The following is a 55,500-nucleotide window of genomic DNA, read 5'->3' on the forward strand; positions in this document are numbered from 1 at the left end:
GCACCACCGTCACGATCGACGGCGGGATCTCGCAGGGCAGCGTCGGACTCTGAACGTCACCCGCTGACGGACGGGAGGCGCGGTGCCAGCTGGCACCGCGCCTCCCGTCCGACCTGTGGTCGCGTCTACCGGACGGCCACCACCTGCACGTCCCAGGCCCCGAGCGACAGCTCGGTCCCCGCCGCGAGCGCCGCGCCGTCGAGGACGTCCTCCGCGTCGACCGGCACGGTGAAGGTGCTCGGCGTCCAGGACCAGTTGTGCACGACGTGCACGGTCTCGCCGCGGGCGTTCGTGGCGGTCTGCACCGACTGGGTCTCCGACTGCGGCCGCCAAGCAGTCGCTCCGTTGCCCCGCTCGACCGCCCAGGCGGCGATCGCCGCGGCCAGCGCCGGGTCCGGCACCGTCCCGACGTACGTCACCCGTCCCGCACCGTGGGCTCGGGTGGTCACCGCGGCGAACCGGCCGTGGTGCGGGTGGTCGTAGTCGACGAGCACGTCGGCGTCGTCGACGAGCAGCCCGTCCGCCCAGCGGGTCGCCGTCGCGCCGGTCGGCACCGTGAAGCCGTGGTCCGCGGCAGCAGCGCCCGCGGACACCGGTACGCGTCGGCCGAGGTTGCTGAACTCGTCGTAGTGCACGCCGGCCGCGGTGTCGAGGAAGGCCGGCTTGCGCTCGAGTCGGGCGCGGGCCTCCTGGTCCTCGTACCCGGTGCGGATGCCGACGACCAGGTGTCCGCCGGCTTCGGCGTAGTCCGCGAGCCACCGCAGCTGGTCGTCCGTCGCGATGGTGAACGCCGCTGCGACGAGGACCGGGCGCTCCCGGGCGACCACGGCTGGATCGCGGTCGAACACCTGCGAGGAGTGCACCGTGTTCGCCTGCAGGCCGGCCTCGAACACCCCGCGGGCGAACGCGTCGTACACGGTCTGCCACGAGCGGCGGTCGGGCTCAGCGCCGTCACCGAGCGCCGGGTGCTCGTTCAGCGCCCACTTCGACTCGTTCGAGAACAGCAGGGCGACGTCGGCGTGCGGCCGGAGCCCGGCGACCCGGTCACCCGCGTGCCGGAACTCGGCGCCGATGCGGGCGATCTCCTCGTAGGTGCGCCCCGGCTGCTGCGAGTGCGGCAGCACACCGCCCCAGTAGGTCTCGACACCGAAGTGCAGCGTGTGCCAGTGCCAGTACTCGATCATCGACGCCCCGCGGGAGACCAGCGCCCACGCCGCCTGCCGCCACTGGCCCTCGTAGGCGGGTTCGTTCATCCACGAGAAGCCGATCGCCTGCGCGTTCGTCTCGGTCACCAGGAACGGGGCCTGCTTCGACCCGTACATCCGGTCGCCGGTCGCGACGACGGACCACGCGCCGGAGGACGTCCAGTACTGCGGGGCCTCGTCCGTGTTGGGCAGTTCGAGGGCGTCCTGCATCCGGTAGTACGGGTTGCCCGCGGTGACGTCGAGGGCCCGGGTGAGAGCGTCGTCCTCCACCGTCGGTCGCTCGTAGGAGATGCAGGTGGTGACGAACTGGTCCTCGCGGGCGTACTCGCGCACGATCTCGGCCTGCCACGCGATGAAGTCCGTCGTGAGGGACGCCTGGAACCGGCGCCAGGCGAGGTCGTACTGCGGCTGCACGTTGCCGTCCGGTGTCCACAGGTCCGCCCAGGTCGAAAGGCGGTGGGACCAGTAGGTCAGGCCCCACTCCTCGTTGATCCGCTCGACGCTGCCGTAGGTGTGGCGGAGGTGGTCGACGAAGCGCTGGAAGACCTCGGGGTTGGCGATGAGCTCGTTCCCGGGCTCGTTGTCGACCTGGTAACCGATGACGGCCGGGTGCTCGGCGTACCGGGCGACGATCTTCCGGATGACCCGCTCGGCGTGGAACAGGAAGGCCGGGTGGGCGTGGTCGATCTCTTGGCGGGCGCCCCAGCCCATCGGCTCCCCGGCCGTCCGGCGTCGCACGTTCACCTCGGGCACGATGCGGGCGAGCCACATCGGCAGCGCGTAGGTCGGCGTGCCGAGGATCACGCTGATGCCGTGCTCGTGCGCCGCGTCGAGCACGGGCGCGAGCCACTCGAGCTCGAACCGGCCGTTCTCCGGCTCCCAGGTGCTCCAGACGGACTCACCGACCCGGATCACCGTGAAGCCGGCCTCCTGCATGAGGCGCATGTCCTCGTCGAGCCGTGGGGTGGGCTGGTACTCGTGGTAGTACGCGGCGCCGAAGAGGACGCGGTCGTGCTGCATGGTGCGGGGTGCTCCGTTCGTGGTGCGGTGGTCCGTGGTGCGGTGGCCCGTGGCGCGGTGGCCCGTAGCGCGGTGGCTCGTGGTGCGGTCCGAGGTGTCGGTCATCCCTTGACCGCCCCCGCGGTCAGGCCGTCGAGCAGCTGCTTCCGGAGGAGCAGGAACACGAGGATCGTCGGCACGCTCGCCAGCACGGCGCCGGCGAGGACGAGGTCGTACGACCGGTTCTCCGATGCGAAGATCGCGTTCAGCCCGAGCGGCAGCGTGTACTGGTCGGAGTTCGACACCAGCACGAGCGGCCAGAGGAACGAGTTGTAGCTCTGCAGGAAGCTCCACACGGCGAGCGCCCCGAGGGACGGCCGGAGCAGCGGGAGCACCACGCGCCGGAAGGTCCCGAACTCCGAGTTGCCGTCGATGCGAGCGGCCTCGATGATCTCGTCCGGGATCGACTGGGTGATGAACTGCTGCATCATGAAGATCCCGAACGCCGGCGCCACCCAGGGCACGATGAGCGAGAACCAGGGGTTCGCGAGCCCCGACTTCACCACGAGGATGAAGAGCGGCACGAGGATCACCGCGAACGGGACCGACAGCGACGAGAACATCACCGCGAACAGGACCCGCTTGCCCCGGAACCGGAACTTCGCGAACCCGTACCCGGCCATCGCGCACACGAACACCGACACGACGGTGGCGATCACGGCGGTGCCGACGCTGATGCCGAACCACGCCCAGAACGGCTGCGTGGTGAGCAGGTTCACGTAGTTCTCGCCGGTGGCCGGGCTCGGGATGAGCGTGGGCGGCGTGGAGAAGATGTCGCCGCGGCGCTTGAACGAGCCGGACAGCGCCCACAGCAGCGGGAACACGAACACGAGCAGCAGCACCACGAGCGTGGCGTAGAGCAGCCCTCGGCGGGCGATCCACCCGGGGGTGCGCGGCGGGCCGGACCGTGGGCGGCGTGCGCTGCCCCTGGTGGTCACGGCCTCGGTGACGGTGGCGGTCATGCGTCCCTCCCGATGGCGAGTGCGCGGTTGAGGATCTGGCTGACGCCGAAGACGACGGCGAAGAGCACGACCCCGGCGGCGGCGGCGTAGCCGAACTGCTGCCGCTCGAACGCGGCGCGGTAGATGAACATGGCGACGGAGAGCGTCGCTTCGCCCGGGCCGCCCTTCGTGAGCAGGTAGGGCTCGTCGAACAGCTGGGCGGCGCTGATGAAGCTCGTCACCACGACGAAGGCGGTCACCGGACGGATCGCCGGCAGGGTGACGTTCGTGAACTTCCGGAAGGTGCCGGCCCCGTCGAGCGAGGCGGCCTCGTACTGCTCCGGGGAGACGTTCTGCAGCGCAGCGAGGAAGAAGATCGTCAGGTACCCGACCGTGCGCCAGAGGAGCACGAAGCCGATCGCGACCTTCGCGAGCGTGGGGTCGCCGAGCCAGTCGGTGTCCGGCAGCCCGAACAGTGCCCCGAGCGTGGCGTTGAGCAACCCGTAGTTGGTGTCGAAGACCAGGCTGTAGATGAGCGCGATGACGATCGGCGACAGCACCATCGGGATGAAGAACGTGACGCGGAACAGGTCACGCGCTCGGAGTCCCTTGGCGTTCAGCGCCTGCGCGACGAGGAGCGAGACAGGCACGATGACGAACACGGCGATGAGCGTGTAGATCAGCGAGTTCACCAGGGCCGTGCCGAAGCTCGTGTCCCGGAACAGGTTTGCGTAGTTCCTCAGACCGATCCAGTTCGGCGTCCCGAGGCCGACCCACTCGGTGAGCGACAGGTACAGGGCGGCGAGCACCGGCACGATCATGAACAGGCCGTAGAGCACGTAGAACGGCGCGATGAACAGGTACGGGGCACTGCCGCCGTTCGTGTTGAGGCGGCGCCGCCTGCCCGGTGGATCGGCTGCAGCGGGCGGAGCGGACACCGGGATGCCGGTGGCGGTGGATGTGGACAACGTCGTCCTCCTCAGGCGCGGGTCTGGCCGCGGAAGTCGGCCGCAGCGGCGTCGAGCGCCTGCTTCGGGGAGATCTGGCCCTTGTAGGCCTTGATGAGGTAGCCGCTCAGGACGGTCTGCAGGATGGCTGCGTTCGCGCTCTGGTGCTGCGAGGGCACCTCGTCGATGACCGACTCGTAGACGCCGAACAGCTGCTGCCCGCCGAAGTACGGGTCGCTCAGCGCTGCGAGCCGCGGGTCGTCGTACACCGAGCGGAGCGTCGGCAGGTACCCGAGGTCCTCGTACCGCTTCACCTGCTGGTCGGGGTCGAGGTACGCGGCGAGCACGAGGTCGATGCCGGCCTGCGTCAGGGGCTTGTCGCGGAGCACCGCGAAGCCCGTCCCGCCGCCGACGCTCGTCGTGCTCCCGCCGCCGGCGAACCGCGGCAGGTTGCGGACCCGCCACTTGCCCTCCTGCTCGGGCACGTTCGGCTTGATGCCGTAGCTCGCGTACCAGGAGGGCATGTCGACCGCCAGGATCGTGCCGCCCTTGAGCCCGGACTGCAGGCTCGGGCCGTACATGTCGGCGACCGTGGCGATCGCGCCGGACTGCACGCCGTCGACCAGGAACTGCAGGGTGCGCTCGGCCTCGGGCGTCTGGATCGCGATGTCGCCGGACTCGTCGTACAGGTCGCCGCCGCGCTGCAGCAGCAGGATCTGGTAGCTCTGCAGCGTGCCGCCGGGGTCGGTGACCGCGACCGCGTGGAGCGCGACACCCTTGCTCTTGTTGAGCTTCGCGCCGACCGCCATCGTCTCCTCCCACGTGGCCAGGTCGTCGGGGATCCCGAGCGCCCGGAACTGGTCGGCACGGTGGTAGTAGACGCAGAGCGGGGTGTCCGAGTCGAGCGCGTACAGGCGCCCGTCCTTCGAGAACGGCGTCAACCGGGCGCTGATCAGGTCGTCCCGCTTCGACGCGACGGACGACGACAGGTCGCTCAGCAACTCCTTCGCGATGTCGCCGCGGAGCATCCGGCAGAACGCGCCGATCTCGAGACCGGCGACGTCCGGCGTCCCCGTCCCCGCGACCGCCTGCGCGATGAGCTTCGTCGGGATGTCCGCCGCCGCGATGGTGGTGATGTCGAGGGCGTAGTCGAACCGCGACTTCCGGTCAGCGACCGGGAGCGCCTCGGTGAAGAACTTCTCGTAGCCGGGGTCGTGCGTCCAGAAGGACAGGTCGGCCCTGCCCGAGCGGACCGCCGCGGTCGACTGCGGCGAGCAGGCGGCGAGCAGCCCGCTCAGTGCGAACGCACCGCCGGCGGCGGCGCCCCAGCGGAGCAGGTCGCGCCGACTGGGCGCTCGGTGACCGTCACGGACGGGAGGCACGGCTCCCGTCGTTCCGGGAGGTCGCGTTGGTACTCGGGTCACGTGCTGACTCCTGACGTCGTCGTCGGGGTGATCGATGGGTGTCGGCGAGCGCTCGTGAGCGCTCACCCGCGGGACCGACGCGAGTTGCGCCTCCCGGCCGGGTTCAGTCGATGGGGCGGAGGTGGTGGCGCTCGGCGGAGGGCGGCGCGCTGGTGGCGCGCGTGATCAGCTGCCCCGGGAGCATCCGGTGCCGCTCGGCGGGCGGGTGGCCGTCGAGGGTGCGGAAGAGGCGGTGCATCGCGAGACGGGTCGACTCGTCGAAGTCCTGGCGGATCGTGGTCAGGGGTGTCGGCAGGAAGGCGGCGATCGGCATGTCGTCGAACCCGACGATGCTGACGTCCTGCGGCACGGACAGCCCGGCCTGCTGGATGGCGGACATGGCGCCGATCGCCATCTGGTCGTTCGCGACGAAGACCGCGGTGACGTGGGGACGGGCGAGCAGCGACCGCATCGCGTCGTGGCCGCTCTGCGGCGACCAGTCCCCCTCGACTGGTGCGTGCTCGGCGACACCCGCGTCCTGCAGGGCGGCGCGCCAGCCCTGCTCGCGGCGGACGCTCGACGTCCAGTTCGCCGGACCGGCGATGTGCCACACGGTCTCGTGACCGAGGGCGAGCAGGTGGTCGGTCGCGGCGAAGGCGGCACCGCTCTCGTCGAGACCGACGGCCAGCGTGTTCTCGCGGTCGGCGACGTCGGGCGGACCGAGCGTCAGGACCGTGACGCCGGCCGGCATGCGCAGTTGGTCCATCTGGTTCTCGACCGGCTCGGACAGGACGATCGCCTCGACGCCCTGCTCGACGAGGGAGTCGACCGCTGGCTGGAGCTCCTCGGCCGAGGCCGTCACCGTGCGGACGATCGACAGGGCGTAGCCGTTGGAGCGGCAGGCCTGCTCGACGCCGGTGAGCATCGCGGTCGGGCCGTACAGGTCCGTGCCGATCGTGATGATGCCGACGCGGCGGGAGCGCTGGGACTTGAGGGTTCGTGCGGCGGCGTTCGGGCGGAAGCCGAGCTCGGCGATGGCGGACTCGACCTTGGTGCGGACGGCCTCGGTGACGTGGGGTTCGCCGTTGACCACGCGCGAGACGGTCTTCTGCGACACACCGGCGAGGGCGGCGACGTCGGTCATCGACGCTGGGCGGAGGCGGCGCACGGGGGCGGTGTCGCTCATGGGCCAGCTCCTTCGCTGCGTCGGGTGGTCACCCGCTGAGCGGGTGTGGAGCAAGACAACCACGCGGCTGACTACGTAGTCAAGAGGGTTTCGACGGTGCGGTCGCGAGGCCCCGCTGCCGCGGTACGCTCAGCCGAGGAACGACGAGCGACGAGCGACGACCCGAGGACAGGGAGACGAGATGACCGCGGACCACCGAAGGGTCGGACCACGCTCGAGGTCGGCCTCGGCATCGTCGCCGGAGCGGATCCCTGACCGATGCGGACGGTGAGGGAACACGTCCGTTCGGTGACCGCGGTCGTCACTGCAGCGACAGCGGTCGTCATCATGACCGGTTGCAGTGGAGGAAGCCGCGTGGACTCGGAGAGCAACGGGGCCGTGAGCACTGCCGAGGCCCGGCAGTCCGTGCAGGACATCGTCGACCGGACTGCCTCCTCACTCGAGGGCGACTGGGAGGTCTACAGCGGGCCCTCGGTCGAACAGTGCAGCAAGAGCGACGGCAGCGACGGCGCTGCCTACAGGTACATCACGGCTCTCGCGAAGCCGACCGGTGAACCCGAAGCGGACATCGCCGTCGTCGAGAAGCTGTGGGAGGAAACCGGGATCACCACGCAGCCGTACGAGAGCGGGGGCGACGACCCGATCCTCGGTCTCCGCGGCGCAGGTGGCCCGACCACGTCCATCAGCTTCCTGGCGGACACCCGTCGGTACACGGTCTCAGCAACGTCCGAGTGTGCTGACGGGGACGCCGTCGAGATGCAGGGCAACGGGGAGTGACGAGCGGCGGAGATCCTCGACGGATCAGTGCGGCCCGAGCAGCTCGACCCCGTAGCTGACGACGACCGCCCGCAACTCCTCCAGGTACGTCTGCGCCTGCTCCGTCAGGGGCACCGAGGAGTGCGCGATGCACCCGATCTCGATGCGCTCGTCGACGTCGAGCGGGATGGCGACGATCTCCGGGTCGAGGTCGTCACTGATGAGCCCGGTCGAGATCGTGTACCCGCCGAGCCCGATCATGAGGTTGAAGATCGTCGCCCGGTCCGACACCCGGATCTCCCGCTTGCTCGACATCGTCGACAGGATCTCCTCGGCCAGGTAGAAGGAGTTGTTCGCGCCCTGGTCGAACGTCAGGCGCGGCAGTTCGGCCAGGTCGTCGAGCGTCGCCCGCTCCTGCGACGCCAACGGGTTCCGCCGGGCGACGAAGACGTGCGGCTGCGCGACGAAGAGCGGTGTGAACACGACCCCGGCGTCCCGCATCAGCTTGCCGAGGACCTGCCGGTTGAAGTCGTTGCGGTAGAGGATGCCGAGCTCGCTCCGCAGCGTCCGGACGTCCTCGATGATGTCCCACGTGCGGGTCTCGCGCAGCGAGAACTCGTACTGGTCGGCGTCGGCGCCCTCGACCATCCGCACGAAGGCCTCGACCGCGAACGAGTAGTGCTGGGCCGACACCCCGAGCAGCCGGCGCGAGGCCTGGCGCCCGACGTACCGCTGCTCGAGCAACGACACCTGCTCGACGACCTGGCGGGCGTACCCGAGGAACTCGACGCCGTCGACGGTGAGCACGACCCCACGTGCGGACCGGGTGAAGAGCGGCCGGCCGATGCGAGCCTCCAGGTCCTTCATCGCAGCCGACATGGTCGGCTGCGAGACGTAGAGCAGGTCTGCGGCCGCGCTGATCGATCCTTCGGAGGCAACCTCGATGAAGTACCGCAGCTGCTGCAGGGTGATGTCGTTCGCAACGCGAGCCATAGGAACAGGCTATGCGACCGCATAGCGTCTCGGTATTACCTGATGACCCGCGCCTCCCGTCATGATCGGAGGACCCTTCCCACAGTGCCCGCGGGCGCTCGACGACCGGACTCCGGACCATGGCGAACGACATCACCTTCAGCATCAGCAGGACACGCTTCGACGAGGACTACTCCCCCGCCGAGAGCTCCCGCCTGACGACGAACTTCGCGAACCTGGCCCGCGGGGAGCACCGCCAGCAGAACCTCCGCGACGCGCTCGCGCTGATCAACGGGCGCTGCAACGACCTGGCCGGTCACCCGGACGCGGATCGCTACCGCGTCGAGCTCGACATCGTGTCGGTGACGATGCAGTTCGAGGACGGCGGTCTGGTCGAGCGCTTCCCCTTGATCGAGGTGCTCGACGTCACGATCGTCGACCAGCACTCCGGCGATCGCCACCAGGGCATCGTCGGCAACAACTTCTCGTCGTACCTCCGCGACCACGACTTCGCCGTCCGCCTGCCGTCGGCTCCCTCGCTCCCCGCGGACTTCGGGCTGCTGCACGGACAGCTCTTCCAGCACTTCCTGCGGTCGGACGCGTTCCGGTCGGAGTTCGACGCGGAGCCCGTCGTCTGCATCAGCGTCTCGACGAGCCAGACCTACCGGCAGACCGGGTTCGTCCACCCGGTCCTCGGCGCGGAGTACGCGCACGAGCACTCGTCGCTCACCGACGACTACTTCGGTCGCATGGGCATGCAGGTCCGGTACTGCATGCCGCCGGGGTCCAAGGCGCCGCTCGCCTTCTACTCGCGCGGCGACGTCCGCACCGACTACTCGAACCTCCAGTTGATCGGCACCATCGCCACCATGGAGACGTTCCAGAAGATCTACCGGCCGGAGATCTACAACGCGAACGAGGTCGCGCCGAGCACCTTCCGCCCGACACTCGAGCACGACGACTGGACGTCGACCGGCATCGCCTACGACCGCGAGGAACGCAGCCGCCTCGGCGTCACGCAGGGCCGGTGGACCGAGGAGCACCTCGTCACACCGCACCGCGACTTCCTCGACCGCTGGCTCGCTGAGCAGACCGCACACGCCGACCAGGCTCTTCCCGCCGCCCCCGCTGCCCTCACCCACTGACCGACTGGACCCCCACGCGCATGAGCACGCTCCTCCCCACCGCGATCGTCGGCAGCCTGCCGAAGCCCTCCTGGCTCGCCGAGCCCGAGCGACTCTGGTCCCCCTGGCTGCTCGAGGGTGACGCCCTCGTCGAGGGCAAGCAGGACGCGCTCCGCTCCGCCGTCCACGAGCAGGAGCGCAACGGCATCGACATCGTCAGCGACGGCGAGCAGACCCGGCAGCACTTCGTCACCACCTTCATCGAGCACCTCGACGGCATCGACCAGGAGCGCAAGGAGACCGTGCGCATCCGCGACCGCTACGACGCCGCCGTGCCCACGGTCGTCGGCGCGGTGAGCCGCCCGGAGCCGGTGTTCGTCGAGGACGCGAGGTTCCTCCGGGCCCAGACCGACCGCCCGATCAAGTGGGCGCTCCCCGGCCCGATGACCATGATCGACACGCTCTCCGACCAGCACTACAAGAGCCGCGAGAAGTTGGCGTGGGAGTTCGCGACGATCCTCAACCAGGAGGCACTCGAGCTCCAGGAGGCCGGCGTCGACGTCATCCAGTTCGACGAGCCCGCGTTCACCGTCTTCCACGACGAGGTGCAGGACTGGGGCGTGGCCGCACTCGAGCGCGCCGCCGAGGGCCTGCGCGCCGAGACCGCCGTGCACATCTGCTACGGCTACGGCATCGAGGCGAACAACCGGTGGAAGGAGACCCTCGGCGCCGAGTGGCGGCAGTACGAGCAGTCCTTCCCGCTCCTGCAGCAGTCCTCGATCGACATCGTCTCCCTCGAGTGCATCCACTCACACGTCCCGCTCGAACTCGTCGAGCTCATCCGCGGCAAGAAGGTCATGCTCGGCGCGATCGACGTCGCCACCGAGCAGGTCGAGACGCCCGAGGAGGTCGCCGCAGTCCTCCGCCGCGCCCTCGACCACGTCGACGCCGACAAGCTCATCCCGAGCACGAACTGCGGCATGGCACCGCTGGCGCGTGGGGCGGCCCTGCAGAAGCTCGGTGCGCTGTCCGCGGGTGCGGACATCGTGCGAGCCGAGCTCGCGAGCGTCGCGGTGCCGGCAGCGCGGTAGTCCCCTGCTCCGCAGGACGGCTCGCCCCAACAACGGGGCGAGCCGACCGCCGTGTCCCCGCCTGCGCTGGTCCCGATCCGGCCTGGAGGCAGGGGTCGCTCCTGGCGGGTCGGTCACATGTGTGGGCACCTGCGCGTCGGCGCGGGGCTGGCCGCCAGCCAGCTCGAGTTGGTCACCTCCTGACCGCCGCGGCTCATCTCATCGACGTCGCTCGCCACGCCCTGCGAGCTCCCGTTCGATGACGGCTGAGGCGATGCGGTCCGGAGTGAAGAGCCGCTGCGCCAAGGCATGTACGACCGCCGTCACGCCACCCGCAGACACGATGGCAGCACCTGCAGCACGTACCTGTCCGTTGATCCAGATCGTCGCATCCCGTCGTTGCCAAGCAACCGTCCGCGCCGGGTCGTCCAGGTCTCCCAGAGCCCAATCCGCATATCGGCACAGGTCCTCGAACGTCGACCAGACGCCCCCTGCAGCTGCATAGGGCGACCCGGTCATCGTCCACGGCTTGACGGGCCGACCAAGCCTCCGCGGCACGACTCTGGCTGTCTCCAGTGGAGCTGTCGTGGCCGTGGTGATGCCCGCTGGCTCGAGGACCTGCTTCCGTACCGTTCGGAACCAGTTGCCGTCGACGTCGTCGAGTAACTCACCGAGCAGGGCGTAGCCGAGGTTCGAGTACGCAAACTGTCCGCGGTCTCCGCTGCGAACGATGCTGTCCGGATCCAGAGGGGCTCCGATCGTCGGAAGGTACGGATCGCGGAACGGCACCAGTCCCATACCGACGTGCAGGCGAGGGAGTCCCGAGGTGTGCTCAATCAGGTCTTGGACGGTGAAGTCAGCCCCCGGGAACCGGGGCGCGAACTGACGGACCTCGCGGTCAAGCGGAAGCACCATCGTCGCAGCGGTCCCCACGAGTCCCTTGGTGATACTTCCCCACTCGACCAGAGCAGCCCTTGCGTACGGCCCGCTGGCGGGACGCACAGAACGCCAGCTCCACTCGTCGCCGATGCTCGCCCGCCAGTGTCGCCGTACTCTCAACAGGTCTCTCATCAACTGTTTCCTCTCGACAGCCGGCCAATGCGCGGCGTAGCAGGGCCGCCCGGCGGTGCAAGCGCACCACGTGATGGTTCACGAAGAGAAGGTCGTACGCCGCCATGACGAGCGCGAATGATGTGAGCCCCATCAGCACTGCAATCGCCAGATGGAACGTCAGCATCACCGCAACAGCCAACGGTCTTCCTTGGCGGAAGAGCACGAGCACTGGGAAGAACACCGATGCGAGCACGGTCGCGTACGCGCCGATGACGAGAACCCAATCCGATTGCAGGACGAACGGCGTCACGCCGGGCAGGAAGAACTCCGGAACGCTCAGGATGTAGTACAGCGCGATTCCGTCCTGCCACAGCTGACCCTGGACCTTGTACAGGCCCGCCATGAGGTACACGACCACGACCTGCGTCACGAGCAGGAGGAGTCCGGTGTTGTTGCACACGCTCGCGATCACCCCGACGGGCTCGGAACGGATTCGACGAACGGTGAAGGCGGAGTAGCACCGCGTGAGGAGGAGGAAGCAAGTCGCCGTTGAGGCGAGCGCGTCGCCGCCGTCCATGAGCCCCGGATTCGCCATGTACAGCGACCAGATCAGGACCCAGTGCACCGCAAGGAGCGCGCGACCTCCGACGCCGAGCATGACGAGCACCGCGATGACAAGACCCGCATGAAAGAGAAGCTCGAAGACCCACGGATCCTCGGACAAGCCGTACAGGCTCCACGTTCCGATGCTTGCGGCGGAATCTCGGATGCCCGCAGTGCCGTACACACCGTCAGGACCGAAGAGCAGAAGACGGTCGCTGTACTGCCCGACGTAGATCGACACGGATACCAGTCCGAGCACAGCACGGAGGAGACTCAGGGCCTCGAGCGCTCGAGGCGCGTCCGTCATCCACTCGATGACGCTGACCAGTCGACGCCACAAGAGATGCGTCACAGTCGGATCCACGCCGAGTCGATGGTGCTCGGCTGAGCGTCGCGAGGTGCTGACCCTCGCTGCGACCACGGAGGCAACGCCTTGGTCACGTAACGGAGCTGCACCGCGGTCGGCCGCTGATCGTCGCGTCCACAACCGACAGTCAAAGCCGCGTAACGAGCGAGCACTTCCTCCGCCTGACGCCGAACGCGTTCATCCGGCGGCGCCAGGTCCGCCTTGTGCTTCTTCAACAATCGCTCGGTCAGGTCGTCTTCTGCGAACCGCTGCAGCACCGCACTGCTCACGATTCGACTCTCGCGCGGTGGGAAGAAGCGGCTCGCTTGAGTACGAACGATTGCCTGCGAGGTGATGTCCCTCCAGTCCGTCGCATTGCCGTTGCATTCGAACCGCGCAATGACCCCCCGTTCATCACTGACCGGATCAGGAGCGAACAACTGCCAGTTCTGGGAGAAGTACGGGTTCAACATCGAAGCGGCACCACCGACGTCGAACTTGATCGGTGTCAACGGCCCCGCCAGAACCATCGCCATGGCTCCGAAGGTGGCGACCAGAGTGAGGCCGAGCGCAGCAAGCACCGTCCGTCTCATTGCTGTCCCTCCGACGGAGACGGGTCCAGCGCTGATGCCGGACCCGCCTCACCTGGTCACCGGTCGAAGTACGCTTTCTCTGCCTCCCACGACCCCTCTGGGGTGCCTGCGGCGTACCCGAGCACGCTCGCCATGCGCGCGACGTTGCCCGCAGCTCGCGGCGCATGAGCGGCCTTGAACCCCGCCCACAGCGCCTTGGCGACACCCCCCACCCCTCGCGGACTCGCTTCGGCCGCTGCAGTCTCCGAAGAGCCAGCCTTCACTGCCTCCGTCATGGCGCTCGTCTTGCTGTACGAATCAGCCTCTGCGGGTGCCGCGAGGGCGACGACCGCCCCCAGGGCGACGAAACCACTTGCGAGCGCCACAGTCGTCTTCCGGTTCATGGTGCAACCCCTTCTTGTCGATTGATACATCAATACCGGAGCTGCCGGTGTGCTGTATAGCTTGCAACTGCGATGGTCAACCCCTCGAGGCGTGCCGCTCGAACCCGTCGAGCTCATCCGCGGCAAGAAGGTCATGCTCGGCGCGATCGACGTCGCCACCGAGCAGGTCGAGACGCCGGAAGAGGTCGCCGCAGTCCTCCGCCGCGCCCTCGACCACGTCGACGCCGACAAGCTCATCCCGAGCACGAACTGCGGCATGGCACCGCTGGCGCGTGGGGCGGCCCTGCAGAAGCTCGGTGCGCTGTCCGCGGGTGCGGACATCGTGCGAGCCGAGCTCGCGAGCGTCACCGTGCCGGCAGTGCGGTAGCGGCGCGGCTCCAGACCGGTCTGGAGGCACGGCTCCGTCCCTCGACGAACGTGACGATCGACTGCTTCACCTGCTCCGGGCTCCTCCCGCAGCGCTCGGCCCGCCGCGCGACCACTGACACAAGCAGGTCAGGCTGGGAGCGTTGACTACGCCCATGATCACCAAGAGCACGATCCACGAGATCGAGAACGCGCCCGTCAAGGACCGCGACGGCGCATCCGTCGGCAAGGTCGCGCAGGTGTTCCCCTCCACCGAGGACGGCAGCGCCGCGTTCGTCAGCGTCGCGACCGGACTCCTCGGGGGTCACACCGTGCTCGTCCCGGTCGAGGACGCCACGTTCGACGGCACCGACCTGCACGTCGGCTACTCGAAGAGCGCGATCAAGGACGCACCCTCCCCGGGAGCCGGGAACACCGTGACCGACACCCAGGCGAATGCCGTCCGCAAGCACTTCGGGCTGTCCCCCGCGGGCAAGGCGACCGGCGACATGGGCGACCCGCACGAGAACCTCGACCAGGCCGGTACCGGTCCGGCGGGCGCTGACGACACCGAGGGCGCGGGAGCGACGCCGCCGGCATGAGCGGCACCAGGACGAGCGACGACCGCGACGTCTTCGCATCGGAGGTGCGTGGCACCTTCTTCCGCGCGGTGGATCCACGCTTCCGCGCATCCGTCATCGCAGGGTCACGGTCCGCAGGTCGGTACTCACGACCTGACGAGCCCACGCTGTACCTCAGCTCGTCCGTCGCGGGCGTGGAGGCAGCGCTCGTGGCGCATCCGGACACGCGCGCCACGGAGCCGGTGATCGTCGAGGTGGACGTGGTGGCGCCCCGGATCGTCGACCTTCGCGACGCGACCGCTCGTGGTGCGGCCGGGGTCGACCTCGAGGACGCGACCGCGCCGTGGCAGCAGGTCGTGGCCGACGGAGGCGTCCCGGCCTCGTGGCAGGTCCGAGACCGCCTGGTGGCACTCGGCGCCGACGGCCTCATCGACCCGTCGCGGAAGCGCCCGGGCCTCTGGCACCTCGTGTTGTTCCGCTGGAACACCGATGGTGCGCCGCAGGTCCACGTCCGGACAGGGACCGGCTGAGATCGTTGCCGGGTTCGACGACACGCAGGTGACACTGATACTTCGCCGTTCTCCGCCGGGGGCGCTAGCGTCGTCGGCATGGACAGTGCGGTGGTGTTCCCGATGGCCCTCGAGATCGGGGCGGCTGCGCTGGTCACGTGGCTGACGTGGCGGGCCGCCATCGGCTCCCTGCCACGGAACAGCCTCGCCGGTGTCCGGACATCAGTCACGATGTCGAGCGAGGCGGCCTGGCGGATCGGCCATCGTGCAGCGCTGCGCCCGACGATCATCTCCGGCCTCCTCGTGACGGCGTGGTGCGCCATCAGCATCGGAGTTCCGGCACTCCGCACGCCTGCCGCCGTCCTCGTCGCCGCTGGCCTCCTCGTCGGTGGAGCACTCCTGTCCGTCCCGGCTGCCCACCGCGCCGTGCGCCGAGCATTGCCCGAGGCCGGAGGCGACGGCTCTCACACCTATGGCTCCCCCGCGACCCCGCCGCCCGTCTCGAACAGGAGGGACCCTGACGACGCCGGTACGGTCGAATGATTCTGTGCACGTGGGTGTCTCATCCCGAGGTGACCGTCGATCCGACCGTCCGGATCCCGGACTGGGGTCTGTCGCCGGTCGGACGGGCCCGCGCCGCACGCATCGCGACGCTGTTCCCCCAGCCTCTCCGCATCGTCAGCAGCAGCGAACGGAAGGCCCTGGACACCGCCGAGATCATCGCCGGACAGTCGGACTCAGAGTTCGAGATCGACGAGGACCTCGGCGAGATGGACCGCAGCGCGACCGGCTACCTTGACCCCAGCGAGTTCGAACCGACCGTCGACGCGTTCTTCGCCGAACCGCAGCGGTCCGTCCGTGGTTGGGAACGCGCGATCGACGCCCAGAGCCGTGTCGAGCGCGCGGTCCGACGCATCGCGGCACAGACGCCTGAGCGGGGCATCGCGTTCATCGCTCACGGCGGGGTCGGCGCACTCCTGCTGGCGAGCCTCCGACGCGAGCCCATCAGCCGCGCCCTCGACCAGCCCGCGATGGGCAGCTCCTTCGCCTTCGACCCGCAGGACTGGACGGCGCTGTCGTCGTGGGAGCACGTCCGCTGAAGCGGTGCGTGGTCCCGTCAGCCCGGGCCGGCGTCCGTCACTGCGGGACCGCAGAGCCGCAGCAATCCGCCCGGTCCAGAGCTGCTTCGAGACGCGGGCGAAGGGTCACCGCGAGCGTTTCCGTGATGTGGTTCGCGTCCCGGTAGGCGAGCCGGTTCCAGATCACGGGAGCACACTGGTCATCGCACAGCCAGCCGACCGGGTCGATCAGCGTGGATCGTGTCGATCGGGCGGCCGCTGCCTCGGCGGCACGTGCGGCATGGTCGATCAGGCGTTCACGCGGCTCTGCGACGTCCGGAACGCTCTTGAGCGACGCGGACAGAGCTCGGTTGGGCGTGGTCGACCACGCGGGGGTGTCCTGCAACACGACCGTCGATGCGCCGGATTCCTGGATCCTGTGGATGGTGCGCTCGAGGGCATCCTGCCACGTGTCCGAGAACGCTCCAGGACGCGCCGTCAGGGGCGCGGTCAGGTTCCCGGCGTTGCCGAGGACGACCAGCGAGGGCCGCAACTGCGCGATCTTGTCGAGCGCGTCCTTCCGCCATGCGTCGCACTCGCGGTAGTCGCGGTCGAGATCCGAGGAGCGGACCGGGATGTCGGCGCTCGGGCACGAGGACTTGGTCATGGTGATCAGGCGCATGTCTCGGTCCGCGGCCCAAGCTCGGAGCGGGCTGAACCACTGCGCTGCGTGCGAATCGCCGAAGAGGACCACGGTCCGCGGCCCGGAACCGAAGCTGCATCCTCGGGTGGTCGTCGCTGCGAAGCCTGCGTGGCAGCCGTCGGCGTACAGCGGTGACAGATCAGCCGATGCGCCGGCGAGGCTCGGCTCGACGTTGGACGGCACCACGCCCGCGGGGCGGGGGCCGGCGAGCACGTCGGCGCGCGTCGGGGCAGCGATGCGATCGTTGGTGTGCAGGGGCGGAATGGTCGACACTCCGAAGCAGACCGCTGCCCCCGCGGCGACGACGGCGACGAGCGCGCCAGAGCGGCGCCACACGCGTCTCTCGTTCCCCGGGGTCGCCGACCGGCGCCCCCGTCGGGACCTGGACCAAGCGGCTGCGCGGACCTCGAGCACGGAGTGACCGAGCCAGCCGAGGAGCACCGAACCGACGACGGCTGCAGCGCTCTCCCAGAAGTCGAGCGAGCGATCCCTGGCAAGCACCGGGATCGTCATGAGCGGCCAGTGCCACAGGTAGATCGAGTAGGAACGGTCACCGAGGCTCGTGACCCACCTCGTGCTCAGCAGACGGCGGACGGGCGACTCCACCGCGACAGGGGCGATGACCATCGCCGCGCCGGCGACAGGGACGAGGGTCGCGAGTCCCGGGTAGGTGACGTCCTCGGAGATGAGCCCGAACGACAGGGCGATGAGCAGCAGACCGATGACCGGGATCCACGCGGACACCAGGCGGACGACGAGAGGACCCGAGGTCGCTGCGCCGCGGTGTTCCGCCGCTCGTCGGGCGAGCGTCGCGACCAGGGCACCCGCCGCGAACTCCCAGGCGCGGGTGTGCGGCCCGAAGAACGCCCACGAACCGCTGGTCTGCGACACGAGGACCATCGTCGCGAAGCTCACGACGACGATGCCGCCGAGGATCACCGGCAGGACCCTGCGAAGCGAGCGGGCCGCGAGCACCGCCGTCATGAGGATGCCCCACACCAGGTAGAACTGTTCTTCGACCCCGAGCGACCAGAACTGCTGGAAGGCACTCGCACTGTGCGTGGCGAGGTACTGCGTGCCGGTCCAGGCCAACCACAGGTTCTCGACACCGACGAGCGATCCGAGCGACTCGACGCGGATGACGGTCCGGTCGAGCGGCGGCAGGACGGCCACGGAGACGAGCACCGTGACGACGACCGTCACGATCGCCGCCGGCGCCAGGCGGGTGAACCGGTTCCGGTAGAACCTGGCGAGCCTGATGCGCCCGGTCCGCGCATGCTCTCGGAGCAGGTTGCTCGTGATCAGGAACCCCGAGATGACGAAGAAGACGTCGACGCCTGCGAATCCGCCCCGCAACAGCGGGACACCGGCATGGAACAGGACCACGCCGAGGACGGCGACCGCTCGGAGCCCCTGGACGTCCGAGCGCCACGATTCACCTTGCTGCATACATGCAGTATACAGGATATCGCCGAAGGCACCGGGCCCAGGCGAGAGCAGTACGCTGCCGTCAGGGGAACGCGAGGGGGGAACCGTGACCACTGATCTTCGAGAACGACCGCCGGCCGGGCAGCTCGAGTGTCCCGCAGTGTCCCCGCCGAGGCGACCGTAGATGGACGACCAGGACACGAGCTCAGGCCTCCCGTACGACTCATGGCCGGAGTCGGAGGTCGACGACCAGCGCACCATCGCCCAGGTCAACAGCAGCCGGAAGGCCTTCCGCACCACGGCCAGGGCCGGCTTCATCATCGCGCCGGCGATGTTCCTCCTCCCGCTCGTCTACCCGCTGCTCGGCCTCGGGTGGCACTTCCTGCCGATCATCTGCATGACGGCGGCGTGGGCCGTGCTCGTCTCCGCGTGCTCGTTCGCCGCGATGACCGCCACGGAGCCAGCAGGTCACCCCTGGGTGCACCAGGTGTGGGCGGTACCCGCGGCCGTCCTCGCGATGTTCCCCGGCGGCATCGCCGCCTTCGTGCTGTACGGGTCGGTCGTCGCAACGGTCCACCAGGCAACGAAGTGACGGGCCGGCGCCGCTGCACCCGCAGGACCCGCGCCTCCCGGCCCGGACCGGAGGCGCGCGAGCGCCGCTGACCCGAACGGTGTGGTGCACCAGCCGTTGCTCGGTCGACGTGGGCGCTGCTATCGTTCGTCGGTCTGGTCCGACGACGGGGAAGGTGGCGACGGTGCCGCTCAGTGCCCCTCGTGGACTGTTCCCCACGAAAGCCGCGCCCGAGCTCGGCGGACCGCGGCCCGTCCCGCCCGGAGTCACGTCAACGCAGCACTGAGCTGATCGACACGGTCAGCCCTCCTCGCCGCGAGCGTTCTGCTCGTGTGCTCCTGCACGCCCGCGCCGCCGCTCGGCGGCGGTGCGACGACCTCACGGGAACACCTCCATGCGCTTCACCCCTGCCCGGCTCCGGGCTCCACTCGCGAGCCTCCACGAGCACCGCTTCGTCACGTTCGCGGTCCTGACCGACACCATCGGTGCCGGCCTCACGCTGCCGCTGACGATCGTCTACTTCACGATCACCACCGACGTGTCCCTGGCGTTGATCGGTGTCCTCTCCACCGTCGCATCGCTGGTGGCCCTCCCGATCGGACTCGTCGGCGGCGTCCTCACCGACCGGTTCGGTGCCAGGGCGTCGATGGTCCTCAACAACCTGCTCTCCGCAGCGGGCTTCACGCTCTACCTCTCCGCCCACGATCCGGTGGTGATCTTCGCGGCGATCTTCCTCGCCAATGCATCCGAACGGCTCTACTGGACCTCGTGGACCGCGTACGTGCACGACATCGCGGCGGGCCGCCCGTTCGAGCGCTGGTTCGCCTTCCTCGAAGCGACGAAGGCCGCCGCCCTCGGGGCAGGCGCGATCGTCGCTGCGGTCACCCTCGCGCACGGACACCAGGACGGGTTGCGGTGGCTGGTCCTCGCCAACGTCGTCACCAGCGTCGCAGCGGCCGTCGTGTTCGCCACGCAACGCACCGGTCGTCGTACCCCGCAGGCAGCGGCACCGACGGGAGCGGGACCAGCCGACGCCTCCGGGCCGCTGCGTGCCTTCGTCGCCGACCGGTCGATGCGTCTCATCGCGCTCGGCCAGTTCCTGATCGGCCCCGCCATGCTGCTGCCGAACGTCGCGTTCAGTGTCCTGTTCATCGAGCGGTGGGACATGTCCCCGGCGGTCGCACCCGTCCAGTTCGCCATCGCCACGGGCCTGTGCGCACTCTTCCAGACGTCCGTCACCCGGTGGGTCGCCGGGCGACGGCGCGGGACGCTCATCGCGCTCGGCGCCGTCCTGACCGCCGCGACGACGGCACCGTTGATCGTCCTTCCTCCGCTGCACGGACCGGGCGCGTGGTCCTACGTCGTCGTGGTCGCGGTCGTGCTGGCCGTGGCGGACATGATCTCCCTGCCCGCGGCGAACGCGGTCATGGCCGCAGCTCCGCACCCATGCATCCGAGGCCGAGCGATCGGGGTGTTCCAGACCGCGAGCTCGATCGGGATGGCACTCTTCCCGCTCACCCTCGGACTGCTGGACTCGCGGATGCCCTGGCTCCTGTGGCTCATCGCCACTGGTGTGTTCCTCGCCGCTGCCTGGGCCTGGCACGCAGCGGTCCGCGGACTGCCGCGCCGGGTCCAGGGAACGGGGTCGACCGACGTCGACGGGTGAGCAGGGTTCGGCCACTCGGACGGCTGGCTGTCCTGAGGAGGCCGGCTGCGGGTGGTCGCGCGTCAGCTGGTGGCCCCGACCGGCACGAGGACGACCTGCCACGGACCGGTCGCACCACGCTCCGCCGCACCTGAATCGGTACCGTGCAGGGGTGACTCCCCTGCGTCTGCCGGTCATCTCGTGCAGCCTCGATCCCGTCAGCACCAGTCGCCGGCTGGCCGAGCGGTCGGCGTCGCTCCTGAGGGCGAACGGTCACGGGTCAGAGGTCGTCGACCTGGCAACGGCACCGCTGCCGGCGTTCGACAACGACCAGGTCTTCGACAGCGACGCATTCGGTGCGCTGCACGATGTCATCCGGGAGTCCGACGGCGTGGTGCTGGCGTTCCCGATCTACAACTGGGCGCCGTCATCGGCGGTCAAGTCGCTCATCGAAGCCACCGGTGCGACGGGGGAAGGCCGGCGTGCTGCATGGTTCGACAAGGTGGTCACCTTCGTGTGCGCTGCCGGGCTCCCGCACAGCTACATGGCGACGGGCGCGCTCGCGCAGTCCCTGATGCTCGACTTCAAGTGCGTCGTCAACCCGTACACGGCGTACGTCGCGGAGCGGGACTGGGAAGCGGGGACGCTCTCCGTCGACAGGGCAGCGCGTCTGGAGAAGACCATGACGGTGCACGCCGAACTCGCCGGTCTCCTCCGCGACAGGACCTCCCTGTCGGACTGGGAGGTGTGAGTCCGACGACGGTCGCGCGGTCCACCGACCACCGTCTACCGGGATCCTCGCGATTCCGCGACGATGTACGGATGAGCAGACCCGTCAGGTTCGTTGCGCTGTTGTTCCCGAACGTGACACAGCTCGACCTGACCGGCCCGGTACAGCTCTTCTCCAGGCTCCCCGGCGCGACCATCGACCTCGCCTGGCACGACCGAGAGCCGGTGGGCACCGATGCGGGCTTCGCGATCATGCCGACGGTGACCTTCGACGAGGCCCCGCAGGCGGACGTCCTCATGGTCCCCGGAGGGCAAGGTGCCTTCGACCTGCTCGAGACCATCGGAGCCGTACCCGAGCAGGCGCGGGTGGTCCGCGACGTTCGGATCATCACGGGAGGCGGGGTGACCAGTGGTGTCGACTTCGCCCTCACGGTCGCCGCTGAGGTCTACGACGATGCCGCAGCCCGCGCTGTCCAACTGGCCGTGGAGTACGACCCGCACCCGCCGTTCGACGCTGGATCACCGACGCGTCCGGAAGCGGACGCCGAGCAAGTGCGACGAGCCGTTGCAGACGCGCGACGCAGCCGCGGACCGGTCGTCTCGCGAGCAGCATCCCGACTCGGACTGGCGTCCTGCTGAGGGGCCTCCGGGGAACGTCTCCGGCCGGGTCGCGTGTGGTGTCCGTCCTCGGATCGGCCGCGAGGTCCGTGCCGTGAGAGGGGCCCGGTCGACGACACCGTTCCTGACCATCGGCCTGCCGATCCGACGATCCGCACCGTTCTGCGTCGAGCAGGCGCATACTGCAGGGACCGGAGATCATGTTCGCGTCGTCGACGCTCGCCTTGTGGCTCTCCCACTCAGACAGGGGCCTCGCATGGCCACGTCCCGTATCCTCCGCCGCACCGCGTTCGCCCTGACCGGCATCGGCCTCGCCGCTTCGATGGCGATGATGTCGACCGCTGCGGCATCGGCCGCGACCGTGATCGACGGCCCGGTGAACCTCGGCACCGCGTCGACCTACGGTGTCCTCGGCGCGAGCGCCGTGACGAACACCGGCCCGTCAGTCGTCAACGGCGACCTGGGGCTCTCTCCCGGCACCTCGATCACCGGCTTCGGCGGTGCGCCGAACGGAACCGTCAACGGCACCACGCACCAGACCGACGCCGCAGCCGCGCAGGCGCAGCGGGACACCACGACGGCGTACGACGTCGCTGCGTCACTGTCCCCGACGCAGACCGGCCTCACCGAGCTGAACGGCCTCTCCCTCTCACCCGGGGTGTACTCCGGCGGGGCGCTCCAGCTCGCGAACAACGGTGCGTTGACCCTCGCCGGCAGCGCGGACTCGGTGTGGGTGTTCCAGGCCGCATCGACGCTGACCATCGGATCCGCCAGCCGGATCACGATCACCGGTGGTGCGAGTTCGTGCAACGTGTTCTGGCAGGTCGGCAGCTCCGCCACCATCGGCACCGGTGCCCAGTTCCAGGGGACCGTGCTGGCGCAGCAGTCCGTGACCGCCACCACCGGCGCCACCGTCGTGGGACGCCTGCTCGCCCGCACCGGCGCTGTGACCCTCGACACGAACACCATCACTGCCTCGACCGGCTGCCCCGCCCCGGGGACTCCGACCGTGACGACCGCACCGGTCATCACCTCCGACGCACCCGCCGCCGCGACCGCCGGGACGCCGTACTCGTACACGGTGACCGCGACGGGTACGCCCACCCCGACCTACACGGCGACCGGACTGCCCGCCGGCCTGACGATCAACGGCACCAGCGGCGTCGTCTCCGGCACGCCGACAACACCCGGCACGTCCACGGTGACGATCACCGCGTCGAACGGCACGCCGCCCGCTGACGTGCAGACCGTGACGATCACCGTGCGACCGGCTGCTTCGTCGACTCCCACGCCCACTGCGTCGCCGACCGCCCCCGCCAGCACCCCCGCTGGGACCCCGACAGGCGGAGCAGCTACGGGCGGGAACACCCCGACCGCTCCCACCGGCACCCCCTCAGGGAGCCCGACCGGCGGAGCGGCACCGGGCGGGAACACCCCGACCGGTGAACTGGCCTTCACCGGGAGCGACCCGGCGCTGCCCCTCGGCATCGCCGGAGTGCTCCTGGCAGCCGGCACGGCGATCACGCTGATCGTCCGGCACCGTCGTCGCACGAGCCGCATCTGACACGCAGCCGCCCCGGACCGCCACCGGTGTGGTGGCCAGGTCCGCGGAACGGCCGCGGACCCTCCTGCCGCACCGGCGACGAGGTCGTCGACGTCGAGCGGACAGCCGGCATCTCCCCCTCCCTGACAGGAAGCACCACCATGAAGACCGTCATCGTCCTCCTCACCCTCTGGCTGATCCTCGCCGTCGTCGGCTTCGCGCTGAAGGGCCTGCTCTGGCTCGCGATCATCGGCATCGTCCTGTTCGTCGGAACCGTGGTCTTCGGGGCGATCCGCCGCTCCGGGAACACGGCCCAGCGCACCGACTGATCGGGACGGACCAGTGCAGGATCCCCCACGGCAGCGAACCGCAGCCGTCGTCATCAACCCGGTCAAGACCGACCCCGCACGGCTGCGCACCCTCGTGGACGCCGAAGCGTCCCGCAACGGGTGGGCACCCACCCGATGGTTCGAGACCGCTGCGGACGACGACGGTCGCGCAGCCGCACGCGAAGCAGCCGAGTCGAAGCCGGACGTCGTCCTCGTCGCCGGCGGCGACGGGACCCTCCGTGTCGTCGCCGAGGAGCTCCGCGGCACCGGTGTCCCGGTCGCGCTCCTACCCAGCGGTACCGGGAACCTGTTCGCCCGCAACCTCGGTCTCACCCGCAACGATGTCGACAGTGCCGTCCGCGACGCCTTCACCGGCGCCGACCGGCCGATCGACGTCGGGCTCGCCGAACTGACCGACGTCGATGGATCAACGACCACCCACGCGTTCCTCGTCATGGCCGGTGTCGGACTCGACGCGAGCATGGCGGCGGACACGAACGCGTGGGTCAAGAAGCGGTTCGGTTGGGTCGCGTACTCGGACCCGATCGCCAGGTCCATCGTCGGGAACCGTCAGATCCCCGTCCGCTACGACATCGACGGCGCCCCGACCAGGACGATGCACGCACACACCATCATCGTCGGCAACTGCGGCACCCTCACCGCCGGCGTGCTCCTCCTGCCGCGCGCCGAGCCCGACGACGGCATCCTCGACGCCGTCGCGTTCCGACCGAACGGCTGGTTCGGCTGGACGAAGATCGGCTCCACCCTCACGCTCAACCGCTTCTTCTCGCGCACCGGGTTCGGTCGGCTCCTCGCTCGGTTGCTGCCGCGTTCCCGGGTGCTCCCGACCACCCGAGCGCGACGACTCCGCCTCGCGTTCGACGAACCGGAACAGGTACAACTCGACGGGGACCCGTTCGGTCGGGTGGTCGCCGTGACGTTGAGCACCCACCCTCACGGGTTGACGCTCCGCGCCTGACCGGCACTCGTCCGCGGTGGTCACGCGCCGACCGTGCGAAAGTCGTGCTCACACCACCACGGGGCAGTGCTCTCGGCCCTCCCCCGACATCCCTCGCCCAGCGGACGCGTCGAGGGTCCATGATGGGGCTGTGGCCACACACCCGCTCTGGCGGCCGTTCACCGCAGACGGCAACGCAGCCCGTCAGTCGCAGCGTGTCGCGTTCCGACAGGTCGACCCTGGCAGCCTCCAGGACCACGACCCACATCGGGCCGATGCGTTCGCGCGCGTACAGGACCTCGTCGCAGGTGCGCTCGGCGCCGATCACACCATCGCGCACGTCGGCTCGACTGCCGTTCCCGGGATGATCGCCAAGCCGGTCATCGACGCCGACCTGCTCGTGCCCGACCTCGGTGATGAACGCACCTGGCTCCCGGAGCTCGAGGCCGTCGGGTTCCGTCTGGTCTTCCGCGACGTGATCGCCGGTGACCCGCACCGGCAGCTCACCCTCGGCGATCCCAACACCAACCTGCACGTGTGGCAGCCGGGGGCAGCGGAGCCGCAACGGCATCGCCTGTTCGTGGAGTGGTTGCGATCCCACCCCGAGGACCGGCAGGTGTACGCGGACGCGAAGGCAGCGGCCGTGAACGCCGGCAACGGCCTGCGCTACAACGACGCGAAGGCCGCTGTCGTCCACGAGATCTACGAACGAGCCTTCGCATCGGATCCGCACCACGCCCGGGACGCTCAGCCGCGGCCATGACCACCCCCAGCCGTCCGTCGCCCGTATCGCGGCAGGTTTGGCCGATCGGCAAGCACTTGCCAACATGGCAAGTTTGTGCCAGGCTGGAACCCGAGAGGGGAACACCATGGACAACCAGAACAGCATCAGCCCGGCAGAGGCGCGGACGCTCCTCGACACCGCCGATCGCCTCAGTCGACGAGCGCACGAGTCCACCCGGTGGCCGTACGTGACGTTCATCCTCGCGCTAGGCACGGTGACCTCGTTCGGGACCCTCGGGATGGGCCTGACGACCGGCTCGGCCTTCGGCCTCACCTACGTCGGCACACTCGCCGCCTTCTTCGCGTTGATCGTGTTCTTCGCGGTGTCCATCCGCGGGCGAGCGGCCTTCGCGCGGAGCCGTCGATGGACGATCTACATCGCGAGCTGGTTCGTCACCTACGGGGCTGCGATCGCCGTCGTCGCCTGGGCGCACGGATCCGTCCTGTGGTCCGGGATCACGTCCGGAGCGATCCTGGCGGTCACGATGGCCTGCGCGTCGTACGAGGCACGACGATGACGACGACGAACCAGGCACCGGTCCATCCCCGTCACCGGCTCGACGGTCACTTGCTGAACCCGGTCCGCTTCTCGATCATGGCCGCACTCGACCGTGCCACCACGCTGGGGTTCCGCGAGGTCCGCGACGCCGTCGAGGTCACCGACTCGGCGCTGAGCAAGCAGGTCGCGCTCCTCGAGACGGCGGGGTACGTCGCCGTCGGGAAGGCCTTCACGGGGAAGACCCCCCGGACGTCGCTCACCGTCACACGCGAGGGCCGGACGGCATGGCGTGCGCACCTCGCAGCGCTCCAGCAGATCGCCGACCCGTCCTGATCCCTGCGGTCGTCGCACGCGCCCGGGGACGAACCTCCTGGAGCGACCGTCCGCTCCGCTCCTGTCGGTGCGGACGACGGGGAGGCCAGAGTGCACCGAGAAGCGGTCGACACGTTGGGGAACGACGGGGTGTACTTCGACCCACTGTGGCGGATCGAGGTGCGCCTCACGGCGACCGAACAGCGTCTCCTCCGCACCTGGCCGCTGCGGCGTCTCGCCTTCATCGCCCACGCAGGAGCCGCGTCGATCACGACGGTGCAGACGTACTCTCGCCTCGAGCACTCGCTCGGGGTACTCGCACTCGTGGCCCACTTCGCTCCCGAGCACCAGCCCGCGCGCACCGCTGCGTTGCTGCACGACGTCGGCCACCTCCCGTTCAGCCACACGCTCGAGGGTCTCGCAGGCCTCGACCACCACGACCTCACCCGACAGCGGATCACCGCGTTGTTCGCCACCGATGCGGCACTCGATGGCGATGCCGAGACGATCATCGCACTCGACGACGGAAGCATCCCCTCGCCGCTCACGGCGTCGCACGGCGGCCTGAAGCTGGACCACCTCGACTCGTTCCTCCGCAGCGGACAGGCCCACGGGCGCACACGATCAGCACCGCACGAACTCCTGCGACGGCTGCATCTCAGCGACGGTGCCGTCGATGCCGATCCGGTCGATGCGGTCGAACTGGCGGACCTCGCGATCAGCGAAGCACTTGCCCAGAGGAGCGCGGCGAACCTCGTGCCCGTCGCCGTCGTGCGGGGCCTGGTGGGTCGCCTCCTCGACACGGGAGCCCTCGAACCGACCGAGTTGGCCGGCATGACCGACGACGAACTGTGGTCAGTGCTCCTCTCCAGCGCTGACACCCGTGCCGATGCAGCGTCGTTGCGACGGCATCCCCAGCGGTGGCAGCTTCGCCACCACAGCGACGACAGTTGCGGCGAACCCTTCTCGCACGTGGTCCGACGCAGCTACCTCGACCTCCCCAGGAGTGGTGGCCGCACCACCTCCGACCCGCGCGTCGCCGCCCTGCAGGAGGACCTCCCGATGTGGGTGAGCGCGAAGCGGAGCGACGATCGGACCCACGTCGCCTGAGCCGGACCGCGCCCGCTGGTGGATCGGCCGTCGGACGGACCGGCTGTGCGCCTCGTGCAGCACGGGTGGGAGCCGACACGGCGGTCTGCCTGACGGCGCCGCCGGCCTGGAGGCGCGGTGCCAGCCGGCGCCGCGCCTCCAGACCGACGGGTGGCTGGTGCGTGGAGCCCTCAGCGGCGCTCGTCGTCCGCCAGCCGCTGGAGCACACGTCTCGATGCTGTCGACATCTCGGGACGGACGCCGAGCCGCTCCAGGTACTCCGCCACCGACTGCATCTCGTGAGCGCGGCGGACGGCGTGCTTCCTGCTGCCGGATTCGTACCGCTCGATCTTGGCATCCGCATCGCCGGAGAGCTGCGCGGCGATCTGCGCGTGCACCCAGTCCTCACACCCGGCCGCACGACCAGCCTCGAGGGCCTCGACCACGACGGTCGCCAGGCTCTTCATGAGGACGCTCCGGAGCAGCTTGCGGGAGGTGGCGGTGCCCGCCGGTCCCTCGACGTGCTCGACCGCGGACCCGAGTGAGGCGAGCAGCTCCCCGACGACGTCCGCCGCCCCACCGGACACGATCGTCTCGGTGGCCGCGCCCTTGAGCGGGACGGGCCCGAGGATCGCGACGTCGGCGAACCGGCCGCCGGCGGCGACGATGCCTTGCTCCGCGGCGACCATGTCCTCGGGCGACGCGGTGGTGAAGTCCGCGTAGACCGAACCCGGTGCGACGGCGCCGGCGGCGGTCTCGGCGATCGAGCGACTGAGCGAGGCGCCGGTGAGGACGATCGTCAGCTCGCTCGCGGCGACGACCTCCTCGACCGAGCCGAGTCGCTCGACGCCGCTCGGCGACGGCGTGGGAGCGGGGTCGAACCCGCGGACCTCGTGGCCCGACGCGACGACCGCCGCCGCGTAGATGGCTCCGGCCTCGCCGAGGCCGATGAACCCGACTCGCATGGTGTTCCTCTCCTGCGAGCCGTGGCTCGCGTCCTACCGTCCGACCGCCTGCGCGGCCCGACGGACTTCCGGGACCAGTGCCTCCAGTCCCGCTCTGTGGTTGTGTTCTGCCGGTCCCGAAGCGGACACGGACGCGATCACCGCGCCCTGCTGGTCGAAGACCGGCGCGCTCACCGCGGCGACGTCGACGTCACGTTCGGCGATGGAGACGTGGAAGCCGTTGCGGCGGATCTCGTCGAGGGACGAGCGCAGCTCGTCCACGCGGACCGTGCGTCCGTTCGCGTCCCGCGTGTCACCGTGGTGGGTGAGCACGTGCTCGCGTTCCTCCGGCGTGGCGAAGGCGAGGATCGTCTTGCCTGCACCGACGACCAGGGGGAGCCGACGGCCGACGGGCAGCTGGTACCGCAGGGGATCGCGCCCGTCCACGCGGGCGGTCAGGATGCGTTCCTGTCCGGTGCGGACGTAGAGCGAGGTCGTCAGGTGCGTCGACTCGGCGAGCTGTTGGAGGACGCCACGAGCGTGTGTCGTGAGCGGGTCGCCGACCAGGTAGCCGTGCGCCAACCCGAGCGCTCCCGCTCCGAGTCGGTACTCCCCGCCGTCCTGCTGCACCAGCCCTCGCCGTTGCAGCACGCCGACGATCCGCAGCGCTGTGGCGGCGTGGAGCCCGGTGCCCCGGCTCAGGTCGACCAGGCGCAGTGCCCGGTCGCTCCGTTCGAGCAGTTCCAGCACGTCGAGCGCACGTTCGACACTGCGGACCGTCGGCTGGGTCGTCTGCCCTTCGCTTGCCATGACGCCATTGTGACGGACCGTCCGACCCGGTCGTCACGCGGGAGCTGCCGACGCGACGATCTCGTTCCGGGTCCGCGTCTCGTCCGCGTGCTTGGCCTCCGCGCGGGCGAGGACGTCGGCGGCCTCCGCGGCCGGCACCACGGCGACGCCGTCCCCGTCCGCGACGACCACGTCACCGGTGTGCACGACGACCCCGCCGATCGCGACCGGCACCCCGACGCGGAACGGTCCGTGCCGGTACGGGCCGGCCGGCGTGACGGCTCGTGCGAACACGGGGAAGCCGATCTCCTCCAGGTCACCGACGTCGCGGACAGCGCCGTCGACGACCAGCCCGACGCACCCGCGGGCACGCAGCCGTTCGGCGATGAGCTCCCCGACGAGCGCGCGGTCACGGACGCCGTGGCCGTTCACGACGAGGACGTCTCCGGGTTCGAGGGAGTCGATCGCCTCGTGCACGCCGGCGTTGTCGCCGCCGGCGACCTCCACCGTCCGTGCGGTCCCGGCGGTGCGGGCACCGCGCCAGACGGCACCGATCTCCGCCTCGACGACGCCGAGCCGCTGCATCGCGTCGCCGACGTTCGCCACGGGGAGGGCGCCCAGGCGATCGACGATCTCCCGGGGGACGGCGTGTTCGGTCTTCTCGGTCATTCGTTCGACTTCCATCCGTGTGCGTAGGCGAGGAGCAGCGTCCAGATGCCGAGGGCTCCGGCGAGGCCGAAGGTCCACGGCGCGAGAGCGGTGACGGCGCTCGAGACGAGGGCGGCGTTCAGGAGCAGGACGCCGACGAGCTGCAGCAGCACCATCACGCTGCCGAGCGCGAGCATCGACACGAGCAGGACCACGAAGACGGTCGTCATGCCGGCGGCGATGCGAGTGCGGGTCGGACCCATCGAGGGTCCGGTGGAGTCTGCCAAGGTGCAGTCCTTCCGTAGGGTCGACGCGTGTTCAGTGCGGGACGGGCAGCCAGCCCGGTCCGATGAGCGCCGCGATGAGGAGGATGGGGATCACGTAGAGGACCACGAGGGGGACGAAGGTCTTCACGGGGTTCACCCCGGCGATCCCGGTCGCGATGTAGATCGCCGAGGCTCCGGGCGGTGAGGCACCCTCGGTCGAGGCCGCGACGAGGACGACGCACGCGGCCAGCACGGGGTCCACACCCGCGACGACGAGGACGCTGAAGCCGATGCCACCGATCGTGGCGATCGTCGCGGTCGAGCTGAGCGGTCCGGCGACCAGCACGACCATCACCGCAACGATGACGCTCATGACGACAGGGGACGCGTCGAGTCCGTTGAGCACGGCGGCGAGCTGGTCCGCGAGCCCGAGCTCGGTCAGGACCGCACCGCCGGCGAACGCGAACACGAGGGTCGCGCCGATGTCGCGGTACCGCGGCGCGGTCGCTGCCACGAAGTCGTACCAACCGCGCGTGCCCTTCGGCAGCTTCTTCCGACCGAGGAGCAGCGCCAGCAGGCCGAGGAGCACGGGGATCCAGACGACGATGCTGATGGCATCGGCGGCGTCCTCCCCGAGGGTCTCCGTCACGAACGCGCCGCTCGGGCCGAGGGTCACGAAGACCGGTACGAGGATGCCGAGGAAGACCAGCAGCGAGGTCCAGCCGTGACGGAACGACTGGCGGAAGGGCCTGATGTCCGCGGCCGGGACGCGCTGGATGCGGTGCCGGCGGACGAAGTAGGCGATCACGATGAGGCGCCACAGCACGCACCAGCCCGCCGCGACGAACATCGCGGGCAGGAGGTCGCCGACCGTGACGAGCGGCGCGACGGTCGCGGTGCCGATGAGGATGAAGAACGAGGCGCTCGGAGGGATCACCGTGCCATTCCCGGCGTTACCGGCCACCACGGTCGCGGCCACCGGAGCGGGCCACTGCGACCGCTTCATCCACGGGATCGTGACGGTGCCGAGCGTCGCCGCGTTCGCGGAACCGGAGTGCGCCACCGATCCGAACAACGCCGATCCCACGGTCGCGACGTACCCGGCACCGCCGGGGAGTCGGCCGAGCAGCGAGTTGAGGATCTCGACCTGCCGGTCGATCACCCCGGTCGAGGCCAGCAGGAACCCGATGAACGTGAACGCGAGCGCCGCGAAGACGATCTCCTCGTTGAAAGCGTCCTGCAGTCCGACGACCAGCAGTTCGAGGAACCTGGTGCCACCGAACGCACAGACGACGAGGAACCCGACGACCATGCCCTCACCGATGCCGCGGCGGAGCGCCACGCTCCAGACCACGATCGTGCCGATGTAGGCGATCAGCGCCCAGACGGCCAAACCCATGTGCGACTCACTCTCCGTTGAGGGTCATTTCACTAGGTGCAACACCTTTGCACCAGTCGCAACAGCAAACCAGGCTCACGGGGCGGAAGTCAAGGGACTGCACCGATGCCCGTTCGGGCGCGAGCACGCGTCGTCGCGGGGCTCGCGCCCCCGGCCCGGTCCCCGTCGAGGGTCGGGTGGGGTGCCGTCGGGACGCTCGACGGACCGCCGTGTCCGGGACGCACGAGAACGCCCCGCCGGCCGGAGCCAGCGGGGCGTTCTCGTGCGTCAGACCGGGATCAGAAGTCCCAGTCCTCGTCCTCCGTCACGACGGCCTTGCCGATGACGTACGACGAGCCAGACCCCGAGAAGAAGTCGTGGTTCTCGTCCGCGTTCGGCGACAGCGCCGACAGGATCGCCGGGTTCACGTCCGTCGTCTCCTTGGGGAACATCGGCTCGTAGCCCAGGTTCATCAGCGCCTTGTTGGCGTTGTAGTGCAGGAACTTCTTGACGTCCTCGGTCAGCCCGACACCGTCGTAGAGGTCCTGGGTGTACTGCACCTCGTTCTCGTAGAGCTCGAAGAGCAGGTTGAACGTGTAGTCCTTGATCTCCTGCTTGCGCTCCTCGGAAGCGCCCTCGAGGCCCTTCTGGAACTTGTACCCGATGTAGTACCCGTGGACGGCCTCGTCGCGGATGATCAGGCGGATCAGGTCAGCGGTGTTGGTGAGCTTCGCCCGGCTGGACCAGTACATCGGCAGGTAGAAGCCGGAGTAGAACAGGAACGACTCGAGCAGCGTCGAGGCGACCTTGCGCTTCAGGGGGTCGTCACCCGTGTAGTAGTCGAGGACGATCTGGGCCTTCTTCTGCAGGTTCGGGTTCTCCGTGGACCAGCGGAAGGCGTCGTCGATCTCCGGCGTCGAGGCGAGCGTCGAGAAGATCGACGAGTAGCTCTTCGCGTGCACCGACTCCATGAACGCGATGTTCGTGTAGACGGCCTCTTCGTGCGGGGTGATCGCGTCGGGGATCAGGCTGATCGCGCCGACGGTGCCCTGGATCGTGTCGAGCAGCGTCAGGCCGGTGAAGACCCGCATGGTGAGCTGCTGCTCCTCCGGCGTGAGCGTGTTCCACGACTGCACGTCGTTCGACAGCGGCACCTTCTCGGGCAGCCAGAAGTTGTTGACCAGCCGGTTCCAGACCTCGACGTCCTTGTCGTCCTGGATGCGGTTCCAGTTGATGGCACTGACCGCGCTGATCAGCGGGATGGACTTGCCCGTGGCGTGGACCGGGTCGGTGAGGGTCATGGCTTTCTTCCGGGTGGTGGTGGACAGGACGATCGGACGGACTGGAGGCGCGGGGCGGGGCCCGCCCCGCGCCTCCAGGAAGAGAGCAGCAGCTCTACAGCATGCAGCTGACGCAGCCCTCGACCTCGGTGCCCTCGAGGGCGAGCTGGCGCAGACGGATGTAGTAGATCGTCTTGATGCCCTTGCGCCATGCGTAGATCTGGGCCTTGTTGATGTCGCGCGTGGTGGCGGTGTCCTTGAAGAACAGCGTCAGCGACAGACCCTGGTCGACGTGCTGGGTGGCAGCCGCGTAGGTGTCGATGATCTTCTCGGCACCGATCTCGTACGCGTCCTGGTAGTAGTCCAGGTTGTCGTTCGTCATGAACGGCGCCGGGTAGTAGACGCGACCGAGCTTGCCTTCCTTGCGGATCTCGATCTTCGACGCGATCGGGTGGATCGACGACGTCGAGTGGTTGATGTACGAGATCGACCCGGTCGGCGGGACGGCCTGCAGGTTCTGGTTGTAGATGCCGTGCTCCTGGATGGACGCCTTCAGCGCCTTCCAGTCGTCCTGCGTCGGGATCGTGATGTTCGCGTCGTCGAACAGCGATGCGACGCGCTGGGTCGCCGGCGTCCAGGCCTGGTCGGTGTACTTGTCGAAGAACTCGCCCGACGCGTACTTCGAGTCGCGGAAGCCGTCGAACGTCTCCCCCGTCTCGATCGCGATGTTGTTCGAGGCGCGCAGGGCGTGGAACAGCACCGTGTAGAAGTAGATGTTCGTGAAGTCGATGCCCTCGTCGGAGCCGTAGAACACGCGCTCACGAGCGAGGTAGCCGTGCAGGTTCATCTGGCCGAGGCCGATGGCGTGCGACTTGTCGTTGCCGTCCTCGACGGAGCGGACCGACGAGATGTGCGACATCTGCGAGACCGAGGTCAGGCCGCGGATCGCGGTCTCGATGGTCTTGCCGAAGTCCGGCGAGTCCATCGTCAGCGCGATGTTCAGCGAGCCGAGGTTGCAGGAGATGTCCTTGCCGATCTCCTTGTAGGACAGGTCCTCGTTGAAGGTCGTCGGGGTGTTGACCTGCAGGATCTCCGAGCACAGGTTGGACATGTTGATCCGACCCTTGATCGGGTTGGCCTTGTTCACCGTGTCCTCGAACACGATGTACGGGTAGCCCGACTCGAACTGGATCTCGGCGATGGTCGTGAAGAAGTCACGCGCCTTGATCTTCGTCTTCTTGATGCGCGAGTCGTCGACCATCGCGCGGTAGTTCTCGGAGATCGGGACGTCGCCGAAGGGCATCCCGTAGACCTTCTCGACGTCGTACGGCGAGAACAGGTACATGTCCTCGTTGTTCTTCGCGAGCTCGAACGTGATGTCCGGCACGACGACACCGAGCGACAGCGTCTTGATGCGGATCTTCTCGTCCGCGTTCTCACGCTTGGTGTCGAGGAACTTCATGATGTCGGGGTGGTGCGCCGACAGGTAGACGGCACCGGCGCCCTGACGCGCGCCGAGCTGGTTCGCGTACGAGAAGGAGTCTTCCAGCAGCTTCATCACGGGGATGATGCCCGACGACTGGTTCTCGATCTGCTTGATCGGAGCGCCGGCCTCGCGGATGTTGGAGAGGAGCAGTGCCACGCCGCCGCCGCGCTTCGAGAGCTGCAGCGACGAGTTGATCCCACGCGAGATCGACTCCATGTTGTCCTCGATGCGGAGGAGGAAGCAGGAGACGAGCTCGCCGCGCTGGGCCTTCGCGGTGTTGAGGAACGTCGGGGTCGCGGGCTGGAAGCGGCCGGCGATGATCTCCTCGACGAGGTCGATTGCGAGCTGCTCGTTGCCCTGCGCCAGGCCGAGGGCGGTCATCACGACGCGGTCCTCGAAGCGCTCGAGGTAGCGCTTGCCGTCGAACGTCTTGAGCGTGTAGCTCGTGTAGTACTTGAACGCACCGAGGAACGTCTGGAACCGGAACTTCTTCGAGTACGCCAGGTCGTTGAGCTGCTGGATGAAGTCGAGCGAGTACTGCTCGATCGTCGCGGCTTCGTAGTACTCGTTCTCGACCAGGTAGTCGAGCCGCTCCTTCAGGTTGTGGAAGAAGACGGTGTTCTGGTTGACGTGCTGCAGGAAGAACTGCTTGGCGGCCTCACGATCCTTGTCGAACTGGATGTTCCCGTCCGCGTCGTAGAGGTTGAGCATCGCGTTGAGGGAGTGGTAGTCCATCCCCGTCTGCGGCGACGTCAGATCGACGTCTGCAACTGCTGCGTCCAAAATGCATCCAATCCTGAGTTGACCGCCTGCACGTCGTCAGGCGTTCCGAAGAGTTCGAAGCGGTACAAGAGCGGGACGCCGCACTTCTCGGCGATGACGTCCCCGGCGAGCCCGTAGGCCTCGCCGAAGTTCGTGTTCCCTCCGACGATCACACCGCGGATGAGCGAGCGGTTGCGTTCGTCGTTGAGGAACTTGATGACCTGCTTGGGGACCGCGCCCTGGCCGTTGCCGCCACCGTAGGTGGGCAGGACGAGCACGTACGGCTCGTCCGCGTGGAGGAACGGATCGCTCGGGAGGAGCGGGATGCGGTCCGCGTCACGGCCGAGCTTCTCGATGAAGCGGGCCGTGTAGCCGGACACGCTCGAGAAGTAGACGAGGCGACTCATGTGCGCGCTCCTTGTGAGAGGTGCGGACAGCAGATCAGTGGGAGTAGGTGCGTTCCCCGGCCCCTTCGGGGCCGGGGAACGCACCTACGAGCTCACGCGAGCTCGGCGCTGAGCGTCGCGATCTTGTCGGGACGGAAGCCCGACCAGTGGTCGTCGTCGGTCACGACGACGGGGGCCTGCATGTAGCCGAGGCTCTTGACGTGCTCGAGCGCTGCTTCGTCGGCGGAGACGTCGAGCACCTCGTACTGGATGCCCTTGTTGTCGAGCGCGCGGTACGTCGCGGTGCACTGGACGCAGGACGGCTTGGTGTAGACGGTGACGGCCATGATCTCCCCTGGTTCTTGCTGGTGTCGTGCTTGCTGTGGAGGTGGTGCTGATGCCACGTGTGCAGGTGGTGCAGGTAGCTGCGCAGACGTGTCCGGGAAGGGGCCGCTGCGATGTCTCCACACTACATCTAGTGGCTGACTGCCGCACCGACCACTAGAGGAAGTGTTACAGCCGTGTAGTTCTCCACAAGCCCTTCCACAGTGTGCACAGCTCGGGGAGGCCCGCGGTTCCGCCAGTCTGCGGCCGACCACCGACACTTCCCCACACTCGTGGAGAGCCTCGATCCACAGGTGTGGAATCGACGCGTCGGCGTGTCGCGGCAGCCCGCGCCGAGCACCGTGGGCACCCGGTCTGTCCACAGCACCCCCGGACGGGTGACGGCACGTTCCGTCCGGTCGGTACGCTCGTCCCGTGAGCGCCTACGGACCCCTGCTGAAGACCCCCGGAGTCGGTCGCGTCATCGCAGCACAGCTCACCGCACGCTTCCCGTTCGGCATGCTGTCGCTCGCCTACCTGCTGCACGTCGAGCACGTGTTCCACTCCTACGGCGCCGCGGGGCTCGTCCTCGCGACGACGAGCATCGGCCAGGCGATCGCCGGTCCGCTCACCAGCCGCTGGATGGGCAGCTGGGGCATGCGGCCGGTGCTGGTCCTGACGAGCGCCGTCGCCCTGGCGAGCATGGTCGTGATCGCGTTCGTCACGATGCCGCTCTGGGGGTACGTCGTCGTCGGGTTCCTCGGCGGTCTGGCGGTCCCGCCCGTGCAGCCCGCGGTGCGCACCATCTACCCGAAGATGGTGACCTCGTCGCAGCTCACCCCCCTGTTCTCGCTCGACGCCAGTGCGCAGGAGCTCATCTGGGTCGCCGGCCCGGTCATCACCACGTTCGTCGCGACGCAGGTCGGCACGGTGCAGGCGATCGTCGTCGCCATGGTGTTCCTGGTCGTGGGCGGCGTGTGGTTCATCGCCTCCCCCGAGCTCGGTCGCGTCCGCATCCCCCGGTCGAAGCGCGCGTTCGGTGTCGTGCTGAAGCGGCCGTCGGTGATCGTCGCGACACTGACCGGCCTGCTGCTCATCGGCGCGTGCTCGGCGGTCGAGGCGAGCGTCACCAGCGTCTTCGGAGAGGGCAGTCCGAACGCCGGCATCGTCCTCGCGGTGTTCGCGGTCGGGTCGCTCGCCGGCGGCCTCGCGCTCGGACACCGACCGATCTCGAAGAACACGCTCTGGGCGCGCATGTCGATCGTCTTCGTCGGGCTCGCGCTGGCGGTCGGCGGCACCGACTTCTGGTGGCTCTGCCTGGCCCTCGTCATCGCCGGTGCCGGCATCGCACCGGCACTCGCGGTCATGTTCGGCTCGGTGTCCGCGACGGTCAAGTTCTCCGACACGGCCGAGGCCTACGGCTGGATGGGCACCGGCCAGCTCATCGGCGCCGCCGGCGGGTCCGCCGTCGCGGGCTTCCTCATCGACGCGAACGGCCCGACCGGCGGCATGACCGTCGGAGCGGTCATGGCGGCGGCGGGGGTCGTCCTGCCGCTCGTGACGAAGCGGTGGTTGCCCGACCTGCGCGGCCGCGACGCGAGTCCCCTCCCCGACACCGAGCCGGTCACGCTGCCGAGCTGACGGCCGGGAGGCACGACGCACCCCCGCCCCGATGGGCAGGATGGGTGCATGGTCACCTCCTTCCCCCTCCGCGACGGCCGGTCGATCCCCGCGATCGGGTTCGGCGTCTACAAGGTCGACGACGCCGAGGCGGAGACCGCCGTCGGCCTGGCGCTCGACGCCGGGTACCGCCACGTCGACACGGCCGAGATGTACGGCAACGAAGCCGGCGTCGGGAAGGCGATCCGTGCCTCCCGGCTGGACCGCGACGACGTCTTCGTGACCACCAAGGTGTGGAACGACCACCAGGGGCGCGACGCGACCCTGCGGGCGTTCGACGCGAGCCTCGAGCGGCTCGGACTCGACGCCGTCGACCTGTACCTCATCCACTGGCCGGCGGCGGCGAACGGCCGGTACGTCGAGACGTGGCGGACGCTCGTCGAGCTGCGCGAGCAGGGTCGGGCGCGGAGCGTGGGCGTCTCGAACTTCCAGGTGCCGCACCTGCAGCGGGTGGTCGACGAGACGGGCGAGGTGCCGGCCGTCAACCAGGTCGAGCGCCACCCGTGGCTGCCGCAGCGCGAGCTGATCGCGTTCCACGAGGAGCACGGCATCCGGACCGAGGCGTGGTCGCCGCTCGGACGTGGGCGGCTCGTCGACGACCCGGTGCTCACGCGGATCGCGGACGCGCACGGGGTGAGCGTGGCGCAGGTGCTCGTGCGGTGGAACGTGCAGCAGGGGGTCGTCGTGCTGCCGAAGTCGGTGACGCCGTCGCGCATCCGGGCGAACCTCGACGTCGACGGGTTCGAGCTGACCGACGAGGACCTGACCGCGATCGCCGGTCTCGAGAACGGACAGCGGACCGGGTCGCACCCGGACTCGGTGTCCTGACGCCGTCGCCGTCGCCGTCGCCGTCGCCGGGGACCTAGAGCGTGTCTCCTGAATGGTGGGTCCAGGCGATGACGGCGTTGAGCACGGCGGCTGAGCGGTAGACGATCGCGAGGTCGTCGTACCTCGTCGCCAGGGCTCGCCATTGCTCGAGGCGACAGAAGCCACGCCCGACGACGTTCCGGTTCCTGTAGTCGATGCGGTCGTAGGTCACGGGTCTCCCGCCGCGGGAACCACGCCGTTTCCGGCGTCCTTGCTGGTCGCGAGGCTCGGGGATCACGGACTCGATACCGCCGTCGCGCAGGTGTTGCCGGATCGCTTTGGATGAGTACGCCTTGTCACCGCGGAGCCGGTCCGGTCGGGTCCGCGGCCTGCCGACCGGACGGGCCACTTCGAGCGCTGCCAGCAGCGGCAGCAGCATCGGTGAGTCGCCGGCTTGTCCGGGCGTGATCAGGGTGACCAGGGGCAGCCCGTGGCCGTCGACGAGCTGCTGGACCTTCGTGGACAGGCCGCCGCGGGAGCGGCCGAATCCGTGGTCAGGCGGCTCGAGTCCCGGATCCGTGTGATTCGATGGTTCCCCCTGTCGTCCCCTGACAAGAGCTCCTTCCGGTCAGCGAACTTCGTTGAAGCGAGGTCTGCTGGCCGAACCCGCGTTCACGACGCCACACGCGGCAGCCCCGAGTGGGCGAAAGTCGGACCCGTCACCCGACGACATCAACGCCATTGTGCAACGGCGATCGTCGCTGCACCCGCACCCGAGCGGACGGCCAGTCGACGCCGCCGGCGCTACAGACAGGATCGATCCGACCTACCAAGACTTCTTCACCAACGGAGATGCCAGTGGTACGCGCGTCCGTTCGGCTGGGGTCCAGAGGAATCGCACCGGACTGATCTGCCGACGACTCGGTTTGAACATGCGCTTGAGTCCCGGCTCGGCGGGCGGGCCCCGTTCCCGAGTGACCAGGGCCTGCGTGCCTACTGCTTCGACATCCTGCCGGTCATCTGCCGACGGCAAAGTGTTCCTGCACCGCGGCCGCCGGCAGCGTGTCTTCATATACGGCGACGTTGTCGAGGTTGCCCTTGAAGTGGAATGTCGTGTGGTTGCCGGGCCAGCCGTTGAGGTTGTCGAAGCCGATCCGCCACCACCCGGTGCTGACCTCTGCTCTGGCGTTCGAGCTCGCGGCGACCTGTTCGCCGTCGACGTACAGCCGCATGCCCGACGCGTCCATGGTCGCGGTGGCGAGGTGCCAGACGCCGTCGTTCAGGCCGGCTGCGGAGCTGATCGCGATGTTGGTGCCGTTGTAGGCGCCGAAGTGCACGGCGCCCTCGTCGGAGAGGTAGAGCTGTCGGTCGTACTTGGTGGACTGGTCCGAGCGGAGGTTGCCGAAGCCGAGGAGCATCCCGCCGGTCGTCGTCGTGGTCCGGAACCACGTTTCGATCGCGAAGATCTGCGGTGCATCGACCGCCGCGTCCGTGATCACCTGCCCCCGCACCCCGCCCGCCAGCAGGGACGGACTGTCCCCGGCTCGGCAGGTGCCCGGGGCGAGCGAGACTCCCGAGGTGAGGGTGCCGTGGCGACCGTTCCCGGATCCGTCGGCCGCGGAGGTGCCGGGGGCGTCGTCGAACCGGTAGGTCAGGTACGTGTGTGCGAACGGCGCTCGCTGCAGACACGGGAACGTCGCGGTGGCGAGCCTGGTACCCGTGTTCGCCGCGGTGGCCGTGAACGCTGCGCGAGCGGCATCGTCCACCACGATCACCACGGCGAGGACGGCGGCGAGTGCACCGACGAAGACCACGCTCCGGGCACGTTCCGCGCGGACGGACCGCCGTCGTCGCCGACCGTGCCCGACCGCACGGCTCACCTCGGGTCCGCCTGGGCTGCCCAGGCGGGACGAGAGCACGAGGGCGCCCCCGAGTCCGAGCGTCGCCGCGGCGAGCCTGCCGACGTCGTGCTCGCGGACCCACAGTGCAGGGAGACCGACCAGCGGGACCCGGAGCACACCGACCCCGCGGACGTCCTCCGGCTCCACCGTCCGGGCATCGGGCGTGGGGTTCGCGTCACCGCGGAGTTGCAGGGAACCCGACGGCGTCCGCGCGACGAGTCGGTGCAGCAGCAGCGCTTCCGGGTGGTCGGGGTCCTCGACCAGCAGCACCTGCCCGATCGTCACCTCCCGATCGTGGACCGGCATCGCGACGACCACGTCACCAGGGAGGATCTTCGGCGCCATGGATCCGGACACCACCGTCGTGGGGGTCCATGCCCATGACGCAGGCAGCGCTGCCCAGAGCAGGAGGCTCACGGTGACCACGAGGACCGTGCGGCCGAGCAGTGCCGCAGCGAACACCACCCAGGTCGAGGCGGAGGCTTGCCCGGATCGTGTCACCACGACAGCCGAGGGCTGTTCGCGTCGTCCGTCCGGACGCAGGGTGACGTCGGCCACGGCCGGGCTCAGGAACTCTGCGCTTCCCAGGTGAGACCGATGCGCGCGGTCCCGTTCTGGGCAGAGTTCGGCGTCGCGGCGTCGAGCGCGACCGTCACCTGGTACGTGCGCGACTCGGAGGAACCGCCGGCGGTGCGCCAGGTGCCGATGCCGTTCGAGAACCTCGTGGCGGTCGATCCGAGGTCGGCGAGGGAGCCCGACCAGACCGCGGCGGGCGAGAGCGGGGTGAAGCCGCTGCACTTGCCGAAGGACCCGCCGGTGCCCTCGGTGACGGTGACGTGCAAGGAGCTCGACAGTGCGTTGGTGGTCGCCGGGTCCGTGCCGTACAGCTTCACCGTCGAGGGGAGTGAGCCGGTCGACGTGACGACGATGCACGATGTCCGCGTGTCACCGGGCTGCAGCCCGGAGGCCGTGAAGAGCGCGGTGTCGGAATCGTCGTCACTGAGCGAGACGGACCCGGCAGACCAGGAGTTCGGGGCGTTGCTCGTCGTGGCCGAGAAGGCGGCGTAGGACGCCTGGGCGATGACGAGGCCGGAGGCCAGGACAGCCGTCGGGACGACGGCGAGGGCGATGGTGCGGCGTGCTCGAGACGTGAGGTGCACGGGGTTCCTTCGGGGAGGGCGCCACACCGTCGTCGGTGGACGCGAGCATGTGCAGGACGAGGGAGCGCGGATCGGCTCCCGGTGCGGGGCGCGGCGGGGCCGTGCTGTCGGTCCCCGCCGCGCCCGGAGATGGTCAGACGCGGCCGAGCATCGCCTCGTTGAGGATGGTGCCGCCGAGCATCCAGCCGCCGTCGGCGACCTCGTCGAGGATGACGAGCGTCGTGGGTCGGGCTCGCTCGCCGTAGACGTCGACGATGGCGTCGGTGACGGCGTCCTGCAGCTTCTTCTTCGACTCCGGGGTCAGGGTGTCAGCGGGGACCTTGATGTTGGCGAAGGGCATGGTGTTCCTCTCGGTGGGGTGTCCCGGACGTTCCGGGGGTCAGAGCGCGGCGTTCGGGGACAGGAGGTCCTCGATGCCGACGCGGTGGTAGAACTCGGATCGGATGCGGTCGGCGACCGCCGAGACGACCTCGCTGCCGTCACGGGAGGGGTCGACGTGGGTCCGGAACGGGCGGGCGCCGTCGGCCAGGCCGACCACGCGCACGATCTCGTCGGCGACGTCCTGCACGTCGGCGTCGGCCGGCACGATCGCGGCGAGGCGGTCGGTCAGGTCGCGCCGGAGCGCCCCGTACTCCGTGTCGTGTTCGTCGACGCGGGCGGTGTCCGTCGGGACGGCGGCGTTCGTGAAGTGGTTCGTGCCCGAGGTGAAGGCGCCCGGGACCACGATCGTGGTGTCGATGCCGAAGCGGATCAGTTCCGCCGCGTAGCTCTCGGCCAGGGCGTCCATGCCGGCCTTCGCCGCGAAGTACGGCGCCAGGAACGGCGGGTGGCCGCCGCGGGTGGCCGAGCTGCCGACCCAGACGACGAGTCCGGACCGGCGCGCCCGCAGGTGTGGCAGGACGGCACGTGCGACGCGCTGGGCGCCGACGACGTTGACGTCGTACAGGGCGGCGAACTGTTCCGGCGTGAACGCCTCGGCCGGACCGTAGGCCATGTGGCCGGCGTTCTGCACCAGCACGTCGATGCGCCCGTGCGCACGGATCACGGTGCTGACCGCCTCGTCGACGGACTGCTCCGACTGCACGTCGAGCTCGACCGCGCCGAGCTGCAGGCCCTCGCGCACGGCGAGGTCGTCGAGCGCGGCACGGGCGGGCGCGTTCCGGCCGTCGACCGCACGCATCCCGGCGACGACGACGTGCCCCGCCCGCGCGAGCGACTCCGCCGTCAGCCGGCCGAAGCCGCTCGACGCGCCCGTGACGAGGACGACCCGCGGCGTCGGCATCAGACCATCCCGCCGTTGGCGCGGATGGTCTGGCCGTTGACCCAGTGCCCGTCGGGCCCGGCGAGGAACGCGACGACACCGGCGATGTCCTCCGGCATGCCGAGCCGTTCGAGGGGCGGGACCTTCGCCAGGGTGTCGATCTGGTCCTGCGTCTTGCCGTCGAGGAACAGCTCGGTCGCCGTCGGCCCCGGAGCCACCACGTTCGCCGTGACGTCCCGGCCGCGGAGCTCCTTCGCGAGGATCATCGTCATGCCCTCGACCGCGCTCTTGCTCGCGACGTAGGCGCCGTAGGTCGGGAACTGCGTCCCCACGACCGACGTCGACATGCCGACGAACGCCCCGCCGGCCCGGAGACGACGGGCAGCCTGCTGCGCGACGACGAAGGTGCCGCGGATGTTCGTCCGGTGCAGTGCGTCGAGGACGTCGAGGTCCTGGTCGGCGATCGTCGACAGCGCAAGGCGGCCGGCGGAGTGCACGACGACGTCGACGCCGCCGTGTTCGGCCTCGACCCGGTCGAACATCGCGGCCACGGCGTGCTCGTCCGCGACGTCGGCCTGCACGGCGACGGCACGGCCGCCCGTCCGCTCGATCTCGGCGACGGTGTCCTCGGCGACGGCCGTCCCGCTGGCGTGGTTGACGACGACCGTGAAGCCGTCCGCGGCGAGCCGGATCGAGACGGCGCGGCCGATGCCGCGAGAGCCGCCGGTGACCAGGGCGACGCGGCGAGGAGTGGTGCTCATCGTCTGTCCTTTCAGTGATACGCGCCGAGCATTTCGGCGCTACGGCAGAACGTAGCACAGTTACGATCAGCGATACAACTTGCGCTACGATCACTGCATGGCCCGATCTGACGAAGCGCTCCGCAGCGCCCTGCTCCGCGCAGCGGAGGACCAGCTGGTCACTGCCCCCGACGGGGACGTCGCCACCCGAGCGGTCTGCGAAGCGGCCGGCGTGACCCAGCCCGTGCTCTACCGGATCTTCGGCGACAAGCGCGGGCTCCTCGACGCCCTCGCCGAGACGGGCCTGCAGCGGTACACCGCTCGGAAGGCCGAGCTCGAGGTGTCCGACGACCCGGCAGCGGACCTGCGCCACGGATGGGACGACCACCTCGCGTTCGCTCGGGAACACGCCGCCCTCTACCGGCTGATGTTCGCCCCACGGCCGTGGGCGAGCAGTTCCGCGCGGGACGGCCTGACCTCGCTGCTCGAACGGACGCTGACCCGGTGCGCGGCCGCGGGCCTGCTCCGCGTCGACGTCCCCGTCGCAGCGACCATGCTGCTCGCCGCCAACGTCGGACTCGCACTCCACCAGATGACCACGACGGCTCCGGACACTGCCGACGACGACGCACTCCGGGACGCGGTCCTCGACGCCGTCCTCATCGAGGCGTCCGCCCGCGACCAGGACGACCTCGACGCGGCTGCTCGTCGCCAGCTCCGCGCCCGGCTCGACGACGACGGGTCGAGCGCGTTGCTCCCCGAGGAGACCGCACTCATGCGGATCTGGCTCGACCGACTCGACCACGAGGCCGACCACGGCCACGAAACCGACCACCACCAGGACCACGAAGGCACCCGATGATCTCCACGTTCCTCGCCGAACACGCCCCCCTCGTCCCCATCGGGTTCTGGGTCGCCCTCGCCGTCGCCACGGGGGTCGCCTGGCTGCTCCACCGTCTGCGGCTCCGCGGCGTCCTGCTCGGCCTCTCCGGCCTGTCGTTCGTCGCCGCCCTCGTGCTCACCCTGCTCCCCGACGGTGCCCGCTCTGGCGGCGTCACCTGCACCGTGCAGTTCTCGGTCCCGTTCCAGGGCATCGACACCCTCGCCAACATCGCGCTGCTGCTGCCGCTCGCGCTCTTCCTCAGCGTGGCGACGAACCGGCCACTCACCGTCCTCGCCGGCACCGTCGCCCTCTCCGTCGCCATCGAGGTCGTGCAGGCCCTCGCACCGGCACTCGGCCGGCGATGCGACACCAACGACTGGTTCATGAACACCGTCGGAGCACTGCTGGGCGCGGTCATTGCTCTGACCATCCATGCGATCGACCGGCGGCGGCGCGCCGCTTTCGTCCTGGACTGAACCGCTGCCGGATCACGACAGGCGCTGACCGGTCGATGTCCGTCCTCGATCAGGGTGCGATGTGCGCGTGCTCACCTGCCGCAGCAAGAATGGTGAGCCCCCCCGACAGGCCTGCCGTCAGCTGCACCGATCGTGTGCGGGATCATCCTCGGCCGAGTCCCTGCCACTTGCGGAACCCGGCGACGCGCGACGCGTCGGGGCGCTGACCGAGGATCAACAACACGTTGCCCAGGCTGTAGGCGTGGAACGCGGACGCGCACGCGAGGAACGCCGTCCACCGTTCCGCGTCGCGCAAGCTCTCAACCTGCGTCGCGATCGACTCGTGGAGTGCGGCGGCCTGCGCCTTCTTCTCCTCGATGGTGCGGCGGGGCGTCGAGGTCTTCTCGGCCGGACGGCGGGCCGCGGTCTTGGTGGTGCGTGTCGTGGTGATCATGGTTCCTGCTCCTGGGTCGATCGGGGATGATGGGCGGAGCGGGAGGGACCTAGAGCGTGTCTCCTGAATGGTGGGTCCAGGCGATGACGGCGTTGAGCACGACGGCTGAGCGGTAGACGATCGCGAGGTCGTCGTACCTCGTCGCCAGGGCTCGCCATTGCTTGAGGCGACAGAAGCCACGCTCGACGACGTTCCGGTTCCTGTAGTCGATGCGGTCGTAGGTCACGGGTCTCCCGCCGCGGGAACCACGCCGTTTCCGGCGTCCTTGCTGGTCGCGAGGCTCGGGGATCACGGACTCGATACCGCCGTCGCGCAGGTGTTGCCGGATCGCTTTGGATGAGTACGCCTTGTCACCGCGGAGCCGGTCCGGTCGGGTCCGCGGCCTGCCGACCGGACGGGCCACTTCGAGCGCTGCCAGCAGCGGCAGCAGCATCGGTGAGTCGCCGGCTTGTCCGGGCGTGATCAGGGTGACCAGGGGCAGCCCGTGGCCGTCGACGAGCTGGTGGACCTTCGTGGACAGGCCGCCGCGGGAGCGGCCGAATCCGTGATCAGGCGGCTCGAGTCCCGGATCCGCGTGGTTCGATGGTTCCCCCTGTGGTGCGGGCGATGTTCGTGGCGTGCTGATGCGCGCGAGCGATCGTGGAGTCCACTGACAACGGCCGATCCACCGCCCCAGCCTGGTCCGCGGACGCTGTCACTGCGGCGAGGACCCTGTCCCACGTGCCGTCGCCTGCCATCCGGCGATGCCACTTCCACACCGTCTGCCACGGCCCGAACCCCTCGGGCAGGTCACGCCACGCGATCCCGGTCCGATACCGGTACACGATCCCCTCGACCATGCTCCGAGCGTCCGCGAACGGACGGCCACGTTTGCCTGTCGGACCCGGCATGAACGACTGGATCGAAGACCACTGAGCATCGGAGAGCAGCTGGAATCATGTCACCACTACAGCGCGCCAGCGCTCTACCTGATCTTCAGGAGACACGCCCTAGCCCCGGCGGTCCTCCTCGGACTGCCACGGCAGGTTCAGGTCGCCCGGCTCGGGTTCGACGTCACCCGCGTCGTCCGCACCGCCGGTGCCGGGTGCCGCCACCACGCGGGACGGGTCGATGCCGTCCTGCTCGAGGTCCTCACGGCTGCGCTGCTGCGTCTGCGACGCGACCGTCTCCCGTTCGCTCGACGGGCTGTAGGACGTGTCGGCGGCACGCTGCTCGCGGCCGCTCACGCCGTCGACGTCGTCGCTGTGCGCCGCGTCGCGGAGTTCGTCGTTGCGGGCGCGGTCGTCGGACTCGTCGGGGCCGGGCACGTTCGGGATGCTGTCGCTCATGCCCCGCACAGTAGGCCGGGGCTCCTGGTACCGGTTCGGTCACGACGGCCGTGATCCGGTTCCCGCTCGGGTACCGTCGTCCCGACGAAGGGGGCCGGACGATGGGTCGGACGAGGGCACGGGGCGCGGCAGCCGTCGCACTGGTGGGCGTGAGCACGCTGCTGTTGGCGGGCTGCTCGCTGTTCGGCGACGACGCCCCGCTGCCGGCGCCGACCGGCCACGCTGCGCCGAGCGCCTCCGCGACGCCGGGGCCCGTCGGCGGGTCGGGCGACACCGCACAGCCCGTCGCGGCGCCGCAGGCGGTCCCGGCGGGCACGGTCGTCGCGGAGACCGACGCGGTGTCGAAGACCGGCGACACGTCGATCCACGTCCGGGTCGTCGCGAACGACCACGGCACGTTCGACGCGCAGCTGTCGGACTACCGCACCACGCAGCCGCAGCCGATGTCCGTGCAGTTCCGGCGCACGGCGCAGTACGGCGACGGTGGTGACACCGAAGCGGTCGCCACGACGCAGTGGGACGCCGACGCCCAGCCGCCCGCGACGGTCAGCCTGAGCGACGGCGGCCCCTACCCGGACTGGCTGCACACGGTCGTCCTCGTCCCGCAGTCCGACGGCGACGACAGTGCCCGCCCGTGGGTCTACAAGGTGCTCGCGATCGGGAAGCTCTCCTGGTCGATCCCCAACCCCGACCCGGACCTGCACGTCACGCTCGGCGCGGCCCGACCGGGTGCGTACGGTTACGCGTTCGACGCCGCCGACGAGACCCTGCGCGGGACGACCGGCACCCCGGTCAGCTACAAGGTCAACGAGGGCGACGACCAGTCCACCATCGCGAAGCGCTTCGGCATCACCGTGGACCAGCTGCGGTGGCTCAACCCGACGATGCAGACCCGTGGCAACAACTGGGTGCTCGCCGGCTCCTGGATCAACCTGGACCCGGCCTCGCGCTGACACGGAGCCCGGTGCGGGTCCGTTACGCTCGTCCAGCACCCCGCACCACCCAGGAGGCCACATCGTGACCATCGTCGCCGCCGCAGACGGCTCCGCCCTCGGCAATCCCGGACCGGCCGGCTGGGCCTGGTACGTCGATGACGACCGCTGGGCAGCCGGTGGATGGCCGCGGGCGACGAACAACATCGGCGAGCTCACGGCCGTGCTGCAGCTGCTCCGCGCCACGAAGGACACCGGCGAGCCGCTGCACATCCTCTGCGACAGCCAGTACGCGATCAAGGCGTGCACGGAGTGGCTGGCCGGGTGGAAGCGCAAGGGCTGGCGGAAGGCCGACGGCAAGCCCGTGCTGAACGTCGAGATCATCAAGGAGCTCGACGCCGAGCTGCAGGGCCGCAAGGTCACCTTCGAGTGGGTCCGCGGTCACGTCGGCCACGAGATGAACGAGGCCGCGGACGTCCGTGCCCGTGGCGCTGCGACCGCCTTCCAGAACCGCACCGAGGTGCCGACGGGACCGGGTTGGCCGGACACCGTCGTCCCGCCCGCTCCGGAGCCGGTGCAGGTCGAACCGCCTGCCACCCTGTTCTGACGAACCGCACGCCCTGTCGGGCCGCAAGACGACGAGCCGCACGACGACGGGCCCGGGCGATGTCCTCGCCCGGGCCCGTCGTCGTCGTCCGCTCGGGACGTGCGCTCAGTAGGTGCCGTCGCGACGGTCCTGCCGGGTGATCTGCTCCCCCGACGCCGGGTCGACGCCCGACCGGGTGGTGGTCGTGGTCCGACGCCCGCCGAACCCGACCGCCAGGCTGATGATGAGCAGCACGACGCCGGCGGCCATCAGGATGTAGCCGATCAGGCGCAGGTCGATGCCGGCGATCTGGTAGTCGACCGCGAAGGCGACGATCGCTCCGATGACGATCAGGGCGATGCTCGATCCGATGCGCATGACGGGTCCTTCCGTGGTGCCCCGTCCCGGGTGTCCGGGGCTGGCGTCGAAGGTACCCGGACCGCGGCGGCGAGGTTCCCTGTGACCGCCGAGCGAGGCCGCCCTCAGTCGACGTCGACCTCGGCCCAGCCGTCGAACCGGCCGATCTCGGTGACGCGCACCACGGCTTCGCCGGTCTCGTCGGACGCGTCCAGGTCGATCGTCGCCGAGAACCCGAAGTCCTTGTCGCCCTCGGGGTCGGCGAAGATCTGCCGTGCCCGCCAGGTCCGACCCGGCCCGTGCTCGTCGAGCACCAGGTACGCCATCGACCGGGCGTCCCCGTCGGTCCCGATCGCGTCGTGCTCCTCGTAGTACTCCTCGAGCACGGCGTCCCACTCCTCCTGCCCGAACCCTGCGGCCCCGTCGAGCGCGGCGAGCCCGGCAACGTCGTCGGCCGCCGCGAGCAGCACCCGCTGGAACAGGGCGTTCCGCACGAGCACGCGGAACGCTCGCGGGTTGCCGGTGAGCCGGGCGGGCTGCGGCGGCGCGATCTCGTCGTGTTCCGCGGCGGCCTCCGCGACGGAGCCGTTGACCAGCGCCTCCCACTCGTCGACGAGCGAGGAGTCGGTCTGCCGCACGACCTCGCCGAGCCACTCGATCAGGTCGTCGAGCTCGGGCGTGCGCTGTTCCTCGGAGATGGTCTGGCGCATGGTGCGGTAGGCGTCGGACAGGTACCGGAGCACGAGTCCCTCGGAGCGGGTCAGCTGGTAGAACCGCACGAAGTCGCCGAAGGTCATCGCCCGCTCGTACACGTCGCGCACCACGGCCTTGGGCGACAGCGTGAAGTCGAGCACCCACGGCTGTTCGGCCGCGTAGGCCTCGTACGCGGCGGTCAGCAGTTCGTTGAGCGGCTTGGGCCAGGTGACCTCCTCGAGCAGCTCCATCCGCTCCTCGTACTCGATGCCCTCGCGCTTCATCCGGGCGACCTCCTCGCCGCGCTCCTTGAACTGCTGCTGCGCGAGGACGGCGCGCGGGTCGTCGAGGGTCGCCTCGACGACCGACACCATGTCGAGCGCGTACGTCGGGGACTCGGGGTCGAGCAGTTCGAAGGCGGCGAGTGCGAACGGCGACAGCGGCTGGTTGAGCGCGAAGTTCACGGGCAGGTCGACGGTCATGCGGTAGCGCCCGTCGACCTTCTCGATCACGCGGGCGTTGATCAGCGTGCGGGCGATCGACAGCGCGCGTCGGGCAATCGCGAGCTGCCGGGAGCGCGGCTCGTGGTTCTCGAACACGAGCGAGCGGACGTCGGCGAAGGCGTCACCCCCGCGGGCGACGACGGCGAGCACCATCGCGTGCGTGATCCGCATCCGGGACACCATCGGCTCGGGCTCGGCGGCGATGAGCCGGTCGAACGACGCCGGCCCCCACGAGACGAACCCCTCCGGCGCCTTCTTCTTCTTGACCTTGTTCTTCTTCTTCGGGTCGTCCCCGGCCTTGGCGACGGCCCGGGCGTTCTCGATCTCGTGCTCCGGCGCCTCGGCCACGACGTCGCCCTCGGTGTCGTAGCCGGCTCGTCCGGCTCGTCCGGCGATCTGGTGGAACTCGCGGGCGGACAGCTGCCGCATCCGGGAGCCGTCGAACTTCGTCAGCCCGGTGAGCAGCACGGAGCGGATCGGCACGTTGATCCCGACCCCCAGGGTGTCGGTGCCGCAGATCACCGGCAGCAGGCCGCGCTGGGCGAGCTGCTCGACGAGCCGGCGGTACTTCGGCAGCATGCCCGCGTGGTGCACGCCGATGCCGGCCCGGATGAGTCGTGACAGCGTCTGCCCGAACCCGGCGCTGAAGCGGAACCCGGCGATCGCGGCGGCGATCTCGTCCCGGCGTTCGCGCGACGCCACCTTCACGGACATGAGCGCCTGCGCCCGTTCGAGCGCAGCGGCCTGGGCGAAGTGCACGATGTAGACCGGCGCCTTCCCCTCCTCGAGCAGACGTTCGACCGTCTCCTGCACCGGGGTCAGCACGTACTCGTACGACAACGGCACGGGCCGCGAGACGCCGGTGACCCGTGCGGTCGGGCGCCCGGTCCGGCGCGACAGGTCGTCGGCGATGGTCGTGACGTCGCCGAGCGTCGCCGACATGAGCAGGAACTGCGCGCGCTCGAGCACGAGCAGCGGCACCTGCCACGCCCAGCCGCGGTCGGGGTCGCCGTAGAAGTGGAACTCGTCCATCACCACGACGTCGACCTCGGCGTCCGGGCCCTGGCGGAGCGCGGTGTTCGCGAGAATCTCGGCCGTGCAGCAGATGATCGGGGCGTCCGCGTTGACGCTCGAGTCACCGGTCACCATGCCGACGTTCTGCGCGCCGAACAGGTCCACGAGCTGGAAGAACTTCTCGGAGACGAGGGCCTTGATCGGCGCCGTGTAGTAGCTGCGCTTGCCCTCGGCGAGCGCGGCGAAGTGCGCCCCGGCCGCGACGAGGGACTTGCCGGTGCCGGTCGGCGTGCTGAGGACGACGTTCGCGCCGGAGACGAGCTCGATGAGCGCTTCGTCCTGCGCCGGGTAGAGCGGTCGCCCGCCCGCCTCGGCCCAGTCGGCGAACGCCTGGTAGACCGCGTCGGGGTCGACGGCGCCGTCGACCGCCGCCGGCAGGGCGGCGAGGAGCGGCGGGGTGGTGGTGACGTCGGTCATGCGCCCATCCTCCCAGGTGGGCGGTGACCGGCAGACGAGCCGGCGGCGGACGGGAGGCACGGGGCCGCTCCGTCACGCATCCGGCGTCCGCACGCACCGACCGCAGGTCGCAGGCCGGAGACGAGCCGCGCCTCCCGTCCGGCGCCCTGTCGGGAATCGATGCGCGCGCATAGACTCAGACCGTGCGCGAACTCGGCTTCCTCTCCTTCGTCCCCAACCACGGCGGCACCGCCGGTGCTGCTGCCGCCCTGGAGGACGGTCTCCGCCTGTTCGAGACGGCCGAGTCGCTCGGGTACGGCACCGGCTGGGTCCGGGGCCGCCACTTCGAGCCCTTCCTGACCAGCCCGATGACGTTCTTCGCGGCGGCCGCCCAGCGCACGAGCACCATCGGTTTCGGCACCGCCGTCCTCGGCATGCGGTACGAGGACCCGATCCGCCTCGCCGAGGACGCCAGCACCGTCGACCTGCTCAGCGACGGTCGGGTGCAGCTCGGCATCAGCACCGGGATCGCCGGGTACGGCCCGATCCTCGACCCGGTGTTCGGCGGGTCGGAACGCAGCTTCCGCGACGAGGCAGAGGTGCGCGCGGCGCGGCTGCTCGAGGTCCTGCAGGGCGAGCCGCTCGGCACCGCGGGGAAGGGCTACGAGAGCATCCCCGCCGGTGCCGATCTGGCCCTCCAGCCGCTGTCGCCCGGCCTGCGCGACCGCGTCTGGTGGGGCGGCGGCAGCACGGGCACCGCGGTCCGCACGGCCGAGAAGGGCCTGCTGCTGCACTGCTCGACGCTCAACACCGAGGACACCGGCGCCCCGTTCGCCCAGGCACAGGCGGACCAGCTCACCGCGTACCGCGACCGCTTCGCTGAGCTGCAGGCCGCCGGCGAGCACCCCGGCCGCACGCCGAAGGTGGCGGTCGGTCGGATCGTCGTCCCGCTGCTCGACGACCACGACCGCCGGGTGCACGAGGAGTTCCTCACCGGGTACGCGAGCGGGATGGACGACGAGGGGCGCCCCCTGAGCGGTCCGCCGTTCCGGTTCAGCAGGATCGTGTCGGGCGGTGTGGACGAGATCGTCGACGCACTGGCGGCCGACCCCGCGGTCCAGGCGACCGACGAGCTGGTGATCACCCTGCCGGCGAACGGCGACGCCGCGGCGCACGAACGCATCCTGCGGGTCGTCGCCGAGGAGATCGCCCCGCGGCTGCCCTGAGCACGACCGCTGACGACAGGCACCCGGCCGGGGCTCGAGTCGGGGTGGTGAGGTCCGACGAGCCCCGGGCCGGATGACCATCTCGTCCCTGATCCGTACGGGATGGTGGCATCACTCTTTCACTTTCTGAAGGATTTGTCATCATCACTTCCCGGTGAACGGGCACATGGCCAGTTGCGCACGACAACCCCTGGTCAGACGCGGAAAGGTACGCTCTCGTACCTTTGCCCACAGGACGACGAATGCGCCCCCGCGCGGACGCGGGGACGCATTCTGGACGCACCGGGATCGACGGGGTCCCACGGCCGGATCAGGAGGCCGCTTCGCTCACACGACGATCCCTCGGTGGTGCGCGCGCCGACGGTAACCAGCCGACTGGCGCGGATTCATGCTACTGAACGCATCCACGACCGTGCGGAAATCGGCTCACTCCAGTTCGAGGGCCGCGGAACCGGCCAGGTCCGCGACCGAGGCACCGACGTGGAGCTCGAACGTCCCGGGCTCGTAGCGCCAGGCGCCGTCCCAGTGTGCGAACGCCCGGGCCGGAACCTCGATCGACACCTCGGTGGACTCCCCTGCCCCGAGCCGGACGGGCGCGAAGCCGACGAGCCAGCGAACGGGACGGTCGACCGACGACTCCGTCCGCGAGGCGTAGACCTGCACGACGTGCTTCCCGGCACGGTCGCCCGTGTTCGCCACGGTCGCGGTGACGATCGCGGCGTCACCCTCCGTCACGGTCGGCGACGCGGCGACGCCGTCGATCGTCCAGGTGGTGTAGCCCAGCCCGTGGCCGAACGGGTAGGCGGGCTCGGTGCCGGCGCGCAGCCAGGCACGGTAGCCCACGTGCACGCCCTCGTCGTAGGCGACCTTGCCGTCGACCGGCGTGACGTCCTGCACCGGGACGTCGGCGAGGGTCGCCGGCCAGGTGGTGGGCAGGCGCCCGCCGGGCTCCGCGGCACCGGTCAGGACGTCGGCCAGCGCGTTGCCGTACTCCTGTCCGCCGAACCAGGTCAGGAGCACCGCGGCGACGTCGTTCCGCCAGGGCATCTCGACCGGCGAACCGGAGTTCACCACGACGACCGTGTTCGGGTTCACGGCGGCGACGGCACGGACCAGCTCGTCCTGGTGGCCCGGCAGCGCGAGCGACGAGCGGTCGTAGCCCTCGGACTCGACCTTGCTGTTCGTCCCGACGACGACGATCGCCACGTCGGCGTCGCGGGCCGTCGCGACCGCGGCCTCGACGAGTGCGGCGGGGTCGGCGTCGCTCGGCTCGGTACCGAACTGGTAGGCGAGCACACCGCCCAGCGCCTCGTCCTGCACGATGTCGTGCTCGATCCGGATCGCGAGCTGCTGCCCGGCCTCGACCGACACCGGCACCGAGCGCGCGGGCGGGTTGAGGAACGCCGCACCGAGCTGGTCCCCCTCGACCGGCACGGTCTCGTCGAGCAGGAGCTCGCCGTCGATCCACATGCGGGAGCGACCGGCGGCACCGATGCCGATCCGTACGGTCCCCGTCGTCTCGGCGGTGTACGTCGTGGTGACGTCGAGTCGGTCGGACTCCCGGATCGGGGCGTCGCCGCCGAACCAGAACAGCGCGGTGGCACGGCGGTCCTCGACGAACAGCTCCTCGCCGCCCTTGACGAACGCCACCCGTGCGCCGGGCTCCCCCGTGGCCGGGTTCGTGATGCTGGACAGCGGGAACTCCGCGATGCCCTCCTGCACCACGGCGCCGATGGCGTGGTCGACCGTCGCGCCGGGGAAGGCCGTTCGGATGCCCTCGATGGGCGTGACGACGTGCTCCGGCACCACCGTCGCCGAACCGCCGCCCTGCGTGCGGGCCTGGTCGGCGTTGTGCCCGAGGAGCGCGATCCGCGACACCGCGGACGCATCGAGCGGCAGGATCCCGGTGTTGCGGACGAGGACGGTGCCCTCGGCCTCGGCCGTCCGCACGAACGCGACGCCGTCCTCGACGTGCACCGGCTGCGCGGCCACGGGCTCGAAGCCCTCGAGCGCGCCGACGCGGGCGGCGAGGGTCAGGATGCGGCGGACCTTGCGGTCGACGGCCTCCATCGGGACCTCGCCCGACTCGACCGCCTGCAGCAGGGGCCCCTGGCTCCACCAGGGGTTCGGCCCGGGCATCGCGACGTCCTGCGACGCCTTCGCCGACTCCACCGAGCGGACGCCGGTCCAGTCGGACACGACGATGCCGTCGAAGCCCCACTCCGAGTTGAGCGGTGTCTCGAGCAGGTCGTTCTCGGACGCGGTGACGCCGTTGATCGCGTTGTAGGACGACATGACCGCCCAGGCGTGCGCCTCGGTCACGGCCTTCTCGAACGCGAGCAGGTACAGCTCACGGAGCGCACGGTCCGACACCTCCGTCGACGCGGTGAACCGGTCGGTCTCGTAGTCGTTCGCGATGTAGTGCTTCGGGGTCGCGGCGACGCCGTTCTCCTGCACGCCGTCGACGTAGGACGCGGCGAGGTCGCCGGTCAGCAGCGGGTCCTCGCTGAACGCCTCGAAATGGCGACCACCGAGGGGCGAGCGGTGCAGGTTGATCGTCGGGCCGAGGACGACGTCGACGCCCTTCCGGCGGGCCTCGACCGCCGCGGCGGCACCGTAGCGCTTCGCGATCGCGCGGTCCCAGCTCGCCGACAGGGCGGTGGCGGACGGCAGGTTGAGCGACGGGTCGCGCTCGTCCCAGACCTCGCCGCGGACGCCGGACGGACCGTCGGACATCAGGATGCGGCGCAGCCCGATCTTCTCGACCGGCCAGGTCGTCCAGAAGTCGCGCCCGGTCAGCAGCTGGACCTTCTCCGCGGTCGTCAGCTGTCCGACGAGCGCGGCGATGCGCTCGTCCAGCGGCGACGCGGCGGTCGGCCGGGAGGCGCGGGTGGTGTCGTCCACGGTGGTCACGATGGTCGGTCCCTTCGTTGTGCGACGCAGGCGACGGGGCATGACCTCCGCGCGCCATCGTCGGCGGCTGCGGGCAGCGTAGCACCCAAAACCTATCGGAAGTAGGTTTGTTGGGTCTCGAACCCGCTGTACGCTCGCGCCATGGCACGACGGGGTTCGTACGCGAAGGGGATCGCGAAGCGCGAGGAGATCCTCACGGTCGCGCTCGACCTCGTCGCGCAGCAGGGGTTCCGGCGCACGAGCATCAAGGACATCGCCGACGCGGTCGGGCTCACCCAGGCCGGGCTGCTGCACTACTTCGACTCGAAGGACGACCTCTGGGTGGAGATCCTCCGTCGCCGCGACGAGGTCGACCTGGCGCACGACTGGGGCACCGCGGCCGAGGACCCCGGTGCGTTCCTCGCGGCGATCGTCCGGCACAACACCGAGGTCCCGGGCCTCGTGCAGATGTTCGTGAACCTGTCCGCCGCCGCCGCGACCGACGACGAGCACCCCGCGCACGAGTACTTCCGCGAGCGCTACGAGCGCAGCCGGAGCGACTTCGCCC

At 69.8% G+C, this 55,500-nt stretch carries 58 protein-coding genes and 2 pseudogenes (2 of these 60 only partly in view); 28 read left to right on the forward strand and 32 right to left on the reverse strand.

Going from position 1 to position 55,500, the window contains the following annotated elements:
* On the forward strand, positions 1-53 hold the 3' portion of the coding sequence (locus ACH0A8_RS09585) for an SDR family NAD(P)-dependent oxidoreductase (protein ID WP_251160732.1). 715 nt of this gene lie to the left of the window's left edge; the window shows 53 of its 768 coding nt (coding positions 716-768); its start codon lies beyond the left edge, outside the window; it ends in the stop codon at positions 51-53.
* 72 nt (positions 54-125) lie between these two features.
* Here ACH0A8_RS09585 and ACH0A8_RS09590 read toward each other — a convergent pair whose 3' ends face one another.
* From ACH0A8_RS09590 to ACH0A8_RS09610, 5 genes are all read right to left on the reverse strand, one after another.
* Positions 126-2,330 carry a beta-galactosidase gene (locus tag ACH0A8_RS09590; RefSeq protein ID WP_406907066.1) on the reverse strand — a complete coding sequence of 735 codons (2,205 nt, stop codon included), beginning with the start codon at positions 2,328-2,330 and terminating at the stop codon, positions 126-128.
* On the reverse strand, positions 2,327-3,226 hold the full coding sequence (locus tag ACH0A8_RS09595) for a carbohydrate ABC transporter permease (protein WP_251155727.1): 900 nt from the start codon (positions 3,224-3,226) through the stop codon (positions 2,327-2,329). Before ACH0A8_RS09595 ends, ACH0A8_RS09590 begins: the two co-directional genes overlap by 4 nt.
* On the reverse strand, positions 3,223-4,173 hold the full coding sequence (locus tag ACH0A8_RS09600) for a carbohydrate ABC transporter permease (RefSeq protein WP_251155726.1): 951 nt from the start codon (positions 4,171-4,173) through the stop codon (positions 3,223-3,225). Before ACH0A8_RS09600 ends, ACH0A8_RS09595 begins: the two co-directional genes overlap by 4 nt.
* A gap of 11 nt (positions 4,174-4,184) precedes the next feature.
* Positions 4,185-5,534 carry an ABC transporter substrate-binding protein gene (locus tag ACH0A8_RS09605; protein WP_406907067.1) on the reverse strand — a complete coding sequence of 450 codons (1,350 nt, stop codon included), beginning with the start codon at positions 5,532-5,534 and terminating at the stop codon, positions 4,185-4,187.
* A gap of 145 nt (positions 5,535-5,679) precedes the next feature.
* Complete coding sequence (locus tag ACH0A8_RS09610) at positions 5,680-6,741, reverse strand: LacI family DNA-binding transcriptional regulator (protein WP_406907068.1); 1,062 nt, start codon at positions 6,739-6,741, stop codon at positions 5,680-5,682.
* A gap of 288 nt (positions 6,742-7,029) precedes the next feature.
* On the opposite strand from ACH0A8_RS09610, the gene ACH0A8_RS09615 reads away from it, so the two are divergent.
* Positions 7,030-7,518, forward strand: a complete 489-nt coding sequence (locus ACH0A8_RS09615; RefSeq protein WP_406907069.1) for a hypothetical protein — start codon at positions 7,030-7,032, stop codon at positions 7,516-7,518.
* Between the two features lie 24 nt (positions 7,519-7,542).
* Here the strand turns inward: ACH0A8_RS09615 and ACH0A8_RS09620 are convergent, their stop codons facing one another.
* Complete coding sequence (locus ACH0A8_RS09620; RefSeq protein ID WP_406907070.1) at positions 7,543-8,490, reverse strand: LysR family transcriptional regulator; 948 nt, start codon at positions 8,488-8,490, stop codon at positions 7,543-7,545.
* Between the two features lie 119 nt (positions 8,491-8,609).
* Between ACH0A8_RS09620 and ACH0A8_RS09625 the strand changes: the two genes are divergently transcribed.
* Positions 8,610-9,614: a putative oxygenase MesX gene (locus tag ACH0A8_RS09625; protein WP_406907071.1), complete on the forward strand. Its 1,005-nt coding sequence runs from the start codon at positions 8,610-8,612 to the stop codon at positions 9,612-9,614.
* 20 nt (positions 9,615-9,634) lie between these two features.
* Positions 9,635-10,684 (forward strand): methionine synthase, encoded by a 1,050-nt coding sequence (locus tag ACH0A8_RS09630; protein WP_400430260.1) that lies wholly within the window; start codon positions 9,635-9,637, stop codon positions 10,682-10,684.
* Positions 10,685-10,882: 198 nt separating this feature from the next.
* Here ACH0A8_RS09630 and ACH0A8_RS09635 read toward each other — a convergent pair whose 3' ends face one another.
* The 4 genes from ACH0A8_RS09635 to ACH0A8_RS09650 all read right to left on the reverse strand — a co-directional run bounded on the left by ACH0A8_RS09635 (position 10,883) and on the right by ACH0A8_RS09650 (position 13,641).
* Positions 10,883-11,596, reverse strand: a complete 714-nt coding sequence (locus ACH0A8_RS09635; protein ID WP_406907072.1) for a serine hydrolase — start codon at positions 11,594-11,596, stop codon at positions 10,883-10,885.
* Positions 11,562-12,560 carry an HTTM domain-containing protein gene (locus ACH0A8_RS09640; RefSeq protein WP_406907073.1) on the reverse strand — a complete coding sequence of 333 codons (999 nt, stop codon included), beginning with the start codon at positions 12,558-12,560 and terminating at the stop codon, positions 11,562-11,564. Before ACH0A8_RS09640 ends, ACH0A8_RS09635 begins: the two co-directional genes overlap by 35 nt.
* 107 nt (positions 12,561-12,667) lie before the next feature.
* A complete protein-coding gene (locus tag ACH0A8_RS09645) occupies positions 12,668-13,246 on the reverse strand; it encodes a DUF5819 family protein (protein ID WP_406907074.1) in 579 nt (192 codons plus the stop codon).
* A 68-nt stretch (positions 13,247-13,314) separates the two neighbouring features.
* Positions 13,315-13,641 carry a hypothetical protein gene (locus tag ACH0A8_RS09650; protein ID WP_406907075.1) on the reverse strand — a complete coding sequence of 109 codons (327 nt, stop codon included), beginning with the start codon at positions 13,639-13,641 and terminating at the stop codon, positions 13,315-13,317.
* A 91-nt stretch (positions 13,642-13,732) separates the two neighbouring features.
* Between ACH0A8_RS09650 and ACH0A8_RS09655 the strand changes: the two are divergent.
* The 5 genes and pseudogenes from ACH0A8_RS09655 to ACH0A8_RS09675 all read left to right on the forward strand — a co-directional run.
* Positions 13,733-14,008 (forward strand): annotated as a pseudogene (locus ACH0A8_RS09655) (methionine synthase); the annotation flags it as partial.
* Positions 14,009-14,162: 154 nt separating this feature from the next.
* Positions 14,163-14,588 carry a PRC-barrel domain-containing protein gene (locus ACH0A8_RS09660; RefSeq protein WP_406907076.1) on the forward strand — a complete coding sequence of 142 codons (426 nt, stop codon included), beginning with the start codon at positions 14,163-14,165 and terminating at the stop codon, positions 14,586-14,588.
* Positions 14,585-15,097, forward strand: a complete 513-nt coding sequence (locus ACH0A8_RS09665) for an RES domain-containing protein (protein WP_311206624.1) — start codon at positions 14,585-14,587, stop codon at positions 15,095-15,097. The genes ACH0A8_RS09660 and ACH0A8_RS09665 overlap by 4 nt, the downstream gene beginning before the upstream one ends.
* 78 nt (positions 15,098-15,175) lie before the next feature.
* Entirely contained in the window at positions 15,176-15,619 is a 444-nt protein-coding gene (locus ACH0A8_RS09670; RefSeq protein ID WP_311206623.1) for an SdpI family protein, read from the forward strand.
* Between the two features lie 29 nt (positions 15,620-15,648).
* On the forward strand, positions 15,649-16,176 hold the full coding sequence (locus ACH0A8_RS09675) for a histidine phosphatase family protein (RefSeq protein WP_406907077.1): 528 nt from the start codon (positions 15,649-15,651) through the stop codon (positions 16,174-16,176).
* A gap of 37 nt (positions 16,177-16,213) precedes the next feature.
* Here ACH0A8_RS09675 and ACH0A8_RS09680 read toward each other — a convergent pair whose 3' ends face one another.
* On the reverse strand, positions 16,214-18,286 hold the full coding sequence (locus ACH0A8_RS09680) for an acyltransferase family protein (RefSeq protein ID WP_406907078.1): 2,073 nt from the start codon (positions 18,284-18,286) through the stop codon (positions 16,214-16,216).
* A 163-nt stretch (positions 18,287-18,449) separates the two neighbouring features.
* Here ACH0A8_RS09680 and ACH0A8_RS09685 point away from each other — a divergent pair, with 163 nt between their 5' ends.
* The 11 genes from ACH0A8_RS09685 to ACH0A8_RS09735 all read left to right on the forward strand — a co-directional run bounded on the left by ACH0A8_RS09685 (position 18,450) and on the right by ACH0A8_RS09735 (position 27,362).
* Entirely contained in the window at positions 18,450-18,857 is a 408-nt protein-coding gene (locus ACH0A8_RS09685; protein ID WP_251155710.1) for a hypothetical protein, read from the forward strand.
* Positions 18,858-19,230: 373 nt separating this feature from the next.
* Positions 19,231-20,502, forward strand: coding sequence for an MFS transporter (locus ACH0A8_RS09690; RefSeq protein WP_406907079.1), 1,272 nt, complete (start codon positions 19,231-19,233; stop codon positions 20,500-20,502).
* Positions 20,503-20,653: 151 nt separating this feature from the next.
* Complete coding sequence (locus ACH0A8_RS09695; RefSeq protein WP_251155708.1) at positions 20,654-21,232, forward strand: NADPH-dependent FMN reductase; 579 nt, start codon at positions 20,654-20,656, stop codon at positions 21,230-21,232.
* A 71-nt stretch (positions 21,233-21,303) separates the two neighbouring features.
* Positions 21,304-21,849, forward strand: coding sequence for a DJ-1/PfpI family protein (locus tag ACH0A8_RS09700; protein ID WP_406907080.1), 546 nt, complete (start codon positions 21,304-21,306; stop codon positions 21,847-21,849).
* Positions 21,850-22,084: 235 nt separating this feature from the next.
* Positions 22,085-23,392, forward strand: coding sequence for an ice-binding family protein (locus ACH0A8_RS09705; RefSeq protein WP_406907081.1), 1,308 nt, complete (start codon positions 22,085-22,087; stop codon positions 23,390-23,392).
* A 140-nt stretch (positions 23,393-23,532) separates the two neighbouring features.
* Entirely contained in the window at positions 23,533-23,700 is a 168-nt protein-coding gene (locus tag ACH0A8_RS09710) for a hypothetical protein (RefSeq protein ID WP_200884112.1), read from the forward strand.
* A gap of 13 nt (positions 23,701-23,713) precedes the next feature.
* Complete coding sequence (locus ACH0A8_RS09715; protein WP_406907082.1) at positions 23,714-24,679, forward strand: diacylglycerol/lipid kinase family protein; 966 nt, start codon at positions 23,714-23,716, stop codon at positions 24,677-24,679.
* A gap of 130 nt (positions 24,680-24,809) precedes the next feature.
* A complete protein-coding gene (locus ACH0A8_RS09720; RefSeq protein WP_406907083.1) occupies positions 24,810-25,421 on the forward strand; it encodes a GrpB family protein in 612 nt (203 codons plus the stop codon).
* Positions 25,422-25,527: 106 nt separating this feature from the next.
* Positions 25,528-25,959 carry a chemotaxis protein CheY gene (locus ACH0A8_RS09725; RefSeq protein ID WP_251155705.1) on the forward strand — a complete coding sequence of 144 codons (432 nt, stop codon included), beginning with the start codon at positions 25,528-25,530 and terminating at the stop codon, positions 25,957-25,959.
* Positions 25,956-26,273, forward strand: coding sequence for a winged helix-turn-helix domain-containing protein (locus ACH0A8_RS09730; protein WP_406907084.1), 318 nt, complete (start codon positions 25,956-25,958; stop codon positions 26,271-26,273). Before ACH0A8_RS09725 ends, ACH0A8_RS09730 begins: the two co-directional genes overlap by 4 nt.
* Positions 26,274-26,402: 129 nt before the next feature.
* Positions 26,403-27,362, forward strand: a complete 960-nt coding sequence (locus tag ACH0A8_RS09735) for an HD domain-containing protein (protein ID WP_406907085.1) — start codon at positions 26,403-26,405, stop codon at positions 27,360-27,362.
* 170 nt (positions 27,363-27,532) lie between these two features.
* On the opposite strand, the gene ACH0A8_RS09740 is transcribed toward ACH0A8_RS09735, so the two are convergent.
* The 9 genes from ACH0A8_RS09740 to nrdH form a co-directional block, all read right to left on the reverse strand.
* Complete coding sequence (locus ACH0A8_RS09740; protein WP_406907086.1) at positions 27,533-28,306, reverse strand: DUF1932 domain-containing protein; 774 nt, start codon at positions 28,304-28,306, stop codon at positions 27,533-27,535.
* A 33-nt stretch (positions 28,307-28,339) separates the two neighbouring features.
* A complete protein-coding gene (locus tag ACH0A8_RS09745; protein ID WP_406907087.1) occupies positions 28,340-29,095 on the reverse strand; it encodes an IclR family transcriptional regulator in 756 nt (251 codons plus the stop codon).
* Positions 29,096-29,128: 33 nt separating this feature from the next.
* On the reverse strand, positions 29,129-29,758 hold the full coding sequence (locus ACH0A8_RS09750; RefSeq protein WP_406907088.1) for an RraA family protein: 630 nt from the start codon (positions 29,756-29,758) through the stop codon (positions 29,129-29,131).
* Positions 29,740-30,009 (reverse strand): hypothetical protein, encoded by a 270-nt coding sequence (locus ACH0A8_RS09755; RefSeq protein WP_406907089.1) that lies wholly within the window; start codon positions 30,007-30,009, stop codon positions 29,740-29,742. The genes ACH0A8_RS09750 and ACH0A8_RS09755 overlap by 19 nt, the downstream gene beginning before the upstream one ends.
* 31 nt (positions 30,010-30,040) lie before the next feature.
* Positions 30,041-31,387, reverse strand: coding sequence for a TRAP transporter large permease subunit (locus ACH0A8_RS09760; protein WP_406907090.1), 1,347 nt, complete (start codon positions 31,385-31,387; stop codon positions 30,041-30,043).
* 278 nt (positions 31,388-31,665) lie between these two features.
* Positions 31,666-32,667 (reverse strand): class 1b ribonucleoside-diphosphate reductase subunit beta, encoded by a 1,002-nt coding sequence (nrdF, locus tag ACH0A8_RS09765; protein ID WP_058725585.1) that lies wholly within the window; start codon positions 32,665-32,667, stop codon positions 31,666-31,668.
* A gap of 94 nt (positions 32,668-32,761) precedes the next feature.
* Positions 32,762-34,867 (reverse strand): class 1b ribonucleoside-diphosphate reductase subunit alpha, encoded by a 2,106-nt coding sequence (gene nrdE, locus ACH0A8_RS09770; RefSeq protein WP_251155683.1) that lies wholly within the window; start codon positions 34,865-34,867, stop codon positions 32,762-32,764.
* Between the two features lie 17 nt (positions 34,868-34,884).
* Positions 34,885-35,301 carry a class Ib ribonucleoside-diphosphate reductase assembly flavoprotein NrdI gene (gene nrdI / locus ACH0A8_RS09775; protein ID WP_406907091.1) on the reverse strand — a complete coding sequence of 139 codons (417 nt, stop codon included), beginning with the start codon at positions 35,299-35,301 and terminating at the stop codon, positions 34,885-34,887.
* 92 nt (positions 35,302-35,393) lie between these two features.
* Positions 35,394-35,627: a glutaredoxin-like protein NrdH gene (nrdH, locus tag ACH0A8_RS09780; protein WP_058727719.1), complete on the reverse strand. Its 234-nt coding sequence runs from the start codon at positions 35,625-35,627 to the stop codon at positions 35,394-35,396.
* Positions 35,628-36,039: 412 nt separating this feature from the next.
* On the opposite strand from nrdH, the gene ACH0A8_RS09785 reads away from it, so the two are divergent.
* Both ACH0A8_RS09785 and ACH0A8_RS09790 read left to right on the forward strand, forming a co-directional pair.
* A complete protein-coding gene (locus ACH0A8_RS09785; RefSeq protein WP_066656297.1) occupies positions 36,040-37,245 on the forward strand; it encodes an MFS transporter in 1,206 nt (401 codons plus the stop codon).
* Positions 37,246-37,293: 48 nt separating this feature from the next.
* Positions 37,294-38,112 carry an aldo/keto reductase gene (locus ACH0A8_RS09790; RefSeq protein WP_406907092.1) on the forward strand — a complete coding sequence of 273 codons (819 nt, stop codon included), beginning with the start codon at positions 37,294-37,296 and terminating at the stop codon, positions 38,110-38,112.
* 34 nt (positions 38,113-38,146) lie between these two features.
* Here ACH0A8_RS09790 and ACH0A8_RS09795 read toward each other — a convergent pair.
* The 6 genes and pseudogenes from ACH0A8_RS09795 to ACH0A8_RS09820 form a co-directional block, all read right to left on the reverse strand.
* Positions 38,147-38,689, reverse strand: a pseudogene (locus ACH0A8_RS09795) (IS5 family transposase); the annotation flags it as partial.
* Positions 38,690-39,107: 418 nt separating this feature from the next.
* Entirely contained in the window at positions 39,108-40,493 is a 1,386-nt protein-coding gene (locus ACH0A8_RS09800; protein WP_406907093.1) for a LamG-like jellyroll fold domain-containing protein, read from the reverse strand.
* A 65-nt stretch (positions 40,494-40,558) separates the two neighbouring features.
* Positions 40,559-41,152 carry a hypothetical protein gene (locus ACH0A8_RS09805; protein ID WP_406907094.1) on the reverse strand — a complete coding sequence of 198 codons (594 nt, stop codon included), beginning with the start codon at positions 41,150-41,152 and terminating at the stop codon, positions 40,559-40,561.
* A gap of 133 nt (positions 41,153-41,285) precedes the next feature.
* Positions 41,286-41,492, reverse strand: coding sequence for a tautomerase family protein (locus ACH0A8_RS09810; RefSeq protein WP_066656327.1), 207 nt, complete (start codon positions 41,490-41,492; stop codon positions 41,286-41,288).
* Positions 41,493-41,531: 39 nt separating this feature from the next.
* On the reverse strand, positions 41,532-42,434 hold the full coding sequence (locus tag ACH0A8_RS09815) for an SDR family oxidoreductase (protein ID WP_066656329.1): 903 nt from the start codon (positions 42,432-42,434) through the stop codon (positions 41,532-41,534).
* Complete coding sequence (locus tag ACH0A8_RS09820; RefSeq protein WP_406907095.1) at positions 42,434-43,174, reverse strand: SDR family oxidoreductase; 741 nt, start codon at positions 43,172-43,174, stop codon at positions 42,434-42,436. Before ACH0A8_RS09820 ends, ACH0A8_RS09815 begins: the two co-directional genes overlap by 1 nt.
* 97 nt (positions 43,175-43,271) lie before the next feature.
* On the opposite strand from ACH0A8_RS09820, the gene ACH0A8_RS09825 reads away from it, so the two are divergent.
* Both ACH0A8_RS09825 and ACH0A8_RS09830 read left to right on the forward strand, forming a co-directional pair.
* Positions 43,272-44,015, forward strand: coding sequence for a TetR/AcrR family transcriptional regulator (locus tag ACH0A8_RS09825; protein WP_406907096.1), 744 nt, complete (start codon positions 43,272-43,274; stop codon positions 44,013-44,015).
* Positions 44,012-44,512 (forward strand): VanZ family protein, encoded by a 501-nt coding sequence (locus tag ACH0A8_RS09830; protein ID WP_066656333.1) that lies wholly within the window; start codon positions 44,012-44,014, stop codon positions 44,510-44,512. Before ACH0A8_RS09825 ends, ACH0A8_RS09830 begins: the two co-directional genes overlap by 4 nt.
* A gap of 142 nt (positions 44,513-44,654) precedes the next feature.
* Here ACH0A8_RS09830 and ACH0A8_RS09835 read toward each other — a convergent pair whose 3' ends face one another.
* The 3 genes from ACH0A8_RS09835 to ACH0A8_RS09845 all read right to left on the reverse strand — a co-directional run bounded on the left by ACH0A8_RS09835 (position 44,655) and on the right by ACH0A8_RS09845 (position 46,273).
* Positions 44,655-44,945: a hypothetical protein gene (locus ACH0A8_RS09835; protein WP_066656335.1), complete on the reverse strand. Its 291-nt coding sequence runs from the start codon at positions 44,943-44,945 to the stop codon at positions 44,655-44,657.
* Positions 44,946-44,994: 49 nt separating this feature from the next.
* Positions 44,995-45,835 (reverse strand): IS5 family transposase gene (locus ACH0A8_RS09840; RefSeq protein WP_406907097.1). Its coding sequence is split into 2 segments (ribosomal slippage): positions 44,995-45,531 and positions 45,533-45,835, totalling 840 coding nucleotides; the frame shifts between segments, so codons are not numbered across the junction.
* A 99-nt stretch (positions 45,836-45,934) separates the two neighbouring features.
* Positions 45,935-46,273, reverse strand: a complete 339-nt coding sequence (locus ACH0A8_RS09845; RefSeq protein WP_326496798.1) for a hypothetical protein — start codon at positions 46,271-46,273, stop codon at positions 45,935-45,937.
* A 101-nt stretch (positions 46,274-46,374) separates the two neighbouring features.
* Between ACH0A8_RS09845 and ACH0A8_RS09850 the strand changes: the two genes are divergently transcribed.
* The gene (locus ACH0A8_RS09850) at positions 46,375-47,226 is read left to right on the forward strand and encodes a LysM peptidoglycan-binding domain-containing protein (RefSeq protein ID WP_406907098.1); all 852 of its coding nucleotides are present in this window, start codon (positions 46,375-46,377) and stop codon (positions 47,224-47,226) included.
* A gap of 64 nt (positions 47,227-47,290) precedes the next feature.
* Positions 47,291-47,812 carry a ribonuclease H gene (locus ACH0A8_RS09855; RefSeq protein WP_066656346.1) on the forward strand — a complete coding sequence of 174 codons (522 nt, stop codon included), beginning with the start codon at positions 47,291-47,293 and terminating at the stop codon, positions 47,810-47,812.
* Positions 47,813-47,917: 105 nt separating this feature from the next.
* Here ACH0A8_RS09855 and ACH0A8_RS09860 read toward each other — a convergent pair whose 3' ends face one another.
* Together ACH0A8_RS09860 and ACH0A8_RS09865 are read right to left on the reverse strand one after the other, a co-directional pair.
* Complete coding sequence (locus tag ACH0A8_RS09860; protein ID WP_066656348.1) at positions 47,918-48,169, reverse strand: DUF6458 family protein; 252 nt, start codon at positions 48,167-48,169, stop codon at positions 47,918-47,920.
* Between the two features lie 104 nt (positions 48,170-48,273).
* Complete coding sequence (locus tag ACH0A8_RS09865) at positions 48,274-50,835, reverse strand: DEAD/DEAH box helicase (RefSeq protein ID WP_406907099.1); 2,562 nt, start codon at positions 50,833-50,835, stop codon at positions 48,274-48,276.
* A gap of 182 nt (positions 50,836-51,017) precedes the next feature.
* On the opposite strand from ACH0A8_RS09865, the gene ACH0A8_RS09870 reads away from it, so the two are divergent.
* On the forward strand, positions 51,018-52,040 hold the full coding sequence (locus ACH0A8_RS09870) for an LLM class flavin-dependent oxidoreductase (protein WP_406907100.1): 1,023 nt from the start codon (positions 51,018-51,020) through the stop codon (positions 52,038-52,040).
* A 426-nt stretch (positions 52,041-52,466) separates the two neighbouring features.
* Here the strand turns inward: ACH0A8_RS09870 and ACH0A8_RS09875 are convergent, their stop codons facing one another.
* Positions 52,467-54,995 (reverse strand): beta-glucosidase family protein, encoded by a 2,529-nt coding sequence (locus ACH0A8_RS09875; RefSeq protein WP_406907101.1) that lies wholly within the window; start codon positions 54,993-54,995, stop codon positions 52,467-52,469.
* 99 nt (positions 54,996-55,094) lie between these two features.
* Here ACH0A8_RS09875 and ACH0A8_RS09880 point away from each other — a divergent pair, with 99 nt between their 5' ends.
* A protein-coding gene (locus ACH0A8_RS09880) for a TetR/AcrR family transcriptional regulator (RefSeq protein ID WP_406907102.1) crosses the window boundary here: on the forward strand, positions 55,095-55,500 show its 5' portion. It continues 197 nt past the right edge of the window; the window shows 406 of its 603 coding nt (coding positions 1-406); its start codon is at positions 55,095-55,097; its stop codon lies beyond the right edge, outside the window.

Origin of the sequence: Curtobacterium sp. 179-B 9B NHS, assembly GCF_045370965.1 — a bacterium.
In the GTDB taxonomy this organism is placed as follows: Bacteria; Actinomycetota; Actinomycetes; order Actinomycetales; family Microbacteriaceae; genus Curtobacterium.

Excerpts from the sequence above, each read along its gene's own strand:
- ACH0A8_RS09590 (WP_406907066.1), bottom strand. The coding sequence starts at position 2,330 with ATGACCGACACCTCGGACCGCACCACGAGCCACCGCGCTACGGGCCAC.
- ACH0A8_RS09595 (WP_251155727.1), bottom strand. The coding sequence starts at position 3,226 with ATGACCGCCACCGTCACCGAGGCCGTGACCACCAGGGGCAGCGCACGC.
- ACH0A8_RS09610 (WP_406907068.1), bottom strand. The coding sequence starts at position 6,741 with ATGAGCGACACCGCCCCCGTGCGCCGCCTCCGCCCAGCGTCGATGACC.
- ACH0A8_RS09620 (WP_406907070.1), bottom strand. The coding sequence starts at position 8,490 with ATGGCTCGCGTTGCGAACGACATCACCCTGCAGCAGCTGCGGTACTTC.
- ACH0A8_RS09625 (WP_406907071.1), top strand. The coding sequence starts at position 8,610 with ATGGCGAACGACATCACCTTCAGCATCAGCAGGACACGCTTCGACGAG.
- ACH0A8_RS09630 (WP_400430260.1), top strand. The coding sequence starts at position 9,635 with ATGAGCACGCTCCTCCCCACCGCGATCGTCGGCAGCCTGCCGAAGCCC.
- ACH0A8_RS09650 (WP_406907075.1), bottom strand. The coding sequence starts at position 13,641 with ATGAACCGGAAGACGACTGTGGCGCTCGCAAGTGGTTTCGTCGCCCTG.
- ACH0A8_RS09660 (WP_406907076.1), top strand. The coding sequence starts at position 14,163 with ATGATCACCAAGAGCACGATCCACGAGATCGAGAACGCGCCCGTCAAG.
- ACH0A8_RS09665 (WP_311206624.1), top strand. The coding sequence starts at position 14,585 with ATGAGCGGCACCAGGACGAGCGACGACCGCGACGTCTTCGCATCGGAG.
- ACH0A8_RS09670 (WP_311206623.1), top strand. The coding sequence starts at position 15,176 with ATGGACAGTGCGGTGGTGTTCCCGATGGCCCTCGAGATCGGGGCGGCT.
- ACH0A8_RS09680 (WP_406907078.1), bottom strand. The coding sequence starts at position 18,286 with ATGCAGCAAGGTGAATCGTGGCGCTCGGACGTCCAGGGGCTCCGAGCG.
- ACH0A8_RS09685 (WP_251155710.1), top strand. The coding sequence starts at position 18,450 with ATGGACGACCAGGACACGAGCTCAGGCCTCCCGTACGACTCATGGCCG.
- ACH0A8_RS09690 (WP_406907079.1), top strand. The coding sequence starts at position 19,231 with ATGCGCTTCACCCCTGCCCGGCTCCGGGCTCCACTCGCGAGCCTCCAC.
- ACH0A8_RS09700 (WP_406907080.1), top strand. The coding sequence starts at position 21,304 with ATGAGCAGACCCGTCAGGTTCGTTGCGCTGTTGTTCCCGAACGTGACA.
- ACH0A8_RS09705 (WP_406907081.1), top strand. The coding sequence starts at position 22,085 with ATGGCCACGTCCCGTATCCTCCGCCGCACCGCGTTCGCCCTGACCGGC.
- ACH0A8_RS09710 (WP_200884112.1), top strand. The coding sequence starts at position 23,533 with ATGAAGACCGTCATCGTCCTCCTCACCCTCTGGCTGATCCTCGCCGTC.
- ACH0A8_RS09725 (WP_251155705.1), top strand. The coding sequence starts at position 25,528 with ATGGACAACCAGAACAGCATCAGCCCGGCAGAGGCGCGGACGCTCCTC.
- ACH0A8_RS09730 (WP_406907084.1), top strand. The coding sequence starts at position 25,956 with ATGACGACGACGAACCAGGCACCGGTCCATCCCCGTCACCGGCTCGAC.
- ACH0A8_RS09740 (WP_406907086.1), bottom strand. The coding sequence starts at position 28,306 with ATGCGAGTCGGGTTCATCGGCCTCGGCGAGGCCGGAGCCATCTACGCG.
- ACH0A8_RS09745 (WP_406907087.1), bottom strand. The coding sequence starts at position 29,095 with ATGGCAAGCGAAGGGCAGACGACCCAGCCGACGGTCCGCAGTGTCGAA.
- ACH0A8_RS09750 (WP_406907088.1), bottom strand. The coding sequence starts at position 29,758 with ATGGAAGTCGAACGAATGACCGAGAAGACCGAACACGCCGTCCCCCGG.
- ACH0A8_RS09760 (WP_406907090.1), bottom strand. The coding sequence starts at position 31,387 with ATGGGTTTGGCCGTCTGGGCGCTGATCGCCTACATCGGCACGATCGTG.
- nrdF (WP_058725585.1), bottom strand. The coding sequence starts at position 32,667 with ATGACCCTCACCGACCCGGTCCACGCCACGGGCAAGTCCATCCCGCTG.
- nrdE (WP_251155683.1), bottom strand. The coding sequence starts at position 34,867 with ATGGACTACCACTCCCTCAACGCGATGCTCAACCTCTACGACGCGGAC.
- nrdI (WP_406907091.1), bottom strand. The coding sequence starts at position 35,301 with ATGAGTCGCCTCGTCTACTTCTCGAGCGTGTCCGGCTACACGGCCCGC.
- nrdH (WP_058727719.1), bottom strand. The coding sequence starts at position 35,627 with ATGGCCGTCACCGTCTACACCAAGCCGTCCTGCGTCCAGTGCACCGCG.
- ACH0A8_RS09790 (WP_406907092.1), top strand. The coding sequence starts at position 37,294 with ATGGTCACCTCCTTCCCCCTCCGCGACGGCCGGTCGATCCCCGCGATC.
- ACH0A8_RS09810 (WP_066656327.1), bottom strand. The coding sequence starts at position 41,492 with ATGCCCTTCGCCAACATCAAGGTCCCCGCTGACACCCTGACCCCGGAG.
- ACH0A8_RS09815 (WP_066656329.1), bottom strand. The coding sequence starts at position 42,434 with ATGCCGACGCCGCGGGTCGTCCTCGTCACGGGCGCGTCGAGCGGCTTC.
- ACH0A8_RS09820 (WP_406907095.1), bottom strand. The coding sequence starts at position 43,174 with ATGAGCACCACTCCTCGCCGCGTCGCCCTGGTCACCGGCGGCTCTCGC.
- ACH0A8_RS09825 (WP_406907096.1), top strand. The coding sequence starts at position 43,272 with ATGGCCCGATCTGACGAAGCGCTCCGCAGCGCCCTGCTCCGCGCAGCG.
- ACH0A8_RS09830 (WP_066656333.1), top strand. The coding sequence starts at position 44,012 with ATGATCTCCACGTTCCTCGCCGAACACGCCCCCCTCGTCCCCATCGGG.
- ACH0A8_RS09835 (WP_066656335.1), bottom strand. The coding sequence starts at position 44,945 with ATGATCACCACGACACGCACCACCAAGACCGCGGCCCGCCGTCCGGCC.
- ACH0A8_RS09845 (WP_326496798.1), bottom strand. The coding sequence starts at position 46,273 with ATGAGCGACAGCATCCCGAACGTGCCCGGCCCCGACGAGTCCGACGAC.
- ACH0A8_RS09850 (WP_406907098.1), top strand. The coding sequence starts at position 46,375 with ATGGGTCGGACGAGGGCACGGGGCGCGGCAGCCGTCGCACTGGTGGGC.
- ACH0A8_RS09860 (WP_066656348.1), bottom strand. The coding sequence starts at position 48,169 with ATGCGCATCGGATCGAGCATCGCCCTGATCGTCATCGGAGCGATCGTC.
- ACH0A8_RS09865 (WP_406907099.1), bottom strand. The coding sequence starts at position 50,835 with ATGACCGACGTCACCACCACCCCGCCGCTCCTCGCCGCCCTGCCGGCG.
- ACH0A8_RS09875 (WP_406907101.1), bottom strand. The coding sequence starts at position 54,995 with ATGCCCCGTCGCCTGCGTCGCACAACGAAGGGACCGACCATCGTGACC.